This window comes from Mesorhizobium sp. M0243 (assembly GCF_040321775.1).
Classification (GTDB): Bacteria; Pseudomonadota; Alphaproteobacteria; order Rhizobiales; family Rhizobiaceae; genus Mesorhizobium.
The window spans coordinates 1-56,507 of record NZ_JAMYSF010000025.1; the positions used below are offsets into that span (position 1 = coordinate 1).

Genomic DNA, 56,507 nt, shown 5'->3' on the forward strand with positions numbered 1-56,507 from the left:
ACATCGGCCACCTCGTCGAAACCATCGAGGCAGCCGAATGCAAGAACTACTTCGAAAACGCAGGCTACGCTTCCGTCAAAATATGAAACGCTCTAAGCGCTCCATGAACAGTGAAGACTTTGTCCGGCGAACAGTTGCTCTCGAGAAATGGCTGGTTCGTTCCGTTTGATGGGGGCGCTTTCAGCGGCGTTGCCTGAACTGACCATCAAACGCAGATGACCGCAGTACCACACATTCATCGGCTGCGAATTGCAGAGGGACTGTTTGGTGGAGCCAATCGGGATCGAACCGACGACCTCTTGAATGCCATTCAAGCGCTCTCCCAACTGAGCTATGGCCCCACTTCCGGCAGTCAACCGGCGCCGTTTCCGGCGAAGAGATCCGGCGCGGGTTGGAGACCGCGCCGTTAGTGCAGGCGGCTTCTAACCCCGCCTTTCGTCAATATCAAGCCTTCAAGAGCCGCTTTTTCTTCGCAGGCTACGAAAGCCTGCAAACGCCCGCTTTCAAGGCCGATCAGACCTCGTCGTCGTCGTCGCCGACGCCGATCATGTCGGCAACGTCGTCATCTTCTTCCTCTTCGTCGGCGAGGAAGGTGTCATCCTCGTCGTCGCCGAGGTCGACGTCATCCTCGTCGTCGCCGAGATCCGGCAGGTCGTCGCCCTTGGCGTCCTCGTCGGCCTCTTCAAGCGAGACGACCTCAACGCCCTCTTCTTCCTCGGCGTCCACTTCCTTCTCGGCCACTTCCTCTTCCTCCTCGAGAGCGGCAATCTTGCCTTCCTCGAAATAGGAACGCGGATAGGTCTTGCCGGTGTAGGGCGAGACGATCGGGTCCTTGTTCAGGTCGTAGAATTTTCGGCCCGTCTCCGGGTCGATACGTTTTGTGCCAAGTTCGGTTTTTGCCACGGCAAGCCTCGTCAATAAAAGAGTGGTCCCCTTAACCACAGTTTGCAGCGCTGTCAAAGCGAAAAGCCGGCGTCACAAAACCATACGTTGAAAGGCGTCGCGTCAGTGACGACCATGGGGGATGACCATTTCGGCCCGCCGTGATACGAGACCGCCGCAACAAATGAAAAGCGCCGGCCCGCCGGCATTCCGTCCAGGGAAATTCCATGTCTCACGCCGCCGCGCCCAAGCCGGCCACCGCCCGCCAATCCCCAGCCCTTTCTGGTATCGCGCGCGTGCCGGGCGACAAGTCGATCTCGCACCGCTCCTTCATGTTCGGCGGCCTCGCCTCGGGCGAGACCCGCATCACCGGCCTGCTCGAAGGCGAGGACGTGATGCGCACAGGTGCTGCCATGAAGGCTATGGGCGCACATATCGAGAAGAACGGCGACGAGTGGGTGATCCGCGGCACAGGCAATGGCGCACTGCTGCAGCCGGAAGGCCCGCTCGATTTCGGCAATGCCGGCACCGGCTCGCGGCTCACCATGGGCCTTGTCGGCACTTATGACATGGAGACGACCTTCATCGGCGACGCCTCGCTGTCGGGCCGGCCGATGGGCCGCGTGCTGGAACCCTTGCGCCAGATGGGCGTGCAGGTGCTGAAGGCGACACCGGGTGACCGCATGCCGATCACGCTGCATGGGCCAAAGCATGCCGCGCCGATCACCTATCGTGTGCCGATGGCCTCGGCGCAGGTCAAGTCGGCGGTGCTGCTTGCCGGGCTGAACACGCCGGGCATCACCACCGTCATCGAGCCCGTCATGACGCGCGACCACACCGAAAAGATGCTCAGAGGATTCGGCGCGAACCTGTCGGTCGAAACCGACGAGCGCGGCGTGCGCCACATCTTCATCGAAGGACAGGGCAGACTGACCGGCCAGACCATCGCCGTGCCGGGCGACCCGTCCTCGGCCGGCTTCCCGCTGGTGGCCGCGCTGATCGTGCCGGGTTCCGACATCACAATCGAGAACGTGCTGATGAACCCGACCCGCACCGGCCTGCTTTTGACGCTCCAGGAAATGGGCGGCAAGATCGACATTTTGAACCCGCGCAACGCCGGTGGCGAGGACGTCGCCGATTTGCGCGTGCGCTACTCCGAGTTGAAGGGCGTCACCGTGCCGCCCGAGCGGGCGCCGTCGATGATCGACGAGTATCCGGTGCTGGCGGTCGCGGCGAGCTTCGCCGAGGGCGAGACGCTGATGCAGGGGCTGGAGGAGCTGCGCGTCAAGGAATCCGACCGGCTGTCGGCCGTCGCCAACGGGCTGAAGCTCAACGGCGTCGATTGCACCGAGGGCGAGGCCTCGCTCGCCGTGCGCGGAAAACCGGGCGGCAAGGGGCTGGGTGGCCATCCGAACGGCCAGGACACGACCGTGCAGACCCATCTCGACCACCGCATCGCCATGAGTTTCTTGGTCATGGGGCTGGCGACGGAAAAGCTGGTGACGATCGATGACGCCGCGATGATTGCGACGAGCTTTCCGGAGTTCATGGGGCTGATGACGGGGCTGGGTGCGGAGATCGGCTAGTCGATGGCTTGGGACCAGACTGCAACGCTGGCGGGACAGCACCCCCCTCTGTCCTGCCGGACATCTCCCCCGCAAGGGGGGAGATTGGCGGCTTTGGCGCTCCATTCAATCCTGCAATATTGGCGATTGGCTAAGTCAGCGGTGATGGCTGATCTCCCCCCTTGCGGGGGAGATGTCCGGCAGGACAGAGGGGGGTGTGAAGAATCTCGGCGCCCGTCTTCTTCATCGCACCTGTCAATCGCGGCGGCCCGCCAATGACTCACACCTTCACCATCGCCATCGACGGCCCCGCAGGCGCCGGAAAAGGCACGCTGGCCCGGCGGCTCGCCGACCACTACCGGCTGAACCTGCTCGACACCGGTCTCACCTATCGCGCCGTCGCCTATGCGCTCATCCAGCACGCGCTGCCGCTCGACAATGTCTCGGCCGCCGAAACCGCGGCCCGCCAGGTCGATCTGGCGAAGCTCGACCGGGCGGTCTTGTCAACGCATGCCGTCGGCGAGGCTGCCTCCAAGGTCGCGGTGTATCCGACGGTGCGGCGCATCCTCGTCGAAAAGCAGCGCGACTTCGCCAAGACGCCGCCGGGCGCGGTGCTCGACGGGCGCGACATCGGCACCGTTGTCTGCCCCGACGCCGACATCAAACTCTATGTGACAGCGAGCGCCGAGGTGCGGGCACAGCGCCGGCTGTCGGAGATCGAGAGCATCGGCGGGACCGCCGATTTCACCGAAATCCTCGCCGATATCGTGCGCCGCGACGAACGCGACATGAGTCGAGCGGACTCACCGTTGAAGCCGGCGGCCGACGCGCACTTGCTTGATACCAGCGAAATGGCTATAGAAGCCGCGTTTCTTGCAGCCATGGCGATCATAGACGACGTGCTGGCCAAAAGAGACAACGCCTAATCCGGGTTTTCCCTCGTATTTCCGTTGTCGGAGGCGAAGAAAATACCCATATCGGGCACGAACCAGCCTGCCAGCATTCTTCATGCGCCGGAATTGCCGTTTAAAGAGCGGCCCAGGGTTTTTGTAGCCCGGAACGCCGGTAGGCCAAACGCAACGCTAACCCACGGCGCCCGTCCCGCTTTTAGATGCGGGGCACTCCAGGAGAAACAATGTCAGCTGCAAATCCCACTCGCGACGATTTCGCGAGCCTGCTCGAAGAATCTTTTACCGCCGGCCATTCCGGCGAAGGTCAGGTCGTCAAGGGCATCATCACCGCCATTGAAAAAGACATGGCTATCATCGACGTCGGCCTCAAGGTCGAAGGCCGCGTGCCGCTGAAGGAATTCGGCGTCAAGGGCAAGGACACCACCCTCAAGGTTGGTGACACCGTCGAAGTCTATGTCGAGCGCATCGAAAACGCGCTTGGCGAAGCGATGCTTTCACGTGAAAAGGCCCGCCGCGAAGAGAGCTGGGTCCGCCTGGAAGAGAAGTTCACCAAGGGTGAGCGCGTCGAAGGCGTCATCTTCAACCAGGTCAAGGGCGGCTTCACCGTCGACCTCGACGGCGCCGTGGCCTTCCTGCCGCGCAGCCAGGTCGATATCCGCCCGATCCGCGACGTCTCCCCGCTGATGCACAACCCGCAGCCGTTCGAGATCCTCAAGATGGATCGCCGCCGCGGCAACATCGTGGTGTCGCGCCGTACCGTGCTTGAGGAGAGCCGCGCCGAACAGCGTTCGGAAATCGTGCAGAACCTCGAAGAAGGCCAGGTTGTCGAAGGCGTCGTCAAGAACATCACCGATTATGGTGCGTTCGTCGACCTCGGCGGCATCGACGGCCTGCTGCATGTCACCGACATGGCATGGCGCCGCGTCAACCATCCGACCGAAATCCTCAACATCGGTCAGACGGTCAAGGTGCAGATCATCCGCATCAACCAGGAAACCCACCGCATCTCGCTCGGCATGAAGCAGCTCGAGAGCGATCCGTGGTCCGAGATCGGCACCAAGTTCCCGATCGGCAAGAAGATCAAGGGTACCGTCACCAACATCACCGACTACGGCGCGTTCGTCGAACTGGAGCCGGGCATCGAGGGTCTCATCCACGTTTCGGAAATGTCGTGGACGAAGAAGAACGTGCATCCCGGCAAGATCCTGTCGACGACCCAGGAAGTCGACGTGGTGGTGCTCGAGGTCGATCCGGCCAAGCGCCGCATCTCGCTCGGCCTCAAGCAGACGCTCGAGAATCCGTGGCAGGCTTTCGCCTCGAGCCATCCGGTCGGCAGCCAGGTCGAGGGCGAGGTCAAGAACAAGACCGAGTTCGGCCTGTTCATCGGCCTCGAAGGCGACGTGGACGGCATGGTCCACCTTTCCGACCTCGACTGGACCCGTCCGGGCGAGCAGGTCATCGAAGAGTACAATCGCGGCGACATGGTCAAGGCGCAGGTGCTCGATGTCGACATCGACAAGGAGCGCATCTCGCTCGGCATCAAGCAGCTGGCCAAGGATACGGTCGGCGAAGCGGCGACTTCAGGCGAACTGCGCAAGAACGCGGTCGTCACCTGTGAAGTCATCGGCGTCAAGGATGGCGGTCTGGAAGTGCGGCTGGTCGACAGCGGCATCGAAACCTTCATCAAGCGCTCCGATCTGAGCCGTGACCGCGACGAGCAGCGCCCCGAGCGCTTCACCGTCGGCCAGAAGGTCGACGCGCGCGTCATCGCCTTCGACAAGAAGACCCGCAAGCTGCAGGTCTCGATCAAGGCGCTGGAAATCGCCGAAGAGAAGGAAGCGGTCGCTCAGTACGGCTCGACCGACTCCGGCGCTTCGCTGGGCGACATCCTGGGTGCCGCGCTGAAGAAGCAGGGCAGCTAAGCCCTTCGCACCGCGAAGCCCTTCGAAGCGAAGTTTTCGCACAGGCTCGAAAACAAAACCCCGCCGGAACAATCCGGCGGGGTTTTTCTTTGACCGCGGTAAAGGGTGGAAGGTTACGCCCTGCCGTAAAGCGGCACCAGCGTACCACTCATCGCCAGATTGGCCGGCGATGCCAGATAGGCGATGGCCTCGGCGGCGGCTTCGAGGCTGACCCATCTGGTGACATCGGCATCCGGCATGTCGGCGCGGTTTGCCGGCGTATCGAGTGTCGACGGCGCCACGGCATTGACCAGGATGCCCTTGTGCTTCAGCTCTTCGGCCATCGCCACCGTCATGGCTGCCACCGCCGCCTTGCTGGCGGCGTAAGCGACCATGCCGGCGCCGCGTCGCGGATCGAGCCCGGCGCGCGCGGTGACGTTGACGATACGGCCCGCGGTATCCGATGCGAGCATAGAGCGTACCGCGGCGCGGCAGCACAGGAAGGCTGTGCGCGCATTGGTGTCCATCATCTCGGCAAAGGACGCCGACTCGATCTTTTCAACAGGTGCCGAGGTGAAGCCGCCGGCCAGATGGATCGAGCCCCAAAGGCCTGGAACCTGGCTGTAGAACGCTTCGACCTTGGCAGGGTCCGAGAGATCGACGTTGTGCACCAGCTGGACACGGTCATGCGTGGTAAAGGGGAAATGCGTGGGGGCGGCAGCATGGGCGTTGGGCACATGGCAGATCGCGCCGTCACTCAGCAGTTTGCCGACAACCGCACCGCCGAGCGCACCGGTTCCACCGGTCACGACGATATGCTTGCCTTCAAGTGTTTCCGTCATCTTGGACGCTCCTGTCATTTTTTTGTCGTTAGGTCGTTTCTGTGCCGCCGACGCGAAGCGTCGCGCCTTTTGCGCCATCACTCAATTGACATCTCGACATGGCAGTTGTCGCGTCTTTGCATGCGTCCGCCCACCGGCCGGCCGTGGTTCAGGGCCGTCGAGACGGGAAATACGTAGCACCGTCCTTCAGTCAACCGTGATTTCGATGACGCGCGGCAGTCCGGTGGCCCGGGCGCGCTTCAACGCGTCCGCGAGAGCGTCGATATCGGCAAGCCGTTCGGCGCCGATGCCATAGGCCTCGGCCAGCTTGCAGAAATCGGGCGGCGCCGGCGATACGCCGACGGGCTCGACACCGACATCGAGCATGGAGGTTTCGATCTCGCGGTAGCCTCTGTTATTCCAGACGATGAAGATGACCGGCGCCCGCGCATCGAGCGCGGCGCCCAACTCCGGCAGCGTGAACTGGAAGCCGCCGTCGCCGGTCAGGCAGACAACCGGCGCATCGGGTATCGCAAGGGCCGCGCCAATCGCCGCCGGCGGGCCATAGCCGAGCGCGCCGAAGCCGGTGGCGGCATTGAACCAGCCGCCTGGGCGGTCGTGGTCGTAATAGAGGTTGGCCGCATAGATCGGCTGCGTCGAATCGCCGACGATGAGCGCGCCCGGCAAGGTGTCGCGGATCATCTCGACGGCACGCACTTGCGCCTGCAGGGTCGGATTGAGCTCGGCAAAGGCTGCTTTTCGTGTAGCAGCTGCGCGCGACGGACCGCCCTCGCTTGCCCGGACATGGCCCGTTTCCAGAAGCAGCGCTTCGAGCGCCTCGGCGCAATCGGCCTGGATCGAAACGGTTGCCGGGCGGCGGGCAATCTGGTCCGCGCCGATATCGATGCGGATCAGATTGGCGGGCAGGACGAAGCCGCCATCGCTGTAGCCGTCATAGTCGGTCGGGCCGAATTCGGTGCCGGCGGCAATGACCAGATCGGCTTCGGCCATCAGCGCCCGTACTGTCTTCAGGCTGGGACTGGCCGGCACGCAAAGCGGATGACCATGCAGCAGGCCGCGCGCATTGGTGGTCTGGACGACCGGCGCTCCCAGCCGCTCGGCCAGACGCCGCAATGGCGCCCCGGCGCGTTTGGCGCCGCCGCCGACCAGGATCAGCGGGCGGCGCGCGGCAGCGATGAGTTTGGCCGCGCTGGCAATTGCGGCACCTTCCGGCGCGGGTGGCGTCACATTGCTCAGCATGGCAGCGATGCCATCCGCCGGCTTGACCATGACGTCGGTCGGGATCTCGATATGCACCGGGCCGGGCCGGGCCAATGAAAACAGGGCGAAGGCCTGCGCCAGAGCAGCGGGCAATTCGCTGGCCTCGGTGACGCGCTTCGAAAACAGCGCCACCTTCTCCATCATGCCGCGCTGATCCGGCAGTTCATGCAGATGGCCGAGGCCCTTGCCCAGCGTCGGCATGGCGTTGACGCCGGATATGACCAGCATCGGCACCGAATCAGCGCGTGCCTGCCCCATGGCGGTGATGGTGTTGGTCAGCCCCGGTCCGGTGATGACGAAGGCGACGCCCGGCCTGCCGCTGGCGCGTGCGTAGCCATCGGCCATGAAGCCGGCGCCTTGTTCGTGGCGCGGCGTGACGTGGCGGATCTTCGAGCGCGCCAGCCCGCGATAGAGTTCGACCGTGTGGACGCCCGGAATGCCGAACACCGTGTCGACGCCATGCGCTTCAAGCAGCGAAATCAACGCCTCGCCGACGGTCGTCCCAGTGGTGGTCCCAGTGGCGATCATTGGCGCAGCACCGGGCGCGTCAGGCAGGTCGGACCGCCCTCGCAGGCGATGCAGAGCGCATCCGCATCGAAGGTGGCGACCGTGCAGCCGGCCGCTTCCATGGCGGCCGCCGTCCTGGGAAAGCCGGCAACGGCAATGATCTGGCGCGGCGCGGTCGGCAGCACATTGAGACTGAGCCCGCTGGAAGCGAAGAACTCGTCGGCATCGCCCTCGACCAGCTTGATGCCGCGACCCCGCAGCATCTGGTAGAAGGGGGCCGGCAGCAAGGGCGGGTAGACCAGCGCCAAATCGTCGGCGAGCGGGCTGATCACCGACATCAGATGCAGGCAGGCTTCCTCGCCGTGCCAGAGCGGCAGGTCGAAACCGAAGACCGAAATGCCCTTGGGCGAGAGCAGGTTCGAAAGCTGCTGGATGCCGTCCTGGTTGGTGCGTACGCCACGACCGACGGCCAGCGTGGTTGCATCGACCCAGACGCAGTCGCCGCCTTCCACCTGCCCCGGATCATCGATCCGACCGAGAATGGGTATCCCCATGCGCTTGTAAGCTGCCTCGTGCAGACCGGGCTCGGCACGGCGCAGCGCCTTGCCCATCGAAAGGATAATCGCGCCATGATCGGTCATCAGCGACGGATCATGGGTGAAGACGGAATCGGCCAGCCCGTCATCGGCGTCCGTCAGCCATTCGATCTCGGCGCCGGAAGCCGCGACCATGCTGGTCAACTGCTCATGCTGGGCCGCCGCCTTCTGCGGATCGAACCCCGGACCATAGTGCCATTCCTGTGCCCTGGCATGACGCATGGCGCTCGTGGCGGACCGCATCAACACGCGTTTCAGGGGTCCGGCCATGGACTGCGACCCGTATGATTTGCCCACTAAATTCTCCCTGAACGTCGGTTGGCGCCACTAACCACTACAGCAAGCTGTGATCAATAGTCCAAAAACCATGGTTGACGGAGGCAAGCGGAACGGTCCATCCTGAGCATGGGAACTCTGTCCAGTGACGGGTAATGGGTAAAAGATACCAGCAGCGACGAGCTCGAACGCTCCGCGGAGCGTGGAAGGAATGACGGCCATAAGCGCCGCATCCGGGATGACAGCGCAAAGCGCCGCACCCGCATTGAAACATACGGCGCAGGACGGCGCCGCCGAAGCCATCCATGTCGAGAACCTGCACAAGAGATTCGGTGAGCTGCATGTGCTGAAGGGCGTCTCGCTGTCGGCGCGCGACGGCGAGGTCATCGCCATCATCGGCGGCTCGGGCTCAGGCAAATCGACCCTGCTGCGCTGCATCAACTGCCTGGAAAACCCCACCAGCGGCATCATCCGCGTCAATGGCGAGGAGATCAAGCTCAAGGCCGACAGCCATGGCCACACGGTCCCGGCCGACCGCAAGCAGATCGAGCGCATCCGCTCCAAGCTCGGCATGGTGTTCCAGAACTTCAACCTGTGGAGCCACATGACGCTGATCGAAAACGTCATCGAGGTTCCCGTACATGTGCTTGGCATCAAGCGCGATGTGGCGATCGGCGAGGCCGAGAAACTGCTCGCCCGTGTCGGTCTGGCCGAAAAGCGCGACGTCTATCCGGCCTATCTGTCGGGCGGCCAGCAGCAGCGCGCGGCGATCGCCCGGGCGCTGGCCATCAATCCGCGCGTCATGCTGTTCGACGAGCCCACCTCCGCACTCGATCCCGAGCTGGTCGGTGAGGTGCTGAAGGTGATCGGCGACCTGGCGCGCGAAGGCCGCACCATGGTGCTGGTCACCCACGAGATGAAGTTCGCCCGCGAGGTCGCGACGCATGTCGTCTATCTCTACAATGGATTGGTCGAGGAAGAAGGCCCGCCGGAGCAGATCTTCGGCGCGCCCAAATCCGAAAGGCTGAAGCAGTTCATCCGCAACATCGGCTAGGACAGGCCGGGACGGAAGAAAACCGGGAACCAACAACAAACTGGGAGTCGTGACATGAAGACTGTTCTGAAAACATTCGCCGCAGCGCTGCTGCTCGGCGTCGCCGCCATGGGCGTGGCCAAGGCCGATCCGGTCAAGATCGGCGTCGCCGCCGAGCCTTATCCGCCCTTCACCTCGCCCGATGCTTCGGGCAAGTGGGTCGGTTGGGAGATCGACTTCATCGATGCCGTCTGCGCCGAGGAGAAGCTCGATTGCGTCATTACCCCGGTCGCCTGGGACGGCATCATCCCGGCACTGACGACCAAGAAGATCGACCTCATCGTCTCCTCGATGTCGATCACCGCCGAACGCGCGAAGACGATCGATTTCTCGGACAAGTACTATAACACGCCGACCGCGATCATCGGCCCCAAGGACCAGAAATTCGGCTCCGCCCCGGACGACCTCAAGGGCAAGATCGTCGGCGTGCAGGTTTCGACGGTGCACGCTGTCTACGCCAAGAAGCACTTTGGCAGCACAGCCTCGGAGATCAAGGAATACCAGACCCAGGACGAGGCCAACAACGATCTGGCCGCCGGCCGCCTCGATGCGGTTCAGGCCGATTCCATCGCGCTTGGCGAGTTCCTGAAATCCGACCAGGGCAAGGCCTGCTGCGACTTGAAGGGGATGGTCGCTCCTGACGACGAAGTGCTCGGACCGGGCGTCGGCGCCGGCGTGCGCAAGGAAGACACCGAACTGAAGGGCAAAATCAACGCCGGCATCAAGGCGATCCGCGCCAACGGCAAATATGACGAGATCTCGAAGAAATACTTCGATTTCGACATTTACGGCGGTGGCGGCGCACAGTCGAACTGACGATCCTCGTATGAGCGGTGGGGCATGGCGCCAGCGCCATGCCCCCTGCTCGATCTTTCCCAGGCATGTTTGCCGCCGACGCAGCCGTCGGCGGTTGGCCAGCACTTCGGGGGCGACGCTGATCGACGCACTTCTTTCGGCCTCCGCGGCCGGCATCACCGAGCTTCTCTCGCCCTACCCGCCAGGCTGGGGCGGGGCTCTTTTGGTTGGGCTGCTCCATTCGATCGAGATCGCGCTGGGCGCCACGTGCCTCGGCCTTCTGATCGGCACCGGCGGCGCCTATGGCAAACTTTATGGCGGGCCGGTGGTGCGCGATCTCCTGGCGGTCTACACCACCATCGTGCGCGCGGTGCCCGAACTGGTGCTGATCCTGCTGCTCTATTACGCCGGAACCGACCTGATCAATCAGGCGCTGACGGCCATGGGCTATCAGCGCGTCGACGTGAGTGGCCTTGCCGCCGGCATCGCCGTGCTCGGCTTTGTCCAGGGCGCCTATTCGACAGAGGTGATACGCGGCGCGATCCTGGCCATTCCGCAGGGCCAGATCGAGGCCGCCCGCGCCTATGGAATGTCTCCGGGCCTGATGTTGCGGCGCATCACCTTGCCGTCAATGCTGCCCTTCGCCATACCGGGCCTCGCCAATCTCTGGCTGATCGCCACCAAGGACACCGCGCTGCTGGCGGTCGTCGGTTTCTACGAGCTGGCGCTGGCGACGCGGCAGGCGGCGGGTGTCACCAAAGCCTATTTCACCTTCTTTTTCGCGGCGGGCGTGCTTTATCTGCTTTTGTCGCTGTTCTCCAACCTCGTCATCGGCCGTGTCGAGACCTGGTCGCGGCGCGGCATGCCTTCGCTCAAGGAGGCGCGCTGATGGCCAACGAGGCTGCCATCATCAACGTCGTCGCGCGAACGTCGCTGTGGCTGCAGCCGCACCGCATCGTGCTGATCCTGATCGCACTCGGCCTGGTTCTGTCGGCCGCCTTTTTCATGCGCTGGGACTGGCTGCCGCAATATTATGAAATGGGCTTGATCGGCATCTGGCGGTCGCTGTGGATCCTGGCCGTCACCTGCGTCCTGGGCTTCCTGCTGGCCGTGCCGCTAGGGCTGGCGCAAGCCGCCGGCTCATTCTGGTTCGCCGCGCCCGCCAAGGTGTTCTGCACGGTGATCCGGGGCACGCCGCTGCTGATCCAGCTATGGCTGCTTTATTACGGCCTGGGCTCGCTGTTCCCGCAATATCCTTGGATCCGCGAATCCTGGATGTGGCCATATCTGCGGCAAGCCTGGCCCTATGGCGTGCTGGCGTTGACCCTGTCGTTCGCCGGCTATGAGGGCGAGGTGATGCGCGGCGCCTTTGCGGGCGTGCCGAAGGGGCAACTCGAAGCCGCCCGCGCGTTCGGCATGAGCCGCTGGAAGGCGTTCCGGCGCATCTGGCTGCCGCAAGCCATCTATCGGGCGTTGCCGACGCTGACCGGGGAGACCGTGCTGCAGTTGAAATCGACGCCGCTGGTGGCGACGATCAGCGTCATCGACATCTTCGCCGTTTCGTCCAAGGTGCGGCAGGACACCTATCTCACCTATGAACCCCTGCTGCTGCTGGCGCTGATCTACATGATGATCACCGGTATTCTGGTCTTTGCGTTCAGCAGGATAGAAGCGCGGATCCCCAACAAGATTGGTTAGAGGGGGTAGGGGAGTAGGGGAGTAGGGGAGTAGGGGAGTAGGGGAGTAGGGGAGTATCCGGCTACTATCCACATTCACATTTCCATCCCCATTCGCTATTCACTGCTCACTGTCCCCTACTCCCGTACTCCCCTATTCCCTTACTCCCCTAGGACGGCCATGATGCAACTCAGTCTCGACCAGGCAAAAGGACTGTGCCGGATGGCGGCACTTGGCGCCGGCGCCAATGAGGAAGCGGCACAATCGCTCGCTGCTTCGATCATATCAGCCGAGGCCGAAGGGCTTTCCTCGGTCGGTCTGTCGCATTTCATCGACTATCTTGAGGCGCTGGAAGCCGGACGCATCGACGGCAATGCCGATCCGGTGATCACCCGGCCGGCGCTTGCGGTCTATCTCTCCGATGCACGCGGCGGGCTGGCGCATACCGGCTTCGACCGCACCATCGACGACCTCGCCAAGGCGGCAAAGCTGTTCGGTGTCGCCATCTTCTCGCAGAAGAACGCCTATACATGCGGCGCGCTCGGCTATTTCACCGGAAGGCTGGCAGCACTTGGACTGGTGTCGTTCGCCGCCACCAACGGCCCGGCCGTGCTTGCCGGCTCGGGCTCGGTCAAGCCGGTCTATTGCACCAACCCGATGTCGTTTGCCGCACCCGCCGCCGACGGCGCGCCGCTGGTCATCGACCAGTCGTCAAGCGCCACCGCCTTCGTCAACATCCGCAAAGCGGCCGAAGAGGGCAAGACAATCCCGGAAGGCTGGGCGCTGGACGCCAGCGGCAACCCGACCACCGATCCGGCCGCCGCCATGAAGGGCGCCATGCTTGCCTTCGGCGGCCAGCGCGGTGCCAACATCGCGTTGATGGTCGAAGTGCTGGCAGCCGGCCTGTCAGGCGCCAACTGGTCGCTCGACGCGCCATGGTTCAGCGGCGGGCCGGACAGTCCCGGCACCGGCCTGTTCGTGCTTGCCGTCGAGCCCAAGCTGCTCGATCCGGATTTCGAGCAGCGGATGAAGGACCAACTCGACCGGCTGCGGCGGCGCTTCGGCGTGCACGTGCCGGGCCGCGCCCGTGCAGAGGCGGCAGAGAAGGCGCAAGCGCGGGGCATCACCGCATCCAAGGCGGTGGTGCAGCGCATTTCCGAATTCGCCGCACGCTACTCTTCCTGAATAATAATTAAATATCAATTGGTTATCTGAAATCAGCCCGCCCCAGGCGCGGTGCGGTGCGATTTTCTTTGCGCGCCGCTGAACCTTTCCGCGCCTTGCTGCGACACAGCTTTGTCCAGGGCAAGGCGAGCTTGCCCGATCCACACCGGGGGAAGCACCAAACCGAAATCGAAAGCCTGCATCACGCGATGGCCGGTCCTTCGCGCCTCGGAAACTCAACCCAAATCAAAGGAAATTGTCATGACCAACACCAAGATCACCATGCTGACCGCCGTCCTTCTGCTCGGCTCGTTCATGGGTGCCACACAGGCAGCCACCTTGAAGGCCGCGCCGGCCAAGCCGTCCAGCCCGGGTGTCATCACTGCCCCGAGCGGCGGGGCCACCGAAGATCACTACTGCAAGAACGGCCATGCAAAATTCGCCAATTGCAGCGCCGATTTCGTCGCCGCCTGCAAGAAGGTTGGTGGCACCATGTCGGATGTTCAGGGCTGGGGTGGGCGTACTTGCTTCACGCCCTCCTGATACCGTCTCAGGTCAGGCCGCTCCGTCGGCCCCTGACTTCACATGGACGTCGCCCGGAAAACCCCGCTTCTGCGGGGTTTTCTGCGTTTGGCCGCGCAATGTTAAAACATTCGTAGTTTGGTCAACTTTTGTTTATTTGACTTCGTCCGACCTGATCGGCCGTTTGCGCTGATCAAGCAAAACAGAGGAGCTACAATGTCGGCAAGCACGGACAATCCCCGCAACGCCCTTATCATTCCGGCCCTTGGCAGGGTTTACGCCGCTCTGCACGATGGTGCCGAAACGGTTCTTCGCGTCGTCGCCGGTGGGTTTCTAGCCATCCACGGTTCGCAGAAGATCACCAATCCTTTCGGCGCCGCCGAGATGGTCGAGGGTCTCGGCTTTTATCCGGGTGCGTTGTGGTCCTTGCTTTTGGCCTGCACTGAATTCTTCGGCGGCATCTTCATCGCCATCGGGTTTTTGACGCGGCCGGCCGCCTTTGCCGGCCTGTTCGTGCTGCTGGTCACGGTCTGGTTCCACTGGGTTACGATGGACCAGGGTTATTCGGGCGCGGAGAAGTCGCTGCTGTGGGCGGCGATCCTGCTCTTCTTCGTCATTCGCGGCGGCAACCGCCATTCGGTCGACGCCCGTATCGGCAAAGCGTTCTGACAGGCTGATAGCGACGACGCGTCGCCCTTTGCCTTTGGCACGAAACGGATTATGAAACGGCTTCAGCCAAGCTTGCGAGCGCCGGAGCCAGCCATGACCGAAATCCTGCAGACCCCAAAGCTCGTCGTCGTCTTTGGCGGGTCAGGCTTTGTCGGGCGCCATGTCGTGCGTGCGCTGGCCAAGCGCGGCTATCGCATCCGGGTCGCCTGCCGGCGGCCCGATCTTGCCGGCCATTTGCAGCCGCTTGGCAATGTCGGCCAGATCCAGCCGGTCCAGGCCAATGTGCGCGTGCGTTGGTCGGTAGACCGCGCCGTGCAAGGCGCCGACCATGTCGTCAATCTGGTCGCCATCCTGCATGAGAGCGGCCGGCAGAAATTCTCCGCCGTGCACGAATTCGGCGCCCGCGCAGTGGCCGAGGCCGCGCGCTCGGTCGGCGCCGGCCTGACCCACATTTCTGCGCTTGGCGCCGATCTGGACTCCGAATCGGACTACGCGCGCACCAAGGCGCTTGGCGAAAAGGCTGTGCTGGAGACGATCAAGGACGCCGTGATCTTCCGGCCGTCGATCAATTTCGGACCCGAAGACGGCTTCTTCAATCGCTTCGCCAACATGGCGCGCTATTCGCCGGTGCTGCCGCTGATCGGCGGCGGCCAGACCAAGTTCCAGCCGGTCTATGTCGGCGACGTTGCCGAAGCGGTGGCGCGCTCGGTCGACGGCAAGGTGGATGGCGGCCATATCTATGAACTCGGCGGGCCGAAGGTGCTCACCTTCAAGGAATGCATGGAAGAGCTGCTCGAGGTGATCGAGCGCAAGCGCCTGCTGGTGCCGGTGCCGTGGTGGGTGGCCAACATCCAGGCCTCGATCCTCGGCCTCTTGCCCAATCCGCTGCTGACCAAGGACCAGGTGATGCAGCTGCGCGAACACAACATCGTTTCGGACGCGGCCGCCAAGGCCAACCGGACGCTTGCGGGGCTCGGCATCCAGCCGCAATCGATCGCGACGATCCTGCCCAGCTATCTCTGGCGCTACCGCGCCGCCGGCCAGTTCCAGCAGCGCAAGCCTGCAGCATAGTCGTTACAGCTACCTGAAGGGGTCACGCCTATCTTGGCGTCACCCGCATCGGCAGACCGCCTTGTGGCTGCGTGGTGAGTTTCTGCACCGGCCAAGGCTTGGTTTCGGCGGTGGTGTCGAAGCGGAAGCGCGACAGCATGATCGCCAGCGCGATGATCGCCTCCTGCATGGCGAAGCTGGCGCCGATGCAGACGCGCGGGCCGGCGCCAAACGGGAGATACTGGAAGCGGTCGATCTTTTCGCGGTTTCCCGGATGGAAGCGCTCCGGCAGGAAGGCATCTGGCCTGTCCCACAGTTTCCTGTGGCGATGCACGACCCAGGGCATCACCAGTACGGCGGCATGCTTCGGAATATAAAGATCCTTCCACATTTCCGGTTCGATCGGCTCGCGGTTGATCGACGGCGCCGGCGGATAGAGCCTGAGCGCTTCGTCGAAAGCCGCACGCGTGAACGGCATGGCGTCAAGCCACTTCGTCGGATCGGGCTCGCGCGCCAGCACCTGGTCGATCTCGTGCTCGACCCGGTCGCGCTCCCACGGTGATTCAGCCAGGCAATAGAGCGTCCAGCCGAGCGCACGCGCCGTCGTCTCATGGCCGGCACCGATGAAGGTGATGATGTTGTCCTCGACCTCGGCCCGTGTCAGTCCGTCGGGTCCCTCGGCCTTGAGCAGCAGTGTCAGGAAATCCTGCGGCACGGCATCAGGGTCGCGCTTGAATTTCGCTTCGCGCATCTTGACCGTGTCGGTGACGATCTTGCGGAAATAGGCCATGGTCTTGCGCCCGCGGATGCGGGTCAGCCTCGGCAGCCAGTCGGGCGCGCGCAACAGATCGAGCGGATCGACGCGGCCCATGGTCTCGAACAGGCGGTCGATCTCGTTGGCAAAACTGCCCGGCTCGCCCGATATCTCGCCGGAAAATAGCGTCTCGGCCAGGATGTCGTAGGTGAGCAGCGTCATGTCATGAGCGATGTCGGACGTGCCGCCGTCTTCATAGCGGGTGACGAAGTCCAGCGTGCGTCTCAGCATCGGCTGGGCGAAGCCGAAGATGTGGCGCGGCGTGAACACCGGCGCCATCGCCTTGCGCGACCGCTTCCAGACCTCGCCCTCGGCGGTCAGCAGGCCGTCGCGCAGGATCGGCCGCAGGATCTTCTGGCGCACCGTCGCCATCTTGTAGTTCCTGGCGTTGTCGACCAGCACATGGCGGATCAGGCCGGGATCGTTGGCGACGATCAGATGTCCGCCAACGCCATTGGCCGAAATCCAAGGCTCGTTGTAGGTGTGTTCACCCCACAATTCGAGCGGGTTGCGGTAGACGATGCGGATCATCTCCAGCGTCGAGGGCGGCGTCGTGCGCGGCTTCGGCGCCGGGGGAATGAAGGGGGCGGGCTGGATGTCCATGCTGTGCTCCGCTGATGACCCAATGTAGTGGGCCGCAAAGCAGGCGTCCATGTGACCGTACGGCAAGGCCCTGCTCTCCGGAACGTGACCGGTTACCGTGAGGTGCCTTCTTGTTGCCCCGAGCGGCATGCCCTAGGTGGCAGTCACCAATGGATACCGCTATCGCAGGAGCCCAGCTTGAAGCACCAGTTGAACATCATCATCGGCAGCACGCGGCCAGGCCGCGCAGGGCCGGTTTTTGCCGAGTGGCTGGAGACGTTCGCGCGCGAGCATGGAAAATTCGAGCCGGTACTGACCGACATCGACACGTTCAAGCTTCCGGTGCTGGACGAACCGCACCATCCAAGACTCGGCAATTACCAGAACGACCATACCAAGGCCTGGTCGAAAGCGATCGATGCCGCCAATGCCTTCATCTTCGTGGCGCCGGAATACAATTATTTCGTGGCGCCGGCGATCGTCAACGCGATCGATTATCTCTCGCGTGAATGGAAGTACAAGCCTGCCGCCATTTTCAGCTATGGCGGCGTCTCCGGCGGCCTGCGCGCGGCGCAAGCGCTGAAGCCGCTGCTGACCTCGGTGGGTGTCATGCCGATCTCGGAAGGCGTCGCGCTGCCGATGTACCAGAAACTGCTCGACGAAAATGGCGCTTTCAACGCCGGCGAACAGGTGCAGGGCGGAGCCAAAACCATGCTCGACGAGCTGTTGCGCTGGAGCGAGGCTTTGAAGCCGATGCGGGCTGCCTGAAAACGCTGGTCTTCCGCAAAAAGCCCGGCTTGCTCATGGCATAAAGAGGTGGAATGTTCGCGCAAATGGACAAGCCGGGGGGCGGTTCGACTTGCGTTTGCTTTTTGCCTTGCTGCTGATGCTCATGAGCACCGCCGCCGCGGTGGCTGAGCGGCGCGTGGCCTTGATCATTGCCGACGACGACTACCGCCTGATCCGGCCGCTTGCCAATCCGGTCCATGACGGCGAGGCGATGGCAGCGGCGCTGAAGAAGCTCGGCTTCGAGGTCGTCCTCGAAACCAACCGCGACCTGAGGCGCATGCGCCGCGCGCTCGACGATTTTCGCCAGGATGCCAAAGGCGCCGACGTGGCGCTGGTCTACTTCTCCGGCCACGGCGTGGAAATCTCGGGCGATAACCGGCTGCTGCCGGTCGATGCCGACCCCTCTTCGCTCGATGCGCTGGAGAAGACCAGCTTGCCTCTGGAGGAGGTGCGCAAGACCGTGGCCGCCACCGCCAAGGTCGGCCTGATCATGCTCGACGCCTGCCGGAGCGATCCGTTTTCGGGCACGGTGGGTGACGGGCGCGGCGCGACGTCGCTGGTCAAGGATGTCGTGGAGAATGTCCGGCCGGGGCTTGGTCGGACTGGCCGCGCCGAAAACATCCTGTTCGCTTTCTCGGCAGCACCCGGCGAGACGGCGGCCGACGGAACCGGCCAGAACTCGCCATTCACCACGGCGCTGACCAAATATCTCGGCACCAGCGGGCTCGAAATCCGCTCGGTGCTGACGCTGGTGCAGCAGGAGGTCTACGATTTGTCGCGGGGCAAACAGCTGCCTTACGTCGAGAGCGGCCTGCCGAAGCTGTTCTTTGCCGCGGCCGCCAAGGAACAATTGCCGGAGCGCGAGCGCCTGTTGCTTGCCATGGCCGACGTGACGCCGGAAATGCGCGGTGAGGTCGAGCAGGTTGCCAGCGATGCCGACATGCCGCTGGCGCCTCTCTACGGCGTGCTGATCAGCTCCGACGCCAGCCACCTTTCGGCGGAAAGCCTGAATGCCCGGTTGCGCGAGGCGGCCGACGCCTTCGTCAAAGTGCGCGGCGAAATGAGGACGCTGGCCTCCGATGATCCGCAGGTGACGGAATTGCGCCGGCAGGCCGAGGAGCAGCTTTCGCTCGGCGCCTTCGATGGGGCTCGCGCCATCCTCGCAAAGGCCGCCGACATCGACAATGTTTCGCGCAACGCCTTGAAGGCCAACTTCGTCAACCGCACGCTGTCCGAGGCGGCGACGCGTTTCCTGTCCGGCGGTGCGGCGCGCGCCGACCTCGACTACGCCACGGCCATCAAGGATTATGAATCGGTCCTGGCCCTTTACGGCGAGGCCGGGCAGACCGATCTGACCCTGGACCACGCCGACCGCCAGATCCGCACGCTGGACGAGCTCGGCAAGCTCTACACCCTTGTCGGCAACACCGATGCGGCAGGCCGCGCCTTTGCAGCGCTGGTATCCAATCTCGAGCTGCGTTCGGCCCGGGAAACCGACCCGAGCGTCAAGCGCGATTTTGCCGTCAGCCACATCAAGCTCGGCAACATCAGGCTGGCGCAAGGGGACCTGCCGGAAGCGCTGGAAAACTATCAGACCGCCAGAACCATGCTGCGGGATTTGACCAAGGCCGAGCCTGATCGCCTGCCATGGTTGGGGGACTTCGCCATGGCCGACGACAAGATCGGCAACGTGCTGGTGACGCAAGGCGATCTGGCCGGCGCCGCGCAAGTCTACCAGGAAAGCCTGTCGATCAAGAAGCAGCTTGCCGATAACGAACCGGAGCGCGCCGAGCTGCAGCGCGACCTGACCATCACCTATGACGAGATCGGCGGCCTTGCCCGGGTCATGGGGCGACTGGACAACGCCCAGATGGCCTACGAGGAGAGCCTGAAGGTCCGATTGGCGCTGGCCGAGAAGAAGCCGCGGGACGCCGAGCGGCAACGCGATGTCTCCGTCAGCCATGATACGATCGGCGATCTCAAGCGCGAGCGCGGCGATGCGGCGGGCGCACTCGCGTCCTATAAAGCGGGCCATGCGATCGTCGAACAATTGGTGGGCCGCGACCCCGACAACAGTGAGCTGAAGCGCGACCTGTCGGTCGGCAACGCAAAGATCGGCAATGCGCTGAGCGATCAAGAGGACTGGCCGGTAGCCCTCGCCGCCTACAGGCAAGCCCTCTCGATAGCCCGCGTGCTGGCGGCCAGTGACCCTGCCAACGCCGACTGGCAACGCGACCTCTCGGTCAGCTTGGAAAAAGTAGCGGGCATTCTGGCGATTCAGGGCGACCGCGCCGGAGCACTCAAGGCCTATATAGATAGTTTCGCCATCGCCGACCGGCTGGCCAAGCTCGACCCTGCCAATGCCGACTGGCAACGCGACCTGTCGATCACTCTGTCCGAGATCGGCATGCTCAAGGCCAAGCAGCGCGACGTCAAAGGCGCGCGGCAGGCTTTCCAGGACAGTCTCGACATCCGCCAGCAGCTCGCCCGGTCCGACCCAAACAACGCCACCTGGCAGCGCGACCTGGTGGTGGCCATGATCGACTACGCTCAGGTCGCCAAGAACCCCAAGGCCGTGCTTTCCCAGGCGCTGGACATGACGCTGGAGCTCGACCGCAGCGGGCGGCTGGCGCCGCGATATAAGTTCATGATCAAGTTTCTCAGGGACCGGCTGGCCAAAGTGAAATAGGGCCTGACGGGAGGCTGTCATGGACAGCCGGCTCATTCCCCGTGAAATGCCTGCAAACCTTGGAAAAACCGCCTTTTGCGCCTATATCTAGTGCATATCAGAGGCGCGATTCGGAGCGGGTTTTTCGCGCCGTGCAAGCGGCATCCAGACAACAGGTTTTCATGAGCGATCAGATCGACAACAACAACGGCGCTGAAGCCGAATACGGCGCCGATTCCATCAAGGTTTTGAAGGGGTTGGATGCTGTCCGCAAACGCCCCGGAATGTATATCGGCGATACCGACGACGGTTCGGGCCTGCATCACATGGTCTATGAGGTGGTCGACAACGCCATCGACGAGGCGCTGGCCGGTCACGCCGACCTCGTCACCGTGACGCTCAACCCCGACGGTTCGGTCACTGTGATCGACAATGGCCGCGGAATTCCGACCGATATCCACACCGGAGAAGGCATTTCGGCGGCCGAAGTGATCATGACGCAGCTGCATGCCGGCGGCAAGTTCGACCAGAATTCCTACAAGGTCTCGGGCGGCCTGCATGGCGTCGGCGTGTCGGTGGTCAACGCGCTGTCGGCGTGGCTGAAGCTGAAAATCCGCCGCAACGGCCAGATCTTCGAGATGAGTTTCACGCATGGCAATGCCGACGCACCGCTGAGGGCGACCGGCAGCTATGAGCAGGACAAGCAGCCGGGCACCTATGAGGGCCGCAGCGGCAGCCAGATCACCTTCTTCCCGTCGTCTGAGACCTTCACCATGGTCGAGTTCGACTTCGGCACGCTGGAACACCGGCTGCGCGAGCTTGCCTTCCTCAATTCCGGCGTGCGCATCATTTTGACCGATGCCCGTCACGCCGATGTCGTGCGCCATGAACTGCACTATGATGGAGGCCTCGAAGAATTCGTCAAATATCTCGACCGGGTCAAGAAACCGCTGATCGACAAGCCGATCGCCATCAAGGCCGAGCGCGACGGGATCACCGTCGAAGTGGCGATGTGGTGGAACGACAGCTACCATGAGAACGTGCTGGCCTTCACCAACAACATCCCGCAGCGCGATGGCGGCACGCATCTGGCCGGCTTTCGCGGCGCGCTGACGCGCCAGATCACCGGCTATGGCGAATCTTCAGGGCTGACCAAGAAGGAAAAGGTCTCGCTGATCGGCGACGATTGCCGCGAAGGTCTGACGGCGGTGCTGTCGGTCAAGGTTCCAGATCCGAAATTCTCCTCGCAGACCAAGGACAAGCTGGTCTCGTCGGAAGTCCGTCCTGTCGTCGAAGGCCTGGTCAACGAAGCGCTCGGCACCTGGCTGGAAGAACACCCGAGCGAAGGCAAGGTGGTCGTCGACAAGGTGATCCAGGCCGCGGCGGCGCGCGAAGCGGCGCGCAAGGCGCGCGATATCACCCGCAAGAGCTCGCTCGGCGTCACTTCCCTGCCCGGCAAGCTGGCCGACTGCCAGGAACGCGACCCGGCGAAATCCGAAATCTTCATCGTCGAGGGTGATTCCGCCGGTGGCTCGGCCAAAGGTGGGCGTTCGCGCCAGAACCAGGCGATCCTGCCGTTGCGCGGCAAGATCCTCAATGTCGAGCGGGCGCGCTTCGACCGCATGCTCGGCTCCGACATGATCGGCACGTTGATCACGGCGCTCGGCACCTCGATCGGCAAGGACGAGTTCAACGCCGACAAGCTGCGCTACCACAAGATCATCCTGATGACCGACGCCGACGTCGACGGCGCCCATATCAGAACCTTGCTGCTCACCTTCTTCTTCCGGCAGATGCCGGAGCTGATCGAGCGCGGCCATCTCTACATCGCCCAGCCGCCGCTCTACAAAGTGACGCGCGGCAAGAGCTCGCAATACATCAAGGACGAGAGCGCGTTCGAGGAGTTCCTGATCGGCTCGGGACTGGAGGAAGCATCGCTTACCCTCGGCTCGGGCGAGGTTCGCATCGGACAGGACCTGCGCGGAGCCATCGACGACGCGCTGGCGGTGCGCCAGCTGATCAACGGCCTGCACACGCGCTACAACAGAGGCGTGGTCGAGCAGGCGGCGATCGCCGGCGGGCTCAACCCGGACGTGTTCACCGATCTCGGCCGCGCCAACGACATGGCGGAGCGGATTGCAAAACGCCTCGACATCATCGCCGAGGACACCGAGCGCGGCTGGACCGGCCGCATGTCGACCTCGAATGAAGGCGTCGGCGGCTATGTGTTCGAGCGCACGGTGCGCAGCGTCAAGGAATACGCGCATCTCGACCTGGCGCTGATCAATTCGGCCGACGCACGCCAGCTCGACCGCTACGCACAGCGCCTCAGCGAGGTCTACGGGTCGCCGCCGGTGCTGCGCCGCAAGGATGTCTCCGAAACCATCTCGGGGCCGCTGGCGATGCTCAACGCGGTCTTTGCGACCGGCCGCAAGGGCCTGACGATGCAACGCTACAAGGGTCTCGGCGAGATGAACGCCGAACAGCTGTGGGAAACCACGCTCGATCCGAACGTGCGCTCGCTGCTGCAAGTCAAGGTCAATGACGCGACCGATGCGGATTCGCTGTTTTCGCGGCTGATGGGCGATGAGGTCGAACCCAGGCGCGAGTTCATCCAGGACAACGCGCTGTCGGTCGCCAATCTGGACATCTGATCTGGACATCAAATCTGAATTGGCGCGCTGCGGCGCGCCAATGTTCCGCTGGCGGCAAGAAAATCATTTTACAACGCGCCGGAACGGAAGTTCCCTTGGAACATTGTGACAACATCGATTCACAATATTCTAACAGGAGGCCTCCATGGGACGTGGCATTTTGCTCTGGTTGCTCGGCATTCCGATTCCGATCATCATTCTGATCATGCTGTTCGTACGATAGGGGGCTTCCATGCAGTCCACCCTGTCGGCGGCCGATGTTTCCGCCTCAACCGAGTCCTCCTCCACCGCCGTCAGCTGGGGACCGATCATCGCCGGAGCCTTCGCGGCCTCGACATTGACCCTCATCCTCATGCTGCTCGGTTCGGGGCTGGGATTGACCATGGTGTCGCCATGGTCGGGATCGGGCGCATCTGTCACCACTTTCGCGGCGTCCACCGCGATCTGGCTTGTCATCGTGCAATGGCTGTCCTCCGGCGTCGGCGGCTATCTTGCCGGACGCCTGCGCACCAAATGGGTCGGCATCCACACCGATGAAGTCTATTTCCGGGACACCGCACACGGCTTTCTTGCCTGGGCGCTGGCCACGTTGCTCGTCGTCGGCGTGCTTGGCTCCGCGCTTTCCGCTGCGATAGGCTCAGGCGTGCAGGCGGTGTCCACCATCGCGTCTGGCGCGGCCATGGGCGCATCGGCGGGGGCTTCGGCCAATGCCGGCAGCACATCGGCCGACAATGCGACCTCCTACCTGGTGGATTCGCTGTTCCGTCCGGCCGATCCGGGCAGGCTGGCTGCCGCCAATCCGGACAGCGATGCGGCTGCGACCGGGCAGGCCTCGCGCATCCTGATCGCCGGTGCAGCGGCAGGTGAGGTTTCCGCAGACGACAAAACGTATCTGTCGCAACTCGTCGCCGCCCGCACCGGTCTTTCGGAAGCAGATGCCAAGGCGCGGGTGGATGCGATCATCGCCAGGGCTCAGGACGCCAAAGTCAAGGCGCAGCAGGCCGCCGACACCGCCAGGAAGGCCAGTGCGACGTTTGCGCTGCTTGGTGCGCTCTCGCTGGCCATCGGCGCCTTTATCGCCAGTGCCGCCGCAGCCCTCGGAGGCAGGCAGCGCGACGATGAGGAAGCGGTTTTTCTCACCAGCCGCTGAACTGCACTTGCAAGGCGAGTCCACTCCGGACCGCCCGGAGTGGACATTGCTCTGAATTGTCATGCGGCGCTGCCTCGGCCGCGTTCGCTGAAATCTTTTCCTATTTTCGGGCAGGAATCGTCGGCGTTTCCGCTTGGCTCGGCTCCAGTTTGCGACCGAGGTCGACAGCGTCGCGCAGCACGGCAAGATGCGAGCGCGGCCGATCGTTGGCGGCGACCTCGACACCGGTCGCCGCCAACGACCAGTACAGCGTGTGGGTGAAGACACGGCCGAGGCAACCGCGTAGCTCGACCTGGATGTTCTCCACGCCCGGGCCGAAATTCTCCGCCATCGGCCCGGAGATCGGATCCCCCGTCAGCCAACCGTTGCCGCGGTCGAAGATATTGGTCCAGCGCGTCGCAGCAAACACCGCGCCATGATGCACCGCGCGCTGCGGCTTGCCCGAAGAACGGTTGCGCCCTTCCTGATAAAGCAATGTGCCACCGGCCGCCGCTCCCTCGGCGACCGGCGGACATGCCGAGAACAGACGCTCGGCGATGCCGCGTCTGAATTCGGCGAGATTGTGCGTCACCAGAAATTCGCTGTGGGTCAGCGGGCTGCCAAGCGTGACGAAATCGCTGATCTTCCAAGGCCCATGGTTGTCCTCCTTGGTGCGCAGTTGGCGATAGAGTTCCCACTGATCGCGCCGGAACCCGGCAAGATCGTCAAGGCTGCCGGGCCATGCCGAGCCGTCGGCAACAAGCGTCGCCTTGTCGATGGCGTGGATCGCCTTCAGTTTCGCCTTGTCGCGGATGGCCTCCAGTCTTCGGGGCCTGAAATCGGCCCACAAGATCTGCAGCAGGTCATAGGCGATCATCGAGCCGAGGCTATGCGAGACCAGCACGATGCGATCGTAGGTATCGTCCATCATCAGACGCTCTAGCAGCTTCAGACCACGGCTGCGGATCAGAGCCCGCTTCTCGACGGTTGCAGCTTCAGCGCGCACATGGACGGCGACATCGCCGAAATAGGGAAGGCCAAAACGGTCCACCGACCAGATGACGAACGAGGCCAGGATGGTGACGAGCGCGCCGACGGTCCACGAAATTTGCTGCTGCCAAACCGACGTCGCAAGCGCGAGAGCCGCGACCAGAACGATGATGACGGCCAGAAGCGTGACCAGATAGAGCTTTCGGGCGTCGGGTGGTATGTCGGCGGGCTTGCGCCAAAGCAGATTTGTCACCCAGGCGGCAAGTCGGCCCCGCGTCGTGCCCTGCGTGATGTCGGCCCAGTAAAGCTCGTAGAAATCGGTGCGGCGCCCATCGACATCGTAGGGCGTGGTGACGCGGCGAAGTTCGTACGAATTGGTCCGGCTGTCGGGAGTGATCCAGCTCTGGTTGATCTTCGCGCCGGCGGGGTCGGCCGGATCGGCGACACGGGCATAAAACGGCGCGCGGCTGGGGTCATGGCTCCAGATACCCTGGACAAAGCCGCGCAGCGTATCCATCGGCCGCTGTTCGCCCATGCCATGCACGATCACCACCGCCTGGCCAGGCTTGCGCGGCGGTTTTCCGGTGGGCGGCGATGCGATGATGGGGTCGGGCACCAACGTCTCCGTTGACGACAATCCCGCCAGCGAGACGGGAATTCTTCATCGTAGCCTGGAAATCGCCATCAAGCCAAGAAAAAGCCCGACGCGAGCCGGGCGTTCCTTGGCGTGTCTCAAGTGATCGCCGATCAGTGGTCCATCGCTTTGACGATCTCTTCGGTCATTTTCTTGGCATCGCCGAGCAACATCATGGTGCCGTCCTTGTAGAACAGCGTGTTGTCGATGCCGGCATAGCCGGAGCCGAGCGAGCGCTTGACGAACAGGCAGGTGCGGGCCTTGTCGACATCGAGGATCGGCATGCCGTAGATGGGTGAGGACTTGTCGTCGCGCGCGGACGGGTTGGTGACGTCGTTGGCGCCGATGACATAGGCAACGTCGGCCTGCGCGAACTCGGAGTTGATGTCCTCGAGCTCGAACACTTCGTCGTAGGGCACATTGGCTTCGGCGAGCAGCACGTTCATGTGGCCGGGCATGCGGCCGGCGACCGGGTGAATGGCGTACTTCACGTCGACGCCATTGGCCTTGAGCTTGTCGGCCATTTCGCGCAGCGCGTGCTGCGCCTGGGCAACCGCCATGCCGTAGCCCGGCACGATGATGACTTTCTGGGCGTTCATCATGAGATAGGCGGCGTCGTCGGCCGAGCCCTGCTTGACCGTGCGCTCGATGCCGTCGTCGGCCTGAGCTGCCGTCTCGCCGCCGAAGCCGCCGAGGATGACGGAGATGAAGCTTCGGTTCATGCCCTTGCACATGATGTAGGACAGGATCGCGCCGGATGAGCCGACCAGCGCGCCGGTGATGATCAGCGCCAGATTGCCGAGCGTGAAGCCGAGGGCGGCAGCTGCCCAGCCCGAATAGGAGTTGAGCATCGAGACGACGACCGGCATGTCGGCGCCGCCGATCGGAATGATCAGCAGGATACCGAGCACCAGCGAGGCGGCAACGATCAGCCAGAAGACCAGCTTCGATTCCGTGGTGACCAGCAGCACGATCAGCACGACGAGCGCGATGGCAAGTGCCGCGTTGATGAAGTGGCGTCCGCCGATCATGATCGGCTTGCCCGACATGCGGCCATCGAGCTTGAGGAAGGCGATGACCGAGCCGGTGAAGGTGATAGCGCCGATGGCGACGCCAAGGCTCATCTCGATCAGCGCCTGGGCGTGGATGTCACCATCCGTGCCGATGCCAAAACTTTCCGGCGCATAGATGGCGGCGGCCGCCACCATGACGGCGGCGAGGCCGACCAGCGAGTGGAAGGCGGCGACCAGTTGCGGCATCGAGGTCATGGCGATGCGCCGCGCGGTGACGGCGCCGACGCCGCCGCCAATGGCAAGGCCGAGCACGATGAGGCCGAAGCGGCCCGCTGACGGGGTTGCCAGCGCCAGCGTGGTGGCGATGGCGATGCCCATGCCGATCATGCCATAGAGATTGCCCTGGCGACTGGTGGTCGGATGCGACAGGCCGCGCAGCGCCATGATGAACAGAACGCCGGAGACCAGATAGAGGAAGGACGCGAAGTTGGCGTTCATGGCGCTCTACTTGTCCTTCTTCTTGTACATGGCCAGCATGCGCTGGGTGACGAGGAAGCCGCCGAAGATGTTGACCGAGACCAGCATCAGCGCGACGAAGCCGAAGCCCGCGGCAATGCCGGAGGCGGCGATGCCGACGGCAAGCAGCGCGCCGACGACGATGACCGAGGAGATGGCGTTGGTGACGGCCATCAGCGGCGTGTGCAGTGCGGGGGTCACCGACCAGACGACGTAGTAGCCGACGAAGATCGCCAGGACGAAGATGGCGAAGCGGAAGACGAAGGGATCGATGGCGCCCCCGGAGAGCGCATGCGCAGCATCACCCGCAGCGTCGGCACCACCAGGCGCGGTCGCCATGTTTTGCACCGCCAGCCGGACGGCGGCGGAAGCCTGGTCGAGCTGGTCCAGGGCTTTCTGCAGGGTCTGGTCCATCACGCGATCCCTTTCGGCTTCGACGAGGGCGACTTGGAGGCGGCCGCCTTCTTGGGCGCGGCTTTCTTGGGCGAAGCGTCGGCGACCATGGTCTTGGCCGGGATTGCGGCCGGCTCGACATGGGGCTGCTGGTCGGCCTTTATGAAAGCCGGATGCACGATCTTGCCGCCATCGGTCAGCATCGTCGCCTTGACCAGATCGTCGTCGCGATTGATGGCAAGCGTCTTGGTCGTCTTGTCGACCAGCGTCTCAACGAAGGCAAACAGGTTCCGGGCGTAGAGCAGCGATGCCGACGCCGCGATGCGGCCGGGCACATTGAGATGGCCGACGATTTTCACCCCATTGGCCGTTGTCACCACCTGGCCCGGTACAGCGCCCTCGACATTGCCGCCGCGCTCGACCGCCAGATCGACGAGCACCGAGCCCGGCTTCATCGAGGCGACCATCGCCGCCGACACCAGCTTTGGCGCCGGCCGGCCGGGAATAAGCGCCGTGGTGATGACGATATCCTGCTTGGCGATGTGCTCTGATGTGAGTGCCGCCTGCTTGGCCTGATATTCCTTCGACATTTCCTTGGCGTAGCCGCCGGCCGTTTCCGCAGCCTTGAATTCCTCGTCCTCGACCGCGAGGAACTTGGCGCCGAGCGAGGCGACCTGTTCCTTGGCGGCGGGGCGAACGTCGGTGGCGGTGACGACCGCACCCAGACGCCGCGCGGTGGCGATCGCCTGCAGGCCGGCAACGCCGACGCCCATGATGAAGACCTTCGCCGCCGGCACCGTGCCGGCAGCCGTCATCATCATCGGCAGCGCGCGATCATATTCCGAAGCCCCGTCGATCACCGCCTGATAGCCGGCCAAATTGGCCTGCGAGGACAAGACGTCCATCGACTGCGCGCGGGTGATGCGCGGCATGAATTCCATCGAGAAAGCGGTGACGCCGGCCTTGGCAAAGGCTGCCACGGCGGCATCGTTGCCATAGGGATCCATGATGGCAATGACCGCTGTACCGGGTTTGTAGCTCTTCAGTTCGGCATCGCCGGGCCGACGCACCTTCAGCACGACATCGGCCTTGGCGACATCGGAAGCCTTGCCTATGGCGGCGCCGGCGCTCGCATAGTCGGCATCGACGATGCGCGAATTCAGACCGGCACCGGCCTCGACGACGACGTCGAAGCCCAACGCCGCCAGCCGTTTCACCGTATCGGGCGAGGCCGCGACGCGCGGCTCGTTGGCATCGAGTTCACGAGGGATGAAAACCGTCTGTCCCACCGCATGATCCTTTCGGCCGGAAGCTATTTCCCGCAAGACGCCGGCCGGCCTCGCGGCGGCGCCATGGACAAGGTGTCGGAAAAATCTATCGGAGGATAAAGGCGCCGACAGCCAGAATCAGCACGAACAGAATGGTCGCCGAGAAGAAGCCGCCCGCGAAGAAGCCGAAGGCCATCGCCAGAAGCAGGGCTCCGCAAAACAGCGAGCCGTACTTGGCCAGCGCGAGGAAGCCCGCATAGGTGCGGTCATGCTCGGCATAGTCCATCTTCGCGCCCAGTTCGACAGGACCGGTCGGCGAGTGATCAGCCATAGGAATACCCCTTCGAAGACATCTTTCAGGCACATAGCGAAAAGCCGGGCCGAGAGCAATGGCGCTATTGCCGCACAACAACCGACAACTGCCTCAAAGAAAGGTTGAAGCCGGCTGCCGACGCGCGACGGAGTCCAATCGCTGGATTCCGGTGCTTGATGCGGAAAGATGCTCCGAAGGCGGACGCTTGCGTGGCCTAAGCCGGCGCCTCAGCCGGCTAGATGCGGAAATAGCCCGAGCAACCCGACGACGATCAGATAGAGCGCGACGATGTAGTTCAACAGCCTTGGCATGACCAGGATCAGCACGCCGGCGATCAGCGAGATGAGCGGGGTGAGCGCAAGTGTGGAAATGGTCATGACGGGTTCCCTCAAAAACTTCAGAATCGACCCGGAGCGCTGCTCGTGGCCGCACCCAGAACGCCGAAGTCGCCAAAAGGCTCCCTGTCGGCCCTGCAAAATCGTGTGAATCCTGCCGTATCAGGCGGCTTCGTGATAGTACTTTGCCGTGGGCAGGATGGTCAGCGGCGCGAGTTCTCCGACATGCGGCGTATCGAACAGCATGCGCTGTTCCATTGGCGTCGAGCGGAAGAACGGGAACCGTGAGAAGGACCGCTCGCGGATGGCGTTGACGTCGGCCCGGTAGAGCACGACCTTGTTGAAAACGCCCGGATAGGCGCGCGACTCGCTGATCTTCTCCGAGTAGTAGATACGCTTGTAGAAGCCGGCGTGATCCTCACGAATGGTCGACAGGCAGTAGGGCGCGTTGAAATGGAAGCACGCCATGCCGGCCAGCCGCAGGGTCAAGTAAGGAATCTGCGGGTAGACGCGCGACCATTCGGGATCGGACGCAAAACGGCTGGGGCAGATGAAGCTCAGCCCGTCACGAAGCATCGGCATGACGATGTCGCCAAAGGCCTTGGTGGAAGGCGACATCGGCGTCGCCAAGGTGACGTGATGGATACGCAGCGTGCTGACGAGTTCCTGGTCGATATAGACTCCGAAGCGGTAGACATTCGGTGCCTCGTCGAGCTCATCGTGAATGGTATGGTTTTCGTTGTCGGGAACCATATCGTTCGAGCGATATGACTTGTAGCGGAGGCGGTAGATGTCCTCGAGATCTTCGCCCTTGTCGCAGCGGCGGTACTCTGTCCGCTCAAGCATCGCCGAGACGTTGCGGGCGAAGCTGGACATGGTGTCGGCGGTGTCCTTGCCGTCCTCGCCCGTCACGGGACGAAGCGAACTCAACTGCACAATCATCAACTCAATCCCCGTACATTGCCGCCGCGATCCGACACTACGACAGGGTCCTGGGATGTAAAAGATGAAAATGGGAAGCAGCCCGTTTACCAGTCGTTAAGGTTAACGATTGCTAAAATAAGACTAAAATAGTGCTTTTCTTGATTTTCTGCGTCGCGACGGGGAAAGAGCATATCTCGAACATGACGGGAAGCGGCGGAAATTTTGGCATGGCCCGCGACGTGCAGGGAAACCTCGAGCCTCTTGAAGGAAACAGGGATGGGCTCTCAGTGCCTGGGCACCATGCGCCATACGCCGCAAATCAGCGACGTACCGCCTTTTTGGCGGTCCTGATATCCTTGGCGAAGGGCCATACGGTGTTCGACATCGTCTCGATGCCGGAAGCGCTGAGCGCCGAACCGAACAGGAACCCCTGGACAAGATCAGGCTTGACCTGCAGCGCCAGGATCTTGAGCTGCTCGAAGGTCTCGACCCCTTCGACGGTCACCGAAAGCCCCAGCGGCCGCGACAGGTTGACGATGCCCTTGAGCAGCTCGAGCGAACGGGGATTCTGGGTAACGTCCATCAGGAACGAGCGGTCGATCTTGATCTTGTCGAGCGGCAGCTTGTGCAGGTAGCTCAGGCTCGAATAGCCGGTGCCGAAATCGTCGAGCGCGATGCGCACGCCAAGTTGCTTCAGCTCCTCGATATACTGGCGCGTCAGCGACTTGTCGTCGAGCAGCGCCGTTTCGGTGACCTCGATCTCGAGCCGGGAGGCGGCGAGGCCGGTGCCGGCCAACGCATCGCGAACCTTCTGGATGACATCGCGGCTGCGGAAATCCTTGGCGGAGAGATTGACCGAGACGCTGGTCTGGTCGGGCCATTTGGCGCATTCGGCGCAGGCTGCCTGCAGCACGAAGGTGCTGATCTCGGAAATGATGCCCATTTCCTCGGCCAGTGGAATGAAGATGCTGGGCGAGATCGGCCCGAGATCGGGATGATCCCACCGGCACAGCGCCTCGCAGCTGGCGATGCGCATGGTGCTCATCGCCACGATCGGCTGATAGACCACCCGCAGGCTCTTGCTTTCCACGGCTGTGCGCAAATCCGCCTTCATCAGCTGACGGTTGCGGAAAGCGGCATCCATCGAGGCTTCGAACAGCCGCCAGCTGTTCTTCCCGAGTTCCTTGGCCTTGTAGAGCGCCAGGTCCGCCTTGACGATCATGGCGTCGACATCGGTATCCTTGACCCGCGACAGTACCGCGCCGCCGCTGGCCTGGATGCGTAGCCCGTGACCGGCAACGTCGACTTCCCCTTGCAGGCCGGCGAAAATCTCGTCGAGCTGGCTGGTCAGATGGCTCTCATCCTCGACGCGGTCGAAGAAGATCATGAACTCGTCGCCACCGAAACGGCTGACCGTGATATCTTGCCTGGCAATGGCGGCAAGCCGCTCGGCAACGGCATAGATCAAGCCGTCGCCGATAGGATGGCCAAGCGTGTCGTTGACGCTCTTGAAATCGTCGAGGTCGAGCACCGCCAGGCCGCAGAGACGATCGCGATCGCCGGACGCCATGGCCTCGCCGACCAGTTCATGGAAATAGGCGCGGTTGGGCAGGCCGGTGAGGTTGTCGTAACGTGCCATGAAGCGTATCTTGTCTTCCGCCTCGACACGGGCGGTGACGTCCTCGAAGGTGATCACGCCCAGTTCCTGGCTGCCTTCGCGAGCCGAGAACTCATAATGCTGGCCGTTGGCGAGGGAAACCAGCACCTTGCGGTCGCGGCCCTCGCGCAGGGCACGCGTCAGCTGCGCCTCGATGTAGCGGCAATCCTTGGGCGCCAGCATGCCGCCGGCGACACCGCGCATCAACAGACCATGGATCGACCGGCCGAGCAGCGCATCCGGCGACTTGAGCGACATCAAATGCGCGGCCTCGGCATTGGCCACCGCGACGCGGCCGTCCGGCCCGAGCATGACAAGGCCGTGCGACATGGTGTTGAGCGCCCGATTGAAGCGCTGGGCGATGCGGTTGGCCTTCTTTTCTTCCGAGACGGCCGCAAAAAGCACATCGCGTACGGTGTTGGCGAATTTCCGGATGGCGAACAGGAACGGCGCCGACAGGAGCCCGAGGAGGACATGGTAGATGTCGCCGCGCAGCAGGAAGCCCAGCGAGATCGGCCAGGTCAAGGCAATGGTCAGGATGGTGACCATGCGCGGCGAGCCGTAGTTGCGGCCGGCGATGGAGGTCGCCGTCGCCAGCGTCAGGCAAACGGAGGCGATTTCGGCGAAACCGTCGCGCGCGAAATAGATGCCGAGCAGGCAGAAGGCGCCAAGCGTCAAGCCATGCAGGGAGCCATAGAGAATGTAGTCATTCTCACGCTTGTGCGCTTCTTCCCAGGTCGTCGGCGAAGGCATGCTGTTGTATTTTCGAAAGTTTCTCATGCGGAACACACCGACGAGAACCATCGAGATCGCGACCAGCAAATACCGCGGATCGCCGTTCTTCCACCAGACAAGGCCGATCAGGAAAGTCTGCGCGAGAATGCCGATCGAAAGCGTCAGCCCGTCGCGAAACAAGGTTTCCACGAACGGAATGTAGACGTCGACCGGAATCTCGTTCTTTTTTCTCAGATTCAACGCCTGAATCCCAACCCTGGGGAGCCAAGCAGTGCCACATCCGCCTTAAGAAAGATTTAGAGAGACCCCCGCGCTCCTGCCGTCAAGCCGAGTGACGTAACGGAAAGCAAGGAAACTGTCGTTCAGGTAAACAAGGCGTATCGATCATTCGGCGGCCTGAAGTTCGGGCCGCGCCGGCGTACTCGACAGGCGTTCGAGCAGCCTTTGGCGTTCGCTCGAAGCCTTGTCGGCGCTGGCTCGACGGACGTGGCCGTAGCCGCGAATGAGGGCAGGCACCGAAGCCAATGCAGCCGCCGCATCGACCCTGGCCGGGGCCAGCGATCCGGCGATGAGCTCCAGATCCGCCTCGTACCGCGCCAGTAGCTGCCGCTCCATGCGCCGTTCGGCGGTGTAGCCGAACAGGTCGAAGGCGGTGCCGCGCAGGCCCTTCATCGCCGCCAGAACCCGAAAGCCCTTCATCATCCACGGACCGAAGCTTGATTTCCTCGGGCTGCCGTCATTGCCACGACGGCCCATGATCGGCGGAGCGAGGTGGAATTCGAGCTTTTCATAGCTCTGGAACTGTTTTCCAAGTTCGGCGACGAAAGAGCCGTCCGTGTAAAGACGCGCCACCTCGTATTCGTCCTTGATCGCCATCAGCTTGAACAGGTTCCTGGCGGCTGCCTGCGCCACCGCAGTCGAACCCGGCACGGCCTTCGCTTCGGCGGCGCGCAAAACGGCCAGCTTTTCGGCATAACGCTTGCCGTAGGCCGTATTCTGATAGGCGGTTAGGAAGGCGACGCGGCGGGCAATGATGTCGTCCAGCGTCTCGGCGATATCCGTGGCCTGGTCGGCCTTTCCAGCCACGGCCGGACCCGGCTGGGCAACGAGCCGGCGCACGAAATCCGGCTGATAGGCAGCACGACGTCCCCAGCGGAAAGCGGCGATGTTCATCGCCACGGCTTCGCCGTTGAGCTCGATCGCCTTTTCGACGGCCTCGGCCGACAATGGCAGGCCGCCGTGCTGGAAGGCAAAGCCGAGCATGAACATGTTGGCGCCGAGCGAATTGCCGAAAAGTGCCGTGGCGGTGCGGGTGGCGTCGAAGAAATGCGCCTTGTCGTCGCCCGCTGCCGCGCGGATCGCCTTTTTCAGCCGCTCTGTCGGCAACGAAAAATCGGCCGAGCGGGCGAATTCGCCGGGCATGATCTCGGCGGTGTTGGCGACGAAGATGGTGTGGCCCTCGCGCACAGCGGTCAGCACCTTCTTGGCGCCCGACACGACGAGATCGCAGCCAAGCACCAGATCGGCCTTGCCGGCCGAAACGCGGATGGCATGGATGTCGTCCGGGGTGCGGGCGATGCGGACATGCGTGAACACCGAGCCACCCTTCTGGGCGAGGCCGGCCATGTCGATCATGCCGCAGCCCTTGTCCTCGAGATGCGCCGCCATGCCAAGCACCGCACCGACGGTGACGACGCCGGTGCCGCCGACGCCATCGATGATCGCCGCCCAGCCCTGCTCGCCCAGCGGGAATTGCGCCGGCACGGGCACGCCTTCCAGCGGATCGGCCTTGCCGGCAAGGCCCTCGGCCTTGCGGATCTTGGCGCCGTGCACGGTGACGAAGGACGGGCAGAAGCCGTTGACGCAGGAGAAATCCTTGTTGCAGCTCGACTGGTCGATCTTGCGCTTGCGGCCAAATTCGGTCTCGACCGGCTGGATCGAGACGCAGTTCGACTGCACGCCGCAATCGCCGCAGCCTTCGCAGACCAGTTCGTTGATGAAGACCCGCTTGTCGGGATCGGGGAAGGTGCCGCGCTTGCGGCGACGGCGCTTTTCGGCGGCGCAGGTCTGGTCGTAGAGCAGCACCGAAACGCCCTTGACCTCGCGCAGCTCGCGCTGGACGAGATCGAGGTCGTCGCGGTGATGGATGGTGGCGCCGGCCGGGAATTCGGCCTTGCCGGCATATTTGCCGGGCTCATCGGTGGCGATGGCGATGCGGTCGACGCCTTCGGCGCGCACCTGCCTGGCGATCATGTCGACGGTCAGGCCGCCTTCGTGCGGCTGGCCGCCGGTCATGGCGACGGCGTCGTTGTAGAGGATCTTGTAGGTGATGTTGGCGTCGCTCGACAGCGCGAAGCGGATCGCCAGCGTACCGGAATGGTTGTAGGTGCCGTCGCCAAGATTCTGAAAGATGTGCTCGCGCTTGGAGAACGGCGCCTGGCCGACCCATTGCGCGCCCTCGCCGCCCATGGCCGTGAAGCCGACGGTGTTGCGGTCCATCCATAGCGCCATGAAGTGACAACCGATTCCGGCCGCGGCGATAGAGCCGTCCGGCACCTTGGTGGACGAATTGTGCGGGCATCCGGAGCAGAAGAACGGCGTGCGCGAGCCGATGTCGGTGGCCTCGGTGAGCATTGCCTGGAACTGGCGCAGTTTTGCCACCCGCGCCGAAATCTCTGCGGACGGGCCGATGGTCCTGACGATCCTCTCGCCAAGCGCGATGGCGATGTCGTTGGGATCGAGCGCGCCCTTGGCCGGAAACAGCCAGTCGCCGCGCTCGTCCTTCTTGCCGATAATGACCGGTTGGGTGGCAGTGCCATAAAGGCTTTCGCGCAACTGCACTTCGATCAGCGAGCGCTTCTCCTCGACGACGACAATGGTGTCGAGGCCGCGGGCGAAATCGGCGATGTGATGCAGGTCGAGCGGCCAGGGGCAGCCGACCTTGAACAGCCGCACGCCGATGCGGTTGGCGGCCGCCTCGTCGATGCCGATGTCCTCCAGCGCCTGGCGGACATCGAGATAGCTCTTGCCCAGCGTGATGATGCCGATCTTCGGATTGCGGCCGCCCGAATAGACGATGCGGTTCAGCCCGTTGGCATGGATGAAGGCGGAAGCCGCGGCGCGCTTATGCTCATGCAGCCGCTCCTCCTGGCCGAGCATGTCGATCTCGTGGCGGATGTTGAGACCGCCAGGCGGCATGTCGAACTCCGGCACGACGATGTTCAGCCGCTCGAGCGAGGCATCGACCGAGGCGGTCGATTCGATGTTGTCCTTGACGCATTTGATCGCCGCCCACGTGCCGGCAAAGCGCGACATGGCGAAGCCGTAGAGCCCGTAGTCGATGATCTCCTGGACGCCGGCCGGGTTGAGGATCGGCACCATCGTGTCGACGAACAGGAATTCGGTGGCATGCGCGTTGGTCGAGGATTCGGCCATATGGTCGTCGCCCATCAAGGCGAGCACACCGCCATGCTTCGACGAGCCGGCGAGGTTGGCATGGCGGAACACGTCGCCTGAGCGGTCAACGCCCGGCCCCTTGCCGTACCAGACCGAAAAGACACCGTCATGGGTGCCCTCGCCCAGCAGTTCCGTCTGCTGCGCGCCCCAGCAAGCGGTGGCGGCAAGCTCCTCGTTGAGACCCGGCTGGAAGACGATGTCAGCCTGGGCGAGCTGTTTCTTCGCCTTCCACAGCTGCATGTCGAGGCCGCCGAGCGGCGAACCGCGATAGCCGGAGACGAAGCCGGCCGTGTTCAAGCCGGCGCGGCGATCGCGCTCGCGCTGCATCAGCAGCATGCGGATGACCGCCTGCGCGCCGGACAGGAAGATGCGCTCCTTTGCGAGATCGAACTTGTCGTCGAGCGTGACGTCGTGCAGCGTCATCAGGCATTTCCTCTGCGGAGGCCACGCGGGGCAGGCAGCCAACGTCGGGGTCGGATGACGCATCCTTTCTCCCCTTGCAAGGCAGGTCAAACAAAATCGCAGATGCCAGGCAACGCGCAACGAACAGTCCGCGGCCATCCTGAATAGGGTATGAAACGATCCGCGGACATTGCCCGGCGCACGAAAATTTCAGCTGCGGCCCGGATGGCCGCGACGCGTCAGCCGCCCTTCGAGCAATCCGGCTTCGGTTCGCCCGGCAGCTTGCCGTCGGGATGGCCGACGAGATCGGGGTTGGCGGTGTAGAGCTGATCGATGACCAGCGGCCGGTCGGGCAGGATCGACTGGTCTTCCGTCGACATCAGCGTGGTATCGATCTTCTGCAGGACCGCGCCGTCGGCGCCCTTGATGCTGATGGCAATCGCATAGGGCTTGTTCTTGACGACGCAGGTCAGTGCCGGGCTCTCCAGCGTCACCTTGTCGAGCTTCGGCCAGACCTTCTGCTCGACCACCAGAGGCACGCCGCCGGCGGGATCCTGGAAGCTGGCGACCGCGACCTGGCCCTCTCCCATCGGCTTCAGCGGCCGCAGGGTCACGACATAGGTCGCCCTTGCGAGGCGGTAGTTGAAGACGAATATCTTGCCGGAAATCTCGAACAGCTTCCCTTCGTCGCTGCCGGTATCGCGGCAGGCGCCGAGCGCAACGGCCGCGATGAGTGCCGCGCCGACAAGGATCGAACGGGAAAGGCCGCTACGCATTCCTGACCTCATTTTCCGCCATGCGACGGCGACGATAGTGACGGCTTGCCTTCTGCCTGTTGCCGCACACCGCCATGTCGCACCAAAGGCGGCTGGAATTGCGGCTTCTGTCGACGAACAGCCAGGTGCAGTTGGGACAGATCCTGAGCCTCGCGACGGTGTCGTCGCGCAGAAGCGACAGCGCCGAAACCGCCAGTGCCGCCTCGAAGGCGATCGGCGTCAGGGGATCACCGAACGGCCTCCCCGGCGCACCGATCTCGGTCCGGCTGCCGGCAAGGCCATCGGCGCAGGCTCTCAGGAATCCGGGCAGATCAGTGGTGGCAACCGCGCCCTTCGACGCCGCTCCACGGAACAGCCGGTCGGTCGCCTCGCGGATCGACAGCACGACGGGCGCGATCGCCACCGCCGAGGATACCGCCAACGGCCTTTCGCCAAGTTCGGCGGCGCGAAAGCGGCTCGCCGCATCGGCGAAGCGGGCAATCTCGGCCGGATCGTCGAAGCGATCGAACGTCCGCTCCCGATCGCCGCGCAGCACGACGGTGTTCGCCGTGTCGAGCGCAAGCAAGCCGCCGGTGAAGCGGTGCGGGGTCCACGATACTGTCATGCCAAAAATCTAACCGATAAATCGTATTTGACAAGTTATATTCAGCGATGCAACCTCACTCCGGGATGCGGCGGTCTCCGCAGCCTTTTGAGCATGTCGTTGGCCAAGACCGCTTCGCACTTTTGGCGGCATGCTTCGAGGTTTTGCATGCTCTATTTCTTCCAGCAGGTGTTGAACGGGCTGCACTCGGGCGCGCTTTATGCGCTGCTCGCCTTTGGTTATGTGCTGACCAACGGCATCCTGCACCGCACCAATCTCGCCTATGGCGCATTGTTCGCCTTTTGCGGCCAGACGATGATCCTGACCGCGGCCTTCGGCTATCAGGTGCTGTGGCTGACGCTGCTGGCGGCGGTGGCGCTCGGCGTCGTCGCCGCGTTCCTTTATGCCGCGCTGATCAGCCACGTGCTGTCACGCAGCGTCTTCGAACCGTTGGCCGACCGTACACCCAATGCGATCGTGGTGACGACGCTCGGCATCCTGCTGCTGCTGTCCGAAGCGAGCCGCATCGCCGCCGACACGCATGATCTGTGGCTCCCGCCGATGCTGGCGCAGCCCATCGTTTTCGCGCAGGGCGCGACCTTCAAGGCAACGCTGACGCTCATCCAGATCATCGACTGCGCCGTGGTGGTGGCGGCAATCGCGCTGGCCAGCCGGGCTTTTGCCCGGTCGAGCTTCGGACGGCGCTGGCGCGCCGTCTCCGACGACCCCAAGGCAGCCGCGATGTGCGGCGTCGACGTGCGCGCGGTGTTTCGGCATGCGGTGCTGTTCGGCGGCTTCTGCGCCGCGCTGGCCGGTGTCATGGCCGGGCTCTATTACGGCAATGTCAGCTTCGGCTCGGGCCTCGTCTACGGGTTGAAGATCCTGTTCGTGACGGCGGTCGGCGGCTATCTCTCGCCACCGCGCGCAGCACTCGGCGCGGCCGCCTTCGGTATGGCCGAATCGCTGTGGGCCGGCTATTTCCCGGTCGAGTGGCGCGACGCGTGGATGTATCTGTTCCTGGTCACGACGCTGATCCTGATCGGCGCCGGCCGCGACACCGGCAAAATCGCCTGAAAAGGTCAGACTTTGGTTGCATGACGCGAGGGCAGATCGCCGGTATCGGGCACTGTCTGCCATGCGATGATATTTGCTGCCTCTATGCTTGTTGACCCGTCAGTCCACGCGCGGCATACCGTTGGACCACGCGGCGTGACGGACAAAAAAGGGGGGAGCCGGCACGCCTCCGGTACAAGGGAGGAAATGCATGGCAGGGCTTCTTGCTCTATCCAGGACTATTGATCGCGCCAACGAATTCATCGGCAAATGGATATCGTGGCTGATCCTGCTGGCGATCCTGGTGAGCGCCGCCAACGCCATTATCCGCAAGGTGTTCGACATATCCTCGAACGCCTGGCTCGAGCTGCAATGGTACCTGTTCGGCGCCGCCTTCATGTTAGCCGCCGCCTATACGCTGAAGCAGAACGAACATATCCGCATCGACATCGTCTACGGCCTGTTTTCACGCCGCGTACAGCACTGGATCGACCTGCTCGGGCATCTCTTCTTCCTGATGCCGTTCGTGACGCTGATGGTGATCTATTTCGTGCCCTATGTGTCGCTGTCGTTTCGCAGCGGCGAGATGTCCAACAATTCCGGCGGGCTGATCATCTGGCCGGCCAAGGCCATCCTGCTCATCGGTTTTTTCCTGCTCGCGCTGCAGGGCATCTCCGAAATCATCAAGAAGATCGCCATCATGCGCGGAGACATGGACGACCCCAATCCCTTCATATCGGTGCATGAGCAGGCCGAACTCGAAGCCAAGGCGCTGGCCGACGAGGTGCGCTCGTGATGGAGTTCATCGCGCAGAACATGGCGCCGATCATGTTCGCCTCGCTGATCATCTTCCTGCTGATCGGCTACCCCGTCGCCTTTTCGCTGGCCGCCAACGGCTTGATGTTCTTCTTCATCGGCGTGCTGCTATCCCCCTATTCCGGAGGATCGATCAACCTCGCCTGGCCGCTCCTGCACGCATTGCCGGATAATTTCTACGGCAGCCGGGTGATGTCGAACGACACGCTGCTGGCCATCCCGTTCTTTACCTTCATGGGCCTCGTGCTCGAGCGGTCGGGTATGGCCGAAGACCTGCTCGACACGATCGGCCAGCTGTTCGGGCCCATCCGAGGCGGCCTCGCCTATGCGGTGATCTTCGTCGGCGCGCTCTTGGCGGCGACCACCGGCGTGGTGGCGGCTTCCGTCATCGCCATGGGCCTGATCTCGCTGCCGATCATGCTGCGCTATGGCTATGACCGCCGGCTCGCATCCGGTGTCATCGCTGCCTCCGGCACGCTTGCCCAGATCATCCCGCCGTCGCTGGTGCTGATCGTGCTTGCCGACCAGCTCGGCCGCTCGGTCGGCGATATGTACGCGGGCGCGTTGATCCCGGGCCTCGTGCTCACCGGCCTCTATATGTCCTACATCCTGATCATGTCGATCATCCGGCCGAACTCGATGCCGGCGCTGCCGCTCGAGGCTCGTACACTCGGCCATGGCGTGATGTCGCTGCTGGTGGCTTTGCTGGTCACATCAGCGGTTTCCTACGCGGCGTATCGTTATCTGGCGCCGGCGCATGGCGACAATGCCGACATTCTCGGCGCGACGGCCGGAGTGCTGTTCATCTACATCGTCGCCATTGCCGACAAACGCCTGAACTTCAACATGATGTCCAGGCTCGCGCAGCAGGTGATCATCGTGCTGATCCCGCCACTGGCGCTGATCTTTCTGGTGCTGGGCACCATCTTCCTGGGCATCGCCACGCCGACGGAAGGCGGCGCCATGGGCTCGGTCGGCGCCTTGTTCATGGCGGCGGCCAAGGGGCGCTTGTCGCTTGACGTCGTCAAGCAGGCGCTGGCCTCGACGACAAGGCTGTCGTCCTTCGTGCTGTTCATCCTGATCGGCGCACGGGTGTTCTCACTGACCTTTTACGGCGTCAACGGCCATATCTGGGTCGAGCACCTTTTGACGTCGCTGCCGGGCGGCGAGGTCGGCTTCCTGATCGGCGTCAACATGCTCGTCTTCTTCCTCGCCTTCTTTCTCGACTTCTTCGAGCTCGCCTTCATCATCGTGCCGCTGTTGGCACCGGCCGCCGACAAGCTCGGCATCGATCTGATCTGGTTCGGCGTACTTCTGGGCGTCAACATGCAGACCAGCTTCATGCATCCGCCCTTCGGCTTCGCGCTGTTCTACCTGCGCTCGGTCGCCGCCCGCGTGCCCTATCTCGACCGCCTCACCGGCAAACAGATCGCGCCGGTGACCACAGGGCAGATCTATTGGGGGGCGGTGCCCTTCGTCTGTATCCAGGTGATCATGATCGGACTGACCATCGCCTTCCCGCAAATGGTGATGCACTACAAGGGCACCGTCGTGGATCCCGGCACGATCGACTACAAGGTGCCGGAGGTGCCCGGCCTGTCGCCACTCGGCACTCCACCGGCAGATGGCGCAGCGCCTACCGGCGGTGGCACGGCGCCGGCCGCTCCCGATCTGTCGCAGCCGCCGAGCTTGGGCGACGCGCCGCCGGCCAAACCGGCAGCACCGCAACCCGACCTGTCGCAGCCGCCAAGCTTCAACTGAGACGGCCATGGCGACGATGATGAAAGCGGTTCGGCTGGAAGCGGTGGGCAGCATCGCACTGCGTGACGTCGACAAGCCTGACATCGGGCCGGACGAGCTTCTGGTGCGGATCGAAGCCTGCGGCGTCTGCGGCACGGACCGGCATCTGTTTCACGGTGAATTTCCGTGCACACCGCCGGTGACGCCCGGCCATGAGTTTTCCGGCATCGTCGAGGCGATCGGCAAATCCGTATCGGGCTTTGCCGTCGGCGATCGCGTGACCGGCGACCCCAACATCGCCTGCGGGCGTTGCGCGCACTGTCACGCGGGACGCGTCAACCTGTGCAGCAATTTGCGCGCCATCGGCATTCATCGCGATGGCGGCTTTGCCGACTATCTTGCCTTGCCGCAGAAGCAGGCTTTTGTCCTGCCTGCCGATCTGAAGCCGACACATGGCGCCTTCTGCGAGCCGCTGGGCTGTTGTCTGCACGCGATCGACCTCGGACAGATCAGCCCTGGCTCCACGGTTGTGGTGCTGGGCGGCGGCGTGATCGGCCTGCTCACCGTGCAACTGGCAAGACTGGCCGGGGCCACGACCATCATCCTGTCGACCAGGCAAGCCTCGCGGCGCGCGCTCGCCGAGGATCTCGGCGCCACGGCTTCGGTCGATCCGACCGCCACCGATGTCATCGAAGCCATCGCCGGGTCAGCCGGCCTGGTGCCGGGCGGAGCCGACGTGGTGTTCGAATGCGCCGGCGTGCGAGAGACCGTCGAGCAGTCGATGCGGCTGGCCCGGGCCGGCGGCACGGTCGTCATTGTCGGCGTGACGCCGCAAGGCATGAAAGCGGAATTCGAGCCCTTCGACCTGCTGTTCCGGGAACTGAAGGTGCTCGGTTCCTTCCTCAATCCCTACACCCATCGCCGCGCCGCCGAACTCATCGCTTCCGGTGCGATCGAGATCGACAGGCTGATCTCCAGGCAGGTGCCGCTCGAAGACGCGGCAGCGGTGATCGCCAATCCGCCGGCGCCCGGCGAGATCAAGGTGCTGGTAGTGCCGCGCTGGGCCGTCGCCTAGCCTTGCGCGCAGGCTTGGAAACCGACTTTCGATAGCGCCAACTATCGAACAGAAAGATTGGGGCCCAGTCGAAGTTTTGAAAAATCGACGTCTATTCCACATGCCCATCCAATTTGCTCGGCAAACAGTTGGGCAATGTCATCGAACGTCGAATCTACGCCCAGTTCGAGTCGATCGGTCAACGCCGTGAACCTCGAGGCAGCTACGGTTTCGCCGAATGCATCTCCATTGCTGAAGATGACTTGCCCATCCTTGGACGCCCGAAGCTCGCATTCCATCAGAAGCGGCACTTCCACTCGACCTAAATGTCTTCGCAGACGCCACGAATTATACAAAGACCAAATGGCGCCGACAGCGTACCAACCTGGGTAGTGCTTCGTCTTGTCACCATTTGAAACATGCATCCCCGATAGCTCCATTGTGCCGTCGGTCCATATTGTGATTTCCCTCAATCGCCCGTCGTCGTCCTGGTCGGCGGCTTTGATGGCCCCGGCAATAGGTCTCCAACGTGGCGAAGGAAATGTCAGCATCGTCGGCTGACTGCTGAGGAATGGCACATCCGCAACTTGAAATTCTCTACGCCCAACCACTGACGGCAGGTGGGAAATTTGGAAGCTCAGCGCCGGCACTACCGTAAATCGAAAGAAGACATGTGGCGGATACGAAGAGTGGACAAACCGCCGCTCGATCACCTGCTCAAATTGCTTGCGTTGACGATCAAAGGTGCGGTTGACTCGATCGATCGAAGTTCGAGCTTCCCAGAACACGTGCTGCAGGTCGCGCATCGTCATCGGTTCACAAGACGCTCCACGTCTGACGAATGCCCTTGCTGGCCGCCCTACGCCATGCGGCGCGGAGAGCGATTGCGGAACCTTAATCACAATGAATCCGGCGCCGTCTTCGTTCGTTTTTATCGCTCGCACTTCCAGCATTGCTAGTGGAGGTCGATTACAGCTCGAAGGCTGCTCTCTAACCGTTCGGCGCATTCGGCGACCGACGGGATGGGATCACCCACACCGGCTGAGACCGCGACGCCGTCAGTTAGCTTCTTCTCGCGAACTCCAAGCAGCAAAACGCCGCCAAAGGCATTTGCAAAAGCGACCAGTTCCTCGGCCAAAGCGTCTCTGCTTTTGGATGAGATTTGATCCTGCCGAGCACGCCACTTTTCTTGAGTTCCTAGCTCAAAGTCGGATTTGAATTCCAGTTTTAGCGATTCGGGAACGTTGGACGTAGCTACAGCCTCGAAATCGGAAAGTGTCCACTCGGCGATCGGTCGGCTGCTCATAGCCTCGATATTCAAAACGCTCTCCTAAAGGCAGCAAATTGGAGAGCGTAAATCATGGCATGGATTCCCGCTCTCATGGGCACGGCCAAGCTGCTCGGAAAGACATTCTGACAAGGCTAGGAGCGGGCTGTTGTCGGCTCTCGGGATGATCTTGTAAGAACCGGCAAGTGACTTCCTTCAATTGCCGGATTTGAACACCTTCAGGAAGGCAATAATGCTGAGGCTCAAAAACCTCTCCGTCCACCAGACCCTCAAGGTATCCGAAAACTTGGATCGGTGACTGCATACAAAAATCGTTCAAATCGTTGCCGGTGATGAAGGCCACGATGTTTTGCGAATTCGCTGGCGTGGCAGAAAGCATAAGCGCAAGGCAGATACTTTTTCGCCAAGCATGTATTTGCATGTCCAAAACATAGGAGAAAACTGAGGCCAACGGAAGATGCCCACGATCTGTCACTTATTCGAACACAATGCTGACGGTTGCATCTGGATAGAGGTCGGGGTCCATCGCAATTTTCACGCCGCGGTACTCATCCGGCTTGCCGGCCATCTTGAACAGGCTGTTGCTCATGCGGATTCCGATCGGAAGTCGTTGAGCGTTGTCATCAAGTGCCTGATCTAGCCATCCAAACACCTCATCGGTCGATTCGTCGCCGACAAATGATTTCCTAAGTCCAGGCGTTTGATCTGACATAATCCACCCCCTTCGATCAACTATCGCGGTAGAGCTATTTTTGGTTGGTGAGAATGAGCTAACCGGTAGACATTTGCCAACTATATTCTCGGCTACATTTCGCGACTATCGATGATGTGAGTTTCAAAAATTGACGCGCGGCGGCGTCAGTTCGACGAGCTTCTATTGCCACGCGCCGGGCGGAATACTGGTCGAGGTCAGTTCCTCGCCGGCCTGAAAAGAAAGACCCCGGGCGAGCAGGCCCGGGGTCTTTTGCGTCAATGCGATGGGCTGATTACAGCTTCCCGTTGCGCTGCTGCACCATCATGAAGGTGTCGTAATTGTATTCGGCCACCTGCGCCCAGAGATAATGCTCCTTGCGGAAGCCCTTGATCGATTCCCAGATCTTCTTGAACGGGGCGTTGGAGGCTTCCATTTCGGCATAGACCTCGTTGGCCTTTTCGAAACAGGCGGCCATGATCTCCTGGCTGAACGGGCGCAGTTTCGCGCCGCCAGCCACCAGCCGCTTCACCGCTGCAGGGTTCAGATAATCGTATTTCTGCAGCATGTTGGCGTCGGCCGCTTGTGCCGCGGTGCGCAGCAGCGACTTGTAAGCCGGCGAAAGCTCGTCGTATTTCGCCTTGTTGAACATCAGGTGGACGGTCGGGCCGCCTTCCCACCAGCCGGGATAGTAGTAATAGGGCGCGACCTTGTAGAAGCCGAGCTTCTCGTCGTCATAGGGGCCGACCCATTCGGCGGCGTCGATGGTGCCTTTTTCCAGCGCCGGATAGATATCGCCGCCGGCGATCTGCTGCGGCACGACGCCGAGCTTCTGCACCACTTTACCGGCAAAACCGCCGATGCGCATCTTGAGGCCGGAAAGGTCGGCCACCGTGTTGATTTCCTTGCGGAACCAGCCGCCCATCTGCACGCCGGTGTTGCCGCCAGGCAGGCCGAAAAGGCCCTGCGTGGCGAGGAACTCGTTGAACAGGTCGATGCCGCCGCCATGGTAGTGCCAGGCATTCATGCCGCGCGCGTTGAGCGAGAAGGGAACGGCCGCACCGAGCGCCCATGTCGGGTCCTTGCCCCAGTAATAATATGCCACCGTGTGGCAGGCTTCGACCGTGCCGGCCGTGGTGGCGTCGGCGGCCTGCAGGCCCGGCACCAGCTCGCCGGCGGCGAAGACCTGGATCTGGAAATTGCCATCAGTGGCTTCCGACAGCATCTTGGAAAACACCTCGGCGCCGCCATAGATGGTGTCGAGCGACTTCGGGAAGGACGACGCCAGCCGCCACGTCACCTTGGGATTGGACTGCGCTATTGCAGGCGCCGCCAGCGTGGCCGCTGCCGCTGCGGCACCGACGCCGGTGACACCGGCCTTACGAATGAATGAACGACGATCCATGAAGTTCCTCCCTTTTGGATCAACAGACCGACGTTCGGGATACCTCGTTCCCGTGTCGGTTGGGGGAAAACAATACACAGGCAAAAGGTCGAGTCCAGCACGCTGGCCCGATTCGATGGCGAAGCCGCGCGGCCCTGCAACTATAGTCTAACGAGATGTTTCGTGGCCCATGCGACACGCTGAAACTTGGCATGGAAAAATACCCAGGGATCGCCTATTTTAGAGGCAGGACATCCCTTGCCCAAATGGAACACAGAGCCAAAATGCACCAGCCGCTCGTCGCCATATCGACCGACGTCCGTCAGTTCGACAACTACACCTGGCATGCCGCCCCGCAGCAATATCTGGAAGCGGCGATCACCGGCGCTGGCGTGTTCCCGCTGCTGGTGCCATCGTTCGGCGACCGGCTCGACTTCGACGAGCTCCTGTCGTCAGTCGACGGCGTCATGGTTACCGGCTCGAAATCCAATGTGCATCCTTCGCTCTATGGCGGCGACGCCAGCGAAGCCAATGGCCCCTATGACCCGGCGCGCGACGCCACGACGCTGCCGCTGATCCGCCGGGCGATCGAGCGCGGCGTGCCGCTGCTCGCCATCTGCCGCGGCATCCAGGAATTGAACGTGGCGCTCGGCGGCACGCTGGGCACCGAGATCCAGGAGCGAGAGGGTTCGCTCGACCACCGCGCGCCGGTGAGCGACAAACAGGACGAACGCTTCGCCATCCACCAGACCATTTCGATCAAGCCAGGCAGCTGCCTGGCCGGCGTGTTCGGTGCCGGCGACATCAAGGTCAATTCGTTGCACCGCCAGGCGATCGACCGGCTCGGCTCGAAGCTGCAGATCGAGGCGGTCGCCAGCGATGGCACGGTCGAGGCGGTTTCGGTGCGCGACTCCCGCGCCTTCGCCGTCGGCGTGCAATGGCACCCGGAATATTGGGTCAAGTCGGACAGCAACTCGGTGAAAATATTCCGGGCCTTCGGCGATGCGGTTCGCCTGCACGCCGCAGCGAAGGCTGGCGCGCGGGCCGCAGCGGAATAATCAGTCGCCCGATTTCGGATCGCCGGTGACCGCCAGCGACAGCAGCGGCAGCGCCGGGGCATAGGATTCGTAGCCGTCGCCGTCGGCAGCCGCGAAGGTGACGATCGGATCGAAACCGTTGACGCTGAAGGCGACCGTGCCGTCGTTTTGCTCGCGCCAGAACTTCGCCTGCTCTATGCCCGGCAAGAGCCGACGGCATTTCGGAGCAACGGTGAGCAGCGACAAGCCGTCCGAAATTTCGGCCCCGCGGCTGACTGCACAGGCCGCCTCATCGCCATTGGCGACCAGCCTGTAGCTGTTGGACGGCGTGGCCTCGTTGGCCACGCTTTCCCCGCTGCCTAGATGAAACAGCTGAACGCCGCCAAACAGCGCTGCGGCAGCGATCAATACGGAAAGTGTTTTCATCGTTCTTCATCCACGCACACGGATAGGTTGAAGAATGATTCCAAAGGGTTAAGCTGACGTTAATAAGTGAGGCAGCCTCAAGCTCGCGCCTTGACTTCCGCCGTCTCGGGCACCGGGGTCAGCGGACGGCGCTCGGTGAACCAGGAGACCAGATTGTCGACGCAGAGATCCGCCATGGCGCGGCGGGTATGGTCCGAGGCCGAGCCGACATGCGGCAGTAGCGAGGTGTTGGGCGCATCGAGCAGCGCCTTGGGCACGTTCGGTTCGTAGGCAAAGACGTCGAGGCCGGCGGCGGCGATGGTGCCGGTGACAAGGGCTGCCGCAAGCGCCGCCTCGTCAACCGTGCTGCCGCGACCGATGTTGACGAAGACGCCGTTGGCGCCAAGCGCCGACAGGATCTCGGCATTGACCGCCTTCTCCGTCGAGTCGCCCCCCGGCACGACCGAAATCAGCGTATCGACGGCTTCGGCAAGTCCTTGCAGGGTCGCATGGTACTGGTATGGAAGACCTTCGACACGGCGCCGGTTGTGGTAGGCGACCGGCAAGCCAAAAGCTTCCAGACGCCGGGCGATGGCCTGCCCAATGCGGCCCATGCCGAAAATACCCACACTGCGCCCGCGCAAGGTCAGCCGGCTCAGCGGATAGTTGCCGTTGCGCACCCAGCTGCCGTCGCGCAGCCAGGTTTCGGCGCGCGGCAGGTCGCGGATGGTGTTGATCAACAGCCCGATCGTGGTATCGGCGACCTCCTCGGTCAACACGTCGGGCGTGTTGGTAACCATGATGTTCTTCGCTCGGGCATGGCCGACATCGACCGAATCATAGCCGACGCCAAAGGAGGCGATGAGCTCGAGGTTGGGCAATGCATCCATCATCGCCGCGTCGATGCCGGCAAACGAAGCGATGCCGCGCACATCACTGCGCATCTCGTCGGTGACGAGCGCCGGATCGGCGCGTTCGATTCTGACACGCCTGAACGTGCGGTTGATGCGGTCGACCGCATGGTCGTTGAAATCGCCCGGCACCAGGATGGCGACGGATTGCAGCTGTTCGGCCTTGGTCATACACGCTCCACCGGCTTGCCGGTCGACTGACGCACATGCAGTTCCGGCTTGATCAATTCCTGCGAGGGCCGCACCGTCTGGCCGTTGAGCTTGTCGAGCAGCGCGCTGGCGGCGCGGCGGCCAACCTCGCGCTGGCCGTTCCAGACAGTGGTCAGCGCCGGCGTCGCGATCGCCGCTTCCTCAAGGTCATCATAGCCGGTAACGGAGATGTCGACGCCGGGCACAAGGCCGGCACGGGCAATGCCGTTCATGAGGCCGATGGCGACAAGGTCGTTCCAGCAGCAGGCAGCCGTCGGCCTGTCCTTCAGCGCCAGGAACTGTCCGGCGGCCTCGAAGCCGGCCTGCTTGGTGCGCGGCCCGGCGATGCGCCATGACGACCTGACTTCCAGCCCGGCCGCCTCCATCGCATTGACATAGCCCTGGTAGCGGTCACGGCCGGTCGAGGTCTGGTCGGTGCCGCCGATCATGGCGATGCGCTTGTGGCCGAGCGAGATCAGGTGGTTGGTGGCGAGACCTGTCCCGTAAGAGTCGTCGCCGCGAAACACCGGCACGTCGGCACCCTCGACGGTGCGCGCGATCAGTACAGCGGGGAGGCCGTTCTCCTCGGCCATCAGGATGTCGGAAGCCGGAGTGCCTATCGCCGGCGACATGATGACGCCGTCGGCGCCGAGCTGCAAAAGCGTATCGATAAAGGTGCGCTGCTTTTCGAGCTGATCATAATGATTGGACAGGATGAAGGTCTGCCGGCTGCGGTCGAGCTCGCTTTCGATCGAGCGCAGTATCTCGGCGAAGAATGGGTTCATGATGTCGTGGACGACGACGCCGACAATGCCGGAACGCGAGGTGCGCAGGCTGGCGGCGCGTCGGTTGTAGATATAGCCGATGGCGCGGGCATGTTCCTTGATGCGGTCACGGGTGGTCCCGGCAACCAGAGGGCTGTCGCGCAGCGCCAGCGAGACCGTGGCCGTGGACACGCCGAGCGCATCCGCGATCGTCGAAAGCTTGATTTTTTGTGCCAGCGACGTGTGCTCCCCGGACCTGAACTTCCAGACCTAAACTGTTTAAAGGCGGCGTTATGCCACCGATCGGGGGCAAATCAAAGTTTTTTTGCCAACGCTTCGGCCTCGACATCCGAGGCCGCGCGGCTCCGCAGCCGAAGCCTATGCTCGCGATGGACGATGTAGAGACCGCTGGCGACGATGATGGCGGCGCCGACCAATGTCCAGCGGTCGGGAAACTGCTTGAAGACGATCCAGCCGGAAATGATCATCCACACCATCTGCGAATAGGGATAGGGCGCCAAAGCCGTGGTTGTCGCCAGCCGGTAGGCCTGGACCAGCAGCCAGTGACCGACGCCGCCGAACACGCCGAGCATCAGCAGCACGAACCAGTGCCAGCCATTATGCGGCAGGGAAAACGAAAACGGCAGCAGGGGCAACAGCAGCAGCGCTGGCGCCAGCGCCGAAAACAGGATGAGGCTTTCCGATGTCTCGGTCGCCGACATGCGGCGCGTCATGATGACGTAGAAGCAGTTCGACAGCATCGAGCCGAGCGCGAAGAGATGTCCGATGCCGAAAACGCCGACGCCCGGCCGGGTGATGATGAGGACGCCGGCAAAGGCCGCCAGGATGGCCAGCCAGCGCCGCCAGCCGGCCCACTCGCCAAGCAGCGGACCGGCCAGTGCCGTGATCACCATCGGCCCGAAGAAATAGATCGAGGTTGTCTCAGCCAATTGCAGGGATTTGAGCGCCAAGACATTGAATATGGTCGATCCGAACAGGAACGCGCCACGCAAGATATGCGCCGGCAGGTTGACCGGACGAAACCGCACCGGTTCGCGCCAGCCGCGCAGCAGCGCGCCGACCAGCACCACATGCACGGCGAAGCGCACCCAGGCAACGACCAGCACGGAAACGCCGGCAAGGACGAGGTATTTGCTTGATGTGTCGAGGAAGGTGAAGCAGACATAGGTGGAAAGCATGCACAGGATCGCCACCGGGGGCGTCGCGCTTTCTACATGTCTTTGGGGAGCACTCACTTGCAGGCCGGGTGGGAAGCTAGGCTGGAGCCCACCTTTGCGGGAATTGCCGGGTCCCGGCAAGCCAATTGTCGCCAGCCGCGACGTGAAAGCCTGCTGGCACAACAAGAGCCGCCGGCAGGCGTAGTGCCTTGGCTAGGCGTGCATGCGGGCGCCCTTGGTGATTTTATCGACCAGTTTCTTGTCGGCGCGAAGCGCGATCCCGACCACCTTGGCGTCTTCAGGCGCGAATTCGGCGAAGACGGCACGGTTGGCCGCGTCAAAGCCGGTCGAAAACATCTCCTCGACATAGAGCGAGGTGGTCACGCCGCGCTCTAGCGTGCGCCGGTGGATGGCCCCCAACGTTGTCTGGTCGGCGGACAAAACGATGACCGGCTGGATCGACAGCGGGTTGTAGAGATTGCCGGCGCGGTCGCGATAGGGTTCACCGATGATATCGGGAAACTGCGCGACGATGCCGCTGGTCAGGAAAGCGGTGACGTTGAGTTTCTGCCAGACCGGCAGATCTTCCCCGAGCACGATTGCAAATTTCGTGTCGAACATGAGACATTGGCCATTCGGTTGTGCCCCAATGCGAGGCTGAAGGAGACGATGTCGCACGATCTAGACAGCCAGGCTTTCAAGGGTCTTGGACGTTTGTGCGTCGATGCGGCGGAAAACCGTATCATCTCCGCCCCCGATCCCGCAGGCATGGAGCGGATCGAGGCGCGCTTCCATGGCAGCGCGTTCGACCTGCATCGCCACGACACCTATGCGATCGGGGTGACGCTGCACGGTGTGCAGACGTTTCGCTATCTCGGCGCTGCGCGCCACAGCCTTCCGGGCCAGATCATCGTGCTGCATCCCGACGAGGTGCATGACGGCGGCGCCGGCACCGAGGACGGCCTGCGCTACCGAATGCTCTATCTGGAGCCGTCGCTGATGCTCGCCTGTCTTGGCGGCGCTTCGCTGCCTTTTGTCAGGGATGGCGTGGTGACGGACGCCGCCTTTTGCGCAACGCTGCTTTCGGCGCTGGGTCCGCTGGAGCAGGAACTCGACGAGTTGTTCGTCGACGACTTCCTGACGCAACTGATGCAAAGCCTGATCCGGCATGGCGGCCAGTCGGCGAAGCCAATGACCAGGACGGCGTGGCGGGCGGCTGCGCTGGCGCGCGACTATCTCGCGGAAAACCTGAACCGGCCGGTGCGCTCCGGTGAACTGGAAGCGGTAACCGGGCTTGATCGCTATGCCTTGTCACGGCATTTCCGTGCCGCTTTCTCCACCAGTCCACATCGCTTCCTGGTGATGCGCCGGCTTCAGCGCGCGCGGCGGATGATCGCCGCCGGCGAACCATTAGCACAGATCGCGGTCGAAGCCGGCTTCAGCGACCAGAGCCATTTCATCAGGCAATTCAAGAAGGCGTTCGGCATGACACCGGGACGCTGGTCGTCGCTGATCCAGGGCTCTGCCGCGGCGGCCTGATCGCCTGCCGCGACAATCCGCCGGTCAGCCGTCCGATTCGGCGTCGTCGTCGATGAGCACCAGTTCCTCGTTCGAGAGGTTGGCCTCGATGCGGGCAAGCAGTTTGAACAGCGACTTCTGGTCCTTCTTGTCGAGGCCCTTCAGCGCCTGCTTTTCGGTCTTCTTCACCGATTTCTCGATGGCGTGGATGATGTCGCGACCGGTGTCGGTGAGGAAGATATGCGCCTGACGGGCATCGGCCGACGAAGCGCGCTTCTCCAGAAAACCCTGCGCCTGCAGCCGGTTGATAGTCTTGGTGATGGTCGGCGGGCGCACGCCGAGGCGTCCGGCCAGATTGCCAGGCGTCTGGCCGTCCTCACGGTCGAGCGACAGCATGATCTGGTCCTGGCCGGCATAGAAGCCGTGCGCCAGAAGCCGCGCCGCCAGCGCCGTTCTTGCCAGCCTTGCCGCCGAATGCAGCCGGCTCATTGTCGCAGTCTTGTCCGCCTTGGCCATGGTCTTCCCTCTTCGGCCGTACCGGTGCGGGCAGCATAGAGGCAGCCGGCCGGTTGGCAATCGACGATCAAAAAGATTCCGGTGCTTCAAACAGCTTTGCCGGCAAGCATTGTGGTCCGCCGTGGCTAATGCCAGATGTTTATTTCAGTTAGATGACAAACGAATTCCCCGTCGGAGTTTTCGTCGCCAGCAGGGTGGTGGCGTGACCGCCGCTCAGCCAGGCTTCACCGCTACGATCATCAGCGCCTGATAGGCATCCTCCAGCTCGCGCAGCGCGGCCTGCGATTGCGGTCCGGCCTGCCTGGCTATGCCGTCCGCGGCATTCGAGGTGTCGCGCTTGCCCGGCCGGTCGTTGTAGGGTGCGACCGTGGTGAAAATCTGCTCGCTGAGGCTGTCGGGGAAGAACAACTGTCCGGTCATCACCGAACTGTCGTTAGGGAAGATCTTGAAATGGATATGGGTGGTGCGGCCGCGATACCAGCCGGGATAGATGGTGGCGAAGGAAACGATGCCGCTCGCGTCGGTCCTTTGCCAACCACGCAGGAAGGTCCGGCCCGACGTGTCGACGTCGCGGTCGTCACCCTGTCTGGGATAGCCGGAATAGGCGCCTTGCGCGTCGCAATGCCAGATGTCGACGCGGGCGCCGGCAAGTGGGCGGCAGTCCGCGTCGACAACCTGCAGCCGAACGCCAAGGGCTATGCCCTTCTTGCCTTCGGTGACGTCCGCACGTTCGAGTTTCGGGTCGAAATAGAACGGCCCCTCGGTCACTTCAGGCGTAATGGTGCAGACACCGGCGCCGTTTTCGAACAAGGCCAGTCCGGCATAGGGTAAAGTCTGGTCTGCAATCGCGGCGGCGGGCAGGAAGGCACCACCGCCGGCGGTGACCGCGATCAAACCGAGCGCCTGGCGCCGGCTCATTGAGAAGGAGGATGGCTTGCCGGACATATCTTGCCTCTCGAATTGGCCTCTCGTATCCTGATCTAAGCGGTCACAGCGGCTCTCGCCAATGAAAATTCAGCAATGTCGGCAAGCCGGTTTGGCCCATCGGTTTGCCCCGTGCAAAAGCCCGACACACACCCTATATGGAGCCGACATTCCCTTTTTCTCAGGCCGAATTTTCGAGGCCCAGCACTTTCGAGGCAAGCCATGAGCGACGCACAGACGCAGATCCCCGTAACCGTTCTCACCGGCTATCTCGGCGCCGGCAAGACGACGCTGCTCAACCGCATCCTGTCGGAAAACCACGGCAAGCGCTACGCCGTTATCGTCAACGAATTCGGCGAAATCGGCATCGACAATGATCTGATCGTGGAATCCGACGAGGAAATCTACGAGATGAACAATGGCTGCATCTGCTGCACGGTGCGCGGCGACCTGATCCGTGTCGTCGAGGGCCTGATGCGCCGGCCAGGCCGCTTCGACGCCATCGTGGTCGAGACCACCGGGCTCGCCGATCCGGTGCCGGTGGCGCAGACCTTCTTCATGGACGACGACGTGCGCTCCAAGACCAGGCTTGACGCGGTGGTGGCGCTGGTCGACGCCAAGCACCTGCCGTTGCGGCTCAAGGATTCCAGGGAAGCCGAGGACCAGATCGCCTTCGCCGACGTCGTCGTGCTCAACAAGACCGACCTCGTCACATCAGAAGAGCTCGCCAAGGTCGAGGCGACGATCCGCGCCATCAATCCGGCGGCGAAGATCCATCGCACGACGCGAGCCGGCGTCGACCTGACCGAAGTGCTCGACCGCGGGGCCTTCGACCTGTCGAGGGCACTGGAAAACGATCCGCACTTCCTCGAGGCGCATGAGGATCACCACCATCACGACCACGATCATGACGGCCACGATCATCACCATCATGATCATGACGGGCACCACCATCACGACCATGCGTCCGACATCCATGACGTGACAGTGCAGTCGGTGTCGCTGCGCGGTGGCGAGATGGACCCGAAGAAATTCTTCCCGTGGATCGAGAAGATCACCCAGATGGAAGGTCCCAACATCCTGCGGCTGAAAGGCATCATCGCGCTCAAGGGCGACGACGAGCGCTATGTCATCCAGGGTGTCCACATGATCATCGAGGGCGACCACCAGCGCGCCTGGAAGGACGGCGAGAAACATGAGAGCCGGCTAGTGTTCATCGGCCGTGAACTCGACGCCGAGCGGCTGAAGAAGAGCTTTGACGCCTGCCAGGCGTAATTTTGCTCGGGTAGGAACAAGTGATGCCTAGATCGACCGATAGCATGACTGAGCATGAAGCCCAGCCCGCGATCGATGCCGCCGAGGTAGTGAGGGTGTCCGCCACCGATTTCGTGCGTATCCTCGATCTGCTGGAACGCCCGCCGAAGCCCAACGCCAAGCTACGCAAAGTGATAGCGGCGTTGCCAAACACACTGTAACGGCACCCGCTTAACGCGAGGAGTCGATCGCGAAACAGCGCGATCGAACATCCTTCGATGGCAACCCTTATGGTTGCCGGAACCGCAAACGTCGAGTAAGCCGCCGGGTTGTCTCTGCAATCTCGTCTAGGTGAATAAAGATAACCATGCCAACCGTCGCCCCGCTTGATCTCCAGGGACATTGCATCGCCGCCGTCTTTCTCGGCGACGTGCCGCATTTTGCGATGGCCGACGGCGCCGTCCATCGGCTCGACCATGGCCACAAGACAGTTCAGGCCAATGACGGGGTGCTTGCCGCCTTCCATGATGCAGCCAATGACCGGCTGATCACCGGCGGCGAGGACGGCAAGGTGTTTGCCGTGAAGGCGGGCGGCGAGGTCACCGAATTGGCAAGCGCGGCCAAGAAGTGGATCACCAGCGTTGCCGCCGGGCCGCAAGGCGCCATCGCCTATGCCTCAGGCAAGACCGCCTTCGTGCGCTTCGCCGACGGCAAGACCAGGGAATTCGTCCATCCGCGTTCGGTGGAGGGGCTGGCCTTCTCGCCCAAGGGCATGCGCTTCGGCGTTGCCCGCTACAATGGCGCGACGCTGCATTTCCCCGCGGCCGAGGGCAAGCCGGTGGAACTCGAATGGGCCGGTGCCCACACCGGCGTCACCTTCTCTCCCGATGGCGCCTTCCTCGTCACCACCATGCAGGAAAACGCGCTGCACGGCTGGAAGCTCGCCGACGGCAAGCACATGCGCATGACCGGCTATCCCGGCAAGGTCAAAAGCCTGTCGTGGAGTGTGAAGGGCAAGTGGCTGGCGAGTTCCGGCGCGCCGGCGGCGATCGTCTGGCCGTTTTCCGGCAAGGACGGCCCGATGGGCAAGGCGCCGCTGGAGCTCGGCACGCGCGGCAACGCCATGGTGACGGCTGTCGCCTGCCACCCGAGCCAGGATGTCGTTGCCGTCGGCTATGATGACGGCATGGTGATGGCGGTGCGTTTTGCCGACGCCAAGGAAGTGCTGTTGCGACGGCCGGGCAAGGGCGCCGTCACCTCGATGATGTGGGACAAGGAAGAACGCCGGGTCGCCTTCGGTAGTGCCGCCGGCGATTGCGGCGTCATCGATATCACGGCCTGACCCCGCTCACTCCGCTCCGCACGACACTTTGCCGCTGATTTCAACCGGTTTGCCGTCCTGGTCCGTATCCGCCGCGGCGTCGTAGACGGCGAGCGTATAGTT

General features: G+C 62.9%; 53 protein-coding genes and 1 tRNA gene (1 of these 54 running past the window's edge). 24 read left to right on the top strand and 30 right to left on the bottom strand.

Annotated elements, in window-relative coordinates:
* Window positions 1-265: 265 nt before the first annotated feature.
* Window positions 266-341, bottom strand: a tRNA-Ala gene (locus tag NKJ11_RS25900).
* 172 nt (window positions 342-513) lie between these two features.
* Window positions 514-903 (bottom strand): TIGR02300 family protein, encoded by a 390-nt coding sequence (locus NKJ11_RS25905; protein WP_023811519.1) that lies wholly within the window; start codon window positions 901-903, stop codon window positions 514-516.
* Window positions 904-1,109: 206 nt separating this feature from the next.
* On the opposite strand from NKJ11_RS25905, the gene aroA reads away from it, so the two are divergent.
* The 3 genes from aroA (at window position 1,110) to rpsA (ending at window position 5,280) form a co-directional block, all read left to right on the top strand.
* Entirely contained in the window at window positions 1,110-2,468 is a 1,359-nt protein-coding gene (aroA, locus tag NKJ11_RS25910) for a 3-phosphoshikimate 1-carboxyvinyltransferase (protein WP_352794609.1), read from the top strand.
* Window positions 2,469-2,722: 254 nt separating this feature from the next.
* On the top strand, window positions 2,723-3,373 hold the full coding sequence (cmk, locus tag NKJ11_RS25915) for a (d)CMP kinase (RefSeq protein ID WP_023811517.1): 651 nt from the start codon (window positions 2,723-2,725) through the stop codon (window positions 3,371-3,373).
* 209 nt (window positions 3,374-3,582) lie between these two features.
* Window positions 3,583-5,280 (top strand): 30S ribosomal protein S1, encoded by a 1,698-nt coding sequence (rpsA, locus tag NKJ11_RS25920; protein ID WP_023811516.1) that lies wholly within the window; start codon window positions 3,583-3,585, stop codon window positions 5,278-5,280.
* 113 nt (window positions 5,281-5,393) lie between these two features.
* On the opposite strand, the gene NKJ11_RS25925 is transcribed toward rpsA, so the two are convergent.
* From NKJ11_RS25925 to NKJ11_RS25935, 3 genes are all read right to left on the bottom strand, one after another.
* On the bottom strand, window positions 5,394-6,101 hold the full coding sequence (locus NKJ11_RS25925) for an SDR family NAD(P)-dependent oxidoreductase (protein WP_023811515.1): 708 nt from the start codon (window positions 6,099-6,101) through the stop codon (window positions 5,394-5,396).
* 186 nt (window positions 6,102-6,287) lie between these two features.
* Window positions 6,288-7,889, bottom strand: a complete 1,602-nt coding sequence (locus NKJ11_RS25930; protein ID WP_023811514.1) for a 5-guanidino-2-oxopentanoate decarboxylase — start codon at window positions 7,887-7,889, stop codon at window positions 6,288-6,290.
* Window positions 7,886-8,734 (bottom strand): dimethylarginine dimethylaminohydrolase family protein, encoded by an 849-nt coding sequence (locus NKJ11_RS25935; RefSeq protein ID WP_031213356.1) that lies wholly within the window; start codon window positions 8,732-8,734, stop codon window positions 7,886-7,888. Before NKJ11_RS25935 ends, NKJ11_RS25930 begins: the two co-directional genes overlap by 4 nt.
* A 244-nt stretch (window positions 8,735-8,978) precedes the next feature.
* Between NKJ11_RS25935 and NKJ11_RS25940 the strand changes: the two genes are divergently transcribed.
* The 8 genes from NKJ11_RS25940 to NKJ11_RS25975 all read left to right on the top strand — a co-directional run bounded on the left by NKJ11_RS25940 (window position 8,979) and on the right by NKJ11_RS25975 (window position 15,731).
* On the top strand, window positions 8,979-9,794 hold the full coding sequence (locus tag NKJ11_RS25940; protein WP_023811512.1) for an ABC transporter ATP-binding protein: 816 nt from the start codon (window positions 8,979-8,981) through the stop codon (window positions 9,792-9,794).
* 54 nt (window positions 9,795-9,848) lie between these two features.
* A complete protein-coding gene (locus NKJ11_RS25945; protein ID WP_023811511.1) occupies window positions 9,849-10,649 on the top strand; it encodes a transporter substrate-binding domain-containing protein in 801 nt (266 codons plus the stop codon).
* A 202-nt stretch (window positions 10,650-10,851) separates the two neighbouring features.
* Window positions 10,852-11,517 carry an ABC transporter permease gene (locus NKJ11_RS25950; RefSeq protein ID WP_024501900.1) on the top strand — a complete coding sequence of 222 codons (666 nt, stop codon included), beginning with the start codon at window positions 10,852-10,854 and terminating at the stop codon, window positions 11,515-11,517.
* Window positions 11,517-12,326 (top strand): ABC transporter permease, encoded by an 810-nt coding sequence (locus NKJ11_RS25955; RefSeq protein ID WP_023811509.1) that lies wholly within the window; start codon window positions 11,517-11,519, stop codon window positions 12,324-12,326. Before NKJ11_RS25950 ends, NKJ11_RS25955 begins: the two co-directional genes overlap by 1 nt.
* A 162-nt stretch (window positions 12,327-12,488) precedes the next feature.
* A complete protein-coding gene (locus tag NKJ11_RS25960; protein ID WP_164892839.1) occupies window positions 12,489-13,490 on the top strand; it encodes an Ldh family oxidoreductase in 1,002 nt (333 codons plus the stop codon).
* A 240-nt stretch (window positions 13,491-13,730) separates the two neighbouring features.
* Window positions 13,731-14,012: a hypothetical protein gene (locus tag NKJ11_RS25965; protein WP_023811506.1), complete on the top strand. Its 282-nt coding sequence runs from the start codon at window positions 13,731-13,733 to the stop codon at window positions 14,010-14,012.
* Window positions 14,013-14,207: 195 nt separating this feature from the next.
* Complete coding sequence (locus tag NKJ11_RS25970) at window positions 14,208-14,660, top strand: DoxX family protein (RefSeq protein WP_023811505.1); 453 nt, start codon at window positions 14,208-14,210, stop codon at window positions 14,658-14,660.
* Window positions 14,661-14,753: 93 nt separating this feature from the next.
* Complete coding sequence (locus NKJ11_RS25975) at window positions 14,754-15,731, top strand: complex I NDUFA9 subunit family protein (protein WP_023811504.1); 978 nt, start codon at window positions 14,754-14,756, stop codon at window positions 15,729-15,731.
* 28 nt (window positions 15,732-15,759) lie between these two features.
* Here the strand turns inward: NKJ11_RS25975 and NKJ11_RS25980 are convergent, their stop codons facing one another.
* Window positions 15,760-17,127: a cytochrome P450 gene (locus tag NKJ11_RS25980; protein ID WP_352794611.1), complete on the bottom strand. Its 1,368-nt coding sequence runs from the start codon at window positions 17,125-17,127 to the stop codon at window positions 15,760-15,762.
* Window positions 17,128-17,304: 177 nt separating this feature from the next.
* Between NKJ11_RS25980 and NKJ11_RS25985 the strand changes: the two genes are divergently transcribed.
* The 4 genes from NKJ11_RS25985 to NKJ11_RS26000 all read left to right on the top strand — a co-directional run bounded on the left by NKJ11_RS25985 (window position 17,305) and on the right by NKJ11_RS26000 (window position 24,367).
* A complete protein-coding gene (locus tag NKJ11_RS25985; RefSeq protein WP_352794613.1) occupies window positions 17,305-17,874 on the top strand; it encodes an NADPH-dependent FMN reductase in 570 nt (189 codons plus the stop codon).
* 91 nt (window positions 17,875-17,965) lie between these two features.
* Entirely contained in the window at window positions 17,966-20,584 is a 2,619-nt protein-coding gene (locus tag NKJ11_RS25990) for a caspase family protein (RefSeq protein WP_352794614.1), read from the top strand.
* A 161-nt stretch (window positions 20,585-20,745) separates the two neighbouring features.
* Entirely contained in the window at window positions 20,746-23,217 is a 2,472-nt protein-coding gene (gene gyrB / locus NKJ11_RS25995) for a DNA topoisomerase (ATP-hydrolyzing) subunit B (protein ID WP_352794615.1), read from the top strand.
* Window positions 23,218-23,449: 232 nt separating this feature from the next.
* Entirely contained in the window at window positions 23,450-24,367 is a 918-nt protein-coding gene (locus tag NKJ11_RS26000) for a hypothetical protein (protein ID WP_352439798.1), read from the top strand.
* Window positions 24,368-24,467: 100 nt separating this feature from the next.
* On the opposite strand, the gene NKJ11_RS26005 is transcribed toward NKJ11_RS26000, so the two are convergent.
* The 11 genes from NKJ11_RS26005 to NKJ11_RS26055 all read right to left on the bottom strand — a co-directional run bounded on the left by NKJ11_RS26005 (window position 24,468) and on the right by NKJ11_RS26055 (window position 38,362).
* On the bottom strand, window positions 24,468-25,952 hold the full coding sequence (locus tag NKJ11_RS26005) for a hypothetical protein (protein ID WP_352794617.1): 1,485 nt from the start codon (window positions 25,950-25,952) through the stop codon (window positions 24,468-24,470).
* A gap of 131 nt (window positions 25,953-26,083) precedes the next feature.
* A complete protein-coding gene (locus NKJ11_RS26010) occupies window positions 26,084-27,481 on the bottom strand; it encodes an NAD(P)(+) transhydrogenase (Re/Si-specific) subunit beta (protein WP_352611587.1) in 1,398 nt (465 codons plus the stop codon).
* Between the two features lie 6 nt (window positions 27,482-27,487).
* On the bottom strand, window positions 27,488-27,913 hold the full coding sequence (locus tag NKJ11_RS26015) for a proton-translocating transhydrogenase family protein (protein WP_006339983.1): 426 nt from the start codon (window positions 27,911-27,913) through the stop codon (window positions 27,488-27,490).
* Window positions 27,913-29,181, bottom strand: a complete 1,269-nt coding sequence (locus NKJ11_RS26020; protein WP_352442671.1) for a Re/Si-specific NAD(P)(+) transhydrogenase subunit alpha — start codon at window positions 29,179-29,181, stop codon at window positions 27,913-27,915. Before NKJ11_RS26020 ends, NKJ11_RS26015 begins: the two co-directional genes overlap by 1 nt.
* A gap of 85 nt (window positions 29,182-29,266) precedes the next feature.
* Window positions 29,267-29,491 (bottom strand): aa3-type cytochrome c oxidase subunit IV, encoded by a 225-nt coding sequence (locus NKJ11_RS26025; protein ID WP_013528204.1) that lies wholly within the window; start codon window positions 29,489-29,491, stop codon window positions 29,267-29,269.
* 209 nt (window positions 29,492-29,700) lie between these two features.
* A complete protein-coding gene (locus tag NKJ11_RS26030) occupies window positions 29,701-29,850 on the bottom strand; it encodes a DUF3096 domain-containing protein (protein WP_013528205.1) in 150 nt (49 codons plus the stop codon).
* A gap of 120 nt (window positions 29,851-29,970) precedes the next feature.
* The gene (locus tag NKJ11_RS26035; RefSeq protein ID WP_352794619.1) at window positions 29,971-30,750 is read right to left on the bottom strand and encodes an N-acyl amino acid synthase FeeM domain-containing protein; all 780 of its coding nucleotides are present in this window, start codon (window positions 30,748-30,750) and stop codon (window positions 29,971-29,973) included.
* A gap of 301 nt (window positions 30,751-31,051) precedes the next feature.
* Window positions 31,052-33,364, bottom strand: a complete 2,313-nt coding sequence (locus NKJ11_RS26040) for a putative bifunctional diguanylate cyclase/phosphodiesterase (protein ID WP_352629866.1) — start codon at window positions 33,362-33,364, stop codon at window positions 31,052-31,054.
* A 144-nt stretch (window positions 33,365-33,508) separates the two neighbouring features.
* A complete protein-coding gene (locus NKJ11_RS26045) occupies window positions 33,509-37,003 on the bottom strand; it encodes an indolepyruvate ferredoxin oxidoreductase family protein (RefSeq protein WP_352794620.1) in 3,495 nt (1,164 codons plus the stop codon).
* Window positions 37,004-37,221: 218 nt separating this feature from the next.
* Window positions 37,222-37,758, bottom strand: coding sequence for a hypothetical protein (locus tag NKJ11_RS26050; protein ID WP_352611591.1), 537 nt, complete (start codon window positions 37,756-37,758; stop codon window positions 37,222-37,224).
* Window positions 37,751-38,362, bottom strand: a complete 612-nt coding sequence (locus NKJ11_RS26055) for a CGNR zinc finger domain-containing protein (RefSeq protein WP_352794621.1) — start codon at window positions 38,360-38,362, stop codon at window positions 37,751-37,753. The genes NKJ11_RS26050 and NKJ11_RS26055 overlap by 8 nt, the downstream gene beginning before the upstream one ends.
* A gap of 147 nt (window positions 38,363-38,509) precedes the next feature.
* Between NKJ11_RS26055 and NKJ11_RS26060 the strand changes: the two genes are divergently transcribed.
* From NKJ11_RS26060 to NKJ11_RS26075, 4 genes are all read left to right on the top strand, one after another.
* The gene (locus NKJ11_RS26060; RefSeq protein ID WP_023813601.1) at window positions 38,510-39,415 is read left to right on the top strand and encodes a branched-chain amino acid ABC transporter permease; all 906 of its coding nucleotides are present in this window, start codon (window positions 38,510-38,512) and stop codon (window positions 39,413-39,415) included.
* A 190-nt stretch (window positions 39,416-39,605) separates the two neighbouring features.
* Window positions 39,606-40,190: a TRAP transporter small permease subunit gene (locus tag NKJ11_RS26065; protein ID WP_127412900.1), complete on the top strand. Its 585-nt coding sequence runs from the start codon at window positions 39,606-39,608 to the stop codon at window positions 40,188-40,190.
* On the top strand, window positions 40,190-41,971 hold the full coding sequence (locus NKJ11_RS26070; RefSeq protein ID WP_352794651.1) for a TRAP transporter large permease: 1,782 nt from the start codon (window positions 40,190-40,192) through the stop codon (window positions 41,969-41,971). The genes NKJ11_RS26065 and NKJ11_RS26070 overlap by 1 nt, the downstream gene beginning before the upstream one ends.
* Window positions 41,972-41,990: 19 nt before the next feature.
* Window positions 41,991-43,025, top strand: coding sequence for a zinc-dependent alcohol dehydrogenase family protein (locus tag NKJ11_RS26075; protein WP_352794652.1), 1,035 nt, complete (start codon window positions 41,991-41,993; stop codon window positions 43,023-43,025).
* Between the two features lie 41 nt (window positions 43,026-43,066).
* Here the strand turns inward: NKJ11_RS26075 and NKJ11_RS26080 are convergent, their stop codons facing one another.
* The 5 genes from NKJ11_RS26080 to NKJ11_RS26100 form a co-directional block, all read right to left on the bottom strand.
* Window positions 43,067-43,816, bottom strand: coding sequence for a hypothetical protein (locus tag NKJ11_RS26080; protein WP_352794623.1), 750 nt, complete (start codon window positions 43,814-43,816; stop codon window positions 43,067-43,069).
* A 143-nt stretch (window positions 43,817-43,959) separates the two neighbouring features.
* Entirely contained in the window at window positions 43,960-44,325 is a 366-nt protein-coding gene (locus NKJ11_RS26085; protein ID WP_352794624.1) for an AlbA family DNA-binding domain-containing protein, read from the bottom strand.
* A gap of 58 nt (window positions 44,326-44,383) precedes the next feature.
* Window positions 44,384-44,713 carry a Rap1a/Tai family immunity protein gene (locus NKJ11_RS26090; protein ID WP_352794653.1) on the bottom strand — a complete coding sequence of 110 codons (330 nt, stop codon included), beginning with the start codon at window positions 44,711-44,713 and terminating at the stop codon, window positions 44,384-44,386.
* Window positions 44,714-44,767: 54 nt separating this feature from the next.
* Entirely contained in the window at window positions 44,768-45,004 is a 237-nt protein-coding gene (locus tag NKJ11_RS26095; protein WP_352794626.1) for a hypothetical protein, read from the bottom strand.
* A gap of 274 nt (window positions 45,005-45,278) precedes the next feature.
* Entirely contained in the window at window positions 45,279-46,388 is a 1,110-nt protein-coding gene (locus NKJ11_RS26100) for a TRAP transporter substrate-binding protein (protein ID WP_136621867.1), read from the bottom strand.
* Between the two features lie 263 nt (window positions 46,389-46,651).
* Between NKJ11_RS26100 and NKJ11_RS26105 the strand changes: the two genes are divergently transcribed.
* Window positions 46,652-47,425, top strand: coding sequence for a gamma-glutamyl-gamma-aminobutyrate hydrolase family protein (locus NKJ11_RS26105; RefSeq protein WP_126067369.1), 774 nt, complete (start codon window positions 46,652-46,654; stop codon window positions 47,423-47,425).
* Here NKJ11_RS26105 and NKJ11_RS26110 read toward each other — a convergent pair whose 3' ends face one another.
* The 5 genes from NKJ11_RS26110 to NKJ11_RS26130 form a co-directional block, all read right to left on the bottom strand.
* A complete protein-coding gene (locus NKJ11_RS26110; protein WP_352794629.1) occupies window positions 47,426-47,830 on the bottom strand; it encodes a hypothetical protein in 405 nt (134 codons plus the stop codon).
* Window positions 47,831-47,907: 77 nt separating this feature from the next.
* Complete coding sequence (locus NKJ11_RS26115) at window positions 47,908-48,891, bottom strand: 2-hydroxyacid dehydrogenase (protein WP_352794631.1); 984 nt, start codon at window positions 48,889-48,891, stop codon at window positions 47,908-47,910.
* Window positions 48,888-49,910: a LacI family DNA-binding transcriptional regulator gene (locus NKJ11_RS26120; protein WP_352673202.1), complete on the bottom strand. Its 1,023-nt coding sequence runs from the start codon at window positions 49,908-49,910 to the stop codon at window positions 48,888-48,890. The genes NKJ11_RS26115 and NKJ11_RS26120 overlap by 4 nt, the downstream gene beginning before the upstream one ends.
* A 77-nt stretch (window positions 49,911-49,987) precedes the next feature.
* Window positions 49,988-50,872: a DMT family transporter gene (locus tag NKJ11_RS26125; RefSeq protein ID WP_352753153.1), complete on the bottom strand. Its 885-nt coding sequence runs from the start codon at window positions 50,870-50,872 to the stop codon at window positions 49,988-49,990.
* A 192-nt stretch (window positions 50,873-51,064) separates the two neighbouring features.
* The gene (locus NKJ11_RS26130; protein ID WP_352753151.1) at window positions 51,065-51,472 is read right to left on the bottom strand and encodes a DUF2000 family protein; all 408 of its coding nucleotides are present in this window, start codon (window positions 51,470-51,472) and stop codon (window positions 51,065-51,067) included.
* A gap of 48 nt (window positions 51,473-51,520) precedes the next feature.
* Between NKJ11_RS26130 and NKJ11_RS26135 the strand changes: the two genes are divergently transcribed.
* Window positions 51,521-52,390: an AraC family transcriptional regulator gene (locus tag NKJ11_RS26135; RefSeq protein ID WP_352794633.1), complete on the top strand. Its 870-nt coding sequence runs from the start codon at window positions 51,521-51,523 to the stop codon at window positions 52,388-52,390.
* Between the two features lie 24 nt (window positions 52,391-52,414).
* Here the strand turns inward: NKJ11_RS26135 and NKJ11_RS26140 are convergent, their stop codons facing one another.
* Both NKJ11_RS26140 and NKJ11_RS26145 read right to left on the bottom strand, forming a co-directional pair.
* Window positions 52,415-52,885 carry a MarR family winged helix-turn-helix transcriptional regulator gene (locus tag NKJ11_RS26140; RefSeq protein WP_352442660.1) on the bottom strand — a complete coding sequence of 157 codons (471 nt, stop codon included), beginning with the start codon at window positions 52,883-52,885 and terminating at the stop codon, window positions 52,415-52,417.
* Between the two features lie 213 nt (window positions 52,886-53,098).
* Window positions 53,099-53,830 carry an intradiol ring-cleavage dioxygenase gene (locus tag NKJ11_RS26145; RefSeq protein ID WP_352442659.1) on the bottom strand — a complete coding sequence of 244 codons (732 nt, stop codon included), beginning with the start codon at window positions 53,828-53,830 and terminating at the stop codon, window positions 53,099-53,101.
* 201 nt (window positions 53,831-54,031) lie between these two features.
* Here NKJ11_RS26145 and NKJ11_RS26150 point away from each other — a divergent pair, with 201 nt between their 5' ends.
* The 3 genes from NKJ11_RS26150 to NKJ11_RS26160 all read left to right on the top strand — a co-directional run bounded on the left by NKJ11_RS26150 (window position 54,032) and on the right by NKJ11_RS26160 (window position 56,405).
* Entirely contained in the window at window positions 54,032-55,084 is a 1,053-nt protein-coding gene (locus tag NKJ11_RS26150) for a CobW family GTP-binding protein (RefSeq protein WP_352611596.1), read from the top strand.
* Between the two features lie 44 nt (window positions 55,085-55,128).
* Complete coding sequence (locus NKJ11_RS26155) at window positions 55,129-55,284, top strand: type II toxin -antitoxin system TacA 1-like antitoxin (protein ID WP_502895800.1); 156 nt, start codon at window positions 55,129-55,131, stop codon at window positions 55,282-55,284.
* A gap of 146 nt (window positions 55,285-55,430) precedes the next feature.
* On the top strand, window positions 55,431-56,405 hold the full coding sequence (locus tag NKJ11_RS26160) for a WD40 repeat domain-containing protein (RefSeq protein ID WP_352794635.1): 975 nt from the start codon (window positions 55,431-55,433) through the stop codon (window positions 56,403-56,405).
* Window positions 56,406-56,411: 6 nt separating this feature from the next.
* Here NKJ11_RS26160 and NKJ11_RS26165 read toward each other — a convergent pair whose 3' ends face one another.
* Window positions 56,412-56,507, bottom strand: the final stretch of a protein-coding gene (locus NKJ11_RS26165; RefSeq protein ID WP_352611598.1) for a hypothetical protein. The gene runs 357 nt beyond the window's last position; only the last 96 of its 453 coding nucleotides appear in the window; the start codon falls outside the window, past its right edge; it ends in the stop codon at window positions 56,412-56,414.

What these genes read in the sequence shown, in the direction of transcription:
- aroA (WP_352794609.1), top strand. Translation starts at nt 1,110, where the DNA reads ATGTCTCACGCCGCCGCGCCCAAGCCGGCCACCGCCCGCCAATCCCCA.
- cmk (WP_023811517.1), top strand. Translation starts at nt 2,723, where the DNA reads ATGACTCACACCTTCACCATCGCCATCGACGGCCCCGCAGGCGCCGGA.
- rpsA (WP_023811516.1), top strand. Translation starts at nt 3,583, where the DNA reads ATGTCAGCTGCAAATCCCACTCGCGACGATTTCGCGAGCCTGCTCGAA.
- NKJ11_RS25925 (WP_023811515.1), bottom strand. Translation starts at nt 6,101, where the DNA reads ATGACGGAAACACTTGAAGGCAAGCATATCGTCGTGACCGGTGGAACC.
- NKJ11_RS25930 (WP_023811514.1), bottom strand. Translation starts at nt 7,889, where the DNA reads ATGATCGCCACTGGGACCACCACTGGGACGACCGTCGGCGAGGCGTTG.
- NKJ11_RS25935 (WP_031213356.1), bottom strand. Translation starts at nt 8,734, where the DNA reads ATGGCCGGACCCCTGAAACGCGTGTTGATGCGGTCCGCCACGAGCGCC.
- NKJ11_RS25940 (WP_023811512.1), top strand. Translation starts at nt 8,979, where the DNA reads ATGACAGCGCAAAGCGCCGCACCCGCATTGAAACATACGGCGCAGGAC.
- NKJ11_RS25945 (WP_023811511.1), top strand. Translation starts at nt 9,849, where the DNA reads ATGAAGACTGTTCTGAAAACATTCGCCGCAGCGCTGCTGCTCGGCGTC.
- NKJ11_RS25955 (WP_023811509.1), top strand. Translation starts at nt 11,517, where the DNA reads ATGGCCAACGAGGCTGCCATCATCAACGTCGTCGCGCGAACGTCGCTG.
- NKJ11_RS25960 (WP_164892839.1), top strand. Translation starts at nt 12,489, where the DNA reads ATGCAACTCAGTCTCGACCAGGCAAAAGGACTGTGCCGGATGGCGGCA.
- NKJ11_RS25965 (WP_023811506.1), top strand. Translation starts at nt 13,731, where the DNA reads ATGACCAACACCAAGATCACCATGCTGACCGCCGTCCTTCTGCTCGGC.
- NKJ11_RS25970 (WP_023811505.1), top strand. Translation starts at nt 14,208, where the DNA reads ATGTCGGCAAGCACGGACAATCCCCGCAACGCCCTTATCATTCCGGCC.
- NKJ11_RS25975 (WP_023811504.1), top strand. Translation starts at nt 14,754, where the DNA reads ATGACCGAAATCCTGCAGACCCCAAAGCTCGTCGTCGTCTTTGGCGGG.
- NKJ11_RS25980 (WP_352794611.1), bottom strand. Translation starts at nt 17,127, where the DNA reads ATGGACATCCAGCCCGCCCCCTTCATTCCCCCGGCGCCGAAGCCGCGC.
- gyrB (WP_352794615.1), top strand. Translation starts at nt 20,746, where the DNA reads ATGAGCGATCAGATCGACAACAACAACGGCGCTGAAGCCGAATACGGC.
- NKJ11_RS26000 (WP_352439798.1), top strand. Translation starts at nt 23,450, where the DNA reads ATGCAGTCCACCCTGTCGGCGGCCGATGTTTCCGCCTCAACCGAGTCC.
- NKJ11_RS26010 (WP_352611587.1), bottom strand. Translation starts at nt 27,481, where the DNA reads ATGAACGCCAACTTCGCGTCCTTCCTCTATCTGGTCTCCGGCGTTCTG.
- NKJ11_RS26015 (WP_006339983.1), bottom strand. Translation starts at nt 27,913, where the DNA reads ATGGACCAGACCCTGCAGAAAGCCCTGGACCAGCTCGACCAGGCTTCC.
- NKJ11_RS26025 (WP_013528204.1), bottom strand. Translation starts at nt 29,491, where the DNA reads ATGGCTGATCACTCGCCGACCGGTCCTGTCGAACTGGGCGCGAAGATG.
- NKJ11_RS26030 (WP_013528205.1), bottom strand. Translation starts at nt 29,850, where the DNA reads ATGACCATTTCCACACTTGCGCTCACCCCGCTCATCTCGCTGATCGCC.
- NKJ11_RS26035 (WP_352794619.1), bottom strand. Translation starts at nt 30,750, where the DNA reads ATGATTGTGCAGTTGAGTTCGCTTCGTCCCGTGACGGGCGAGGACGGC.
- NKJ11_RS26045 (WP_352794620.1), bottom strand. Translation starts at nt 37,003, where the DNA reads ATGACGCTGCACGACGTCACGCTCGACGACAAGTTCGATCTCGCAAAG.
- NKJ11_RS26050 (WP_352611591.1), bottom strand. Translation starts at nt 37,758, where the DNA reads ATGCGTAGCGGCCTTTCCCGTTCGATCCTTGTCGGCGCGGCACTCATC.
- NKJ11_RS26055 (WP_352794621.1), bottom strand. Translation starts at nt 38,362, where the DNA reads ATGACAGTATCGTGGACCCCGCACCGCTTCACCGGCGGCTTGCTTGCG.
- NKJ11_RS26060 (WP_023813601.1), top strand. Translation starts at nt 38,510, where the DNA reads ATGCTCTATTTCTTCCAGCAGGTGTTGAACGGGCTGCACTCGGGCGCG.
- NKJ11_RS26065 (WP_127412900.1), top strand. Translation starts at nt 39,606, where the DNA reads ATGGCAGGGCTTCTTGCTCTATCCAGGACTATTGATCGCGCCAACGAA.
- NKJ11_RS26070 (WP_352794651.1), top strand. Translation starts at nt 40,190, where the DNA reads ATGGAGTTCATCGCGCAGAACATGGCGCCGATCATGTTCGCCTCGCTG.
- NKJ11_RS26075 (WP_352794652.1), top strand. Translation starts at nt 41,991, where the DNA reads ATGAAAGCGGTTCGGCTGGAAGCGGTGGGCAGCATCGCACTGCGTGAC.
- NKJ11_RS26080 (WP_352794623.1), bottom strand. Translation starts at nt 43,816, where the DNA reads ATGACGATGCGCGACCTGCAGCACGTGTTCTGGGAAGCTCGAACTTCG.
- NKJ11_RS26090 (WP_352794653.1), bottom strand. Translation starts at nt 44,713, where the DNA reads ATGCAAATACATGCTTGGCGAAAAAGTATCTGCCTTGCGCTTATGCTT.
- NKJ11_RS26095 (WP_352794626.1), bottom strand. Translation starts at nt 45,004, where the DNA reads ATGTCAGATCAAACGCCTGGACTTAGGAAATCATTTGTCGGCGACGAA.
- NKJ11_RS26100 (WP_136621867.1), bottom strand. Translation starts at nt 46,388, where the DNA reads ATGGATCGTCGTTCATTCATTCGTAAGGCCGGTGTCACCGGCGTCGGT.
- NKJ11_RS26105 (WP_126067369.1), top strand. Translation starts at nt 46,652, where the DNA reads ATGCACCAGCCGCTCGTCGCCATATCGACCGACGTCCGTCAGTTCGAC.
- NKJ11_RS26110 (WP_352794629.1), bottom strand. Translation starts at nt 47,830, where the DNA reads ATGAAAACACTTTCCGTATTGATCGCTGCCGCAGCGCTGTTTGGCGGC.
- NKJ11_RS26115 (WP_352794631.1), bottom strand. Translation starts at nt 48,891, where the DNA reads ATGACCAAGGCCGAACAGCTGCAATCCGTCGCCATCCTGGTGCCGGGC.
- NKJ11_RS26125 (WP_352753153.1), bottom strand. Translation starts at nt 50,872, where the DNA reads ATGCTTTCCACCTATGTCTGCTTCACCTTCCTCGACACATCAAGCAAA.
- NKJ11_RS26130 (WP_352753151.1), bottom strand. Translation starts at nt 51,472, where the DNA reads ATGTTCGACACGAAATTTGCAATCGTGCTCGGGGAAGATCTGCCGGTC.
- NKJ11_RS26135 (WP_352794633.1), top strand. Translation starts at nt 51,521, where the DNA reads ATGTCGCACGATCTAGACAGCCAGGCTTTCAAGGGTCTTGGACGTTTG.
- NKJ11_RS26140 (WP_352442660.1), bottom strand. Translation starts at nt 52,885, where the DNA reads ATGGCCAAGGCGGACAAGACTGCGACAATGAGCCGGCTGCATTCGGCG.
- NKJ11_RS26145 (WP_352442659.1), bottom strand. Translation starts at nt 53,830, where the DNA reads ATGTCCGGCAAGCCATCCTCCTTCTCAATGAGCCGGCGCCAGGCGCTC.
- NKJ11_RS26150 (WP_352611596.1), top strand. Translation starts at nt 54,032, where the DNA reads ATGAGCGACGCACAGACGCAGATCCCCGTAACCGTTCTCACCGGCTAT.
- NKJ11_RS26155 (WP_502895800.1), top strand. Translation starts at nt 55,129, where the DNA reads ATGACTGAGCATGAAGCCCAGCCCGCGATCGATGCCGCCGAGGTAGTG.
- NKJ11_RS26160 (WP_352794635.1), top strand. Translation starts at nt 55,431, where the DNA reads ATGCCAACCGTCGCCCCGCTTGATCTCCAGGGACATTGCATCGCCGCC.